This window comes from Dryocola sp. LX212, assembly GCA_041504365.1.
GTDB lineage: Bacteria > Pseudomonadota > Gammaproteobacteria > Enterobacterales > Enterobacteriaceae > Dryocola.
The window spans coordinates 2420823-2478046 of sequence record CP167917.1 but is presented as its reverse complement, the minus strand read 5'-3'; the positions used below and the strand labels follow the sequence as shown (position 1 = coordinate 2478046).

Annotated in this window: 51 protein-coding genes and 2 pseudogenes (2 of these 53 cut by a window edge); 27 read left to right on the top strand and 26 right to left on the bottom strand. The window is 55.2% G+C overall.

All coding sequences use genetic code 11. The features are described 5' to 3' along the window. A protein-coding gene (locus ACA108_11820; protein ID XEX94106.1) for an oxidoreductase crosses the window boundary here: on the top strand, positions 1-900 show its 3' portion. Its footprint begins 144 nt before the window's first position; the window shows 900 of its 1044 coding nt (coding positions 145-1044); the start codon falls outside the window, past its left edge; the stop codon is at positions 898-900. 179 nt (positions 901-1079) lie between these two features. On the opposite strand, the gene add is transcribed toward ACA108_11820, so the two are convergent. The 3 genes from add to malX form a co-directional block, all read right to left on the bottom strand. Next, complete coding sequence (gene add / locus ACA108_11815) at positions 1080-2081, bottom strand: adenosine deaminase (GenBank protein XEX94105.1); 1002 nt, start codon at positions 2079-2081, stop codon at positions 1080-1082. 229 nt (positions 2082-2310) lie between these two features. Then, positions 2311-3483: a MalY/PatB family protein gene (locus ACA108_11810; GenBank protein XEX94104.1), complete on the bottom strand. Its 1173-nt coding sequence runs from the start codon at positions 3481-3483 to the stop codon at positions 2311-2313. 47 nt (positions 3484-3530) lie between these two features. Next, positions 3531-5123 (bottom strand): maltose/glucose-specific PTS transporter subunit IIBC, encoded by a 1593-nt coding sequence (malX, locus tag ACA108_11805; GenBank protein XEX94103.1) that lies wholly within the window; start codon positions 5121-5123, stop codon positions 3531-3533. A 188-nt stretch (positions 5124-5311) separates the two neighbouring features. On the opposite strand from malX, the gene ACA108_11800 reads away from it, so the two are divergent. Further along, positions 5312-6346, top strand: a complete 1035-nt coding sequence (locus ACA108_11800) for a Mal regulon transcriptional regulator MalI (protein ID XEX94102.1) — start codon at positions 5312-5314, stop codon at positions 6344-6346. 97 nt (positions 6347-6443) lie between these two features. Next, a pseudogene (locus ACA108_11795) lies at positions 6444-7054 on the top strand (aldo/keto reductase). Positions 7055-7127: 73 nt separating this feature from the next. On the opposite strand, the gene ACA108_11790 reads toward ACA108_11795, so the two are convergent. Both ACA108_11790 and manA read right to left on the bottom strand, forming a co-directional pair. Continuing rightward, complete coding sequence (locus tag ACA108_11790) at positions 7128-8669, bottom strand: YdgA family protein (protein XEX94101.1); 1542 nt, start codon at positions 8667-8669, stop codon at positions 7128-7130. A gap of 130 nt (positions 8670-8799) precedes the next feature. After that, the gene (gene manA, locus ACA108_11785) at positions 8800-9972 is read right to left on the bottom strand and encodes a mannose-6-phosphate isomerase (GenBank protein ID XEX94100.1); all 1173 of its coding nucleotides are present in this window, start codon (positions 9970-9972) and stop codon (positions 8800-8802) included. Between the two features lie 206 nt (positions 9973-10178). Here manA and fumA point away from each other — a divergent pair, with 206 nt between their 5' ends. Together fumA and fumC are read left to right on the top strand one after the other, a co-directional pair. Further along, positions 10179-11825: a class I fumarate hydratase FumA gene (fumA, locus tag ACA108_11780; GenBank protein XEX94099.1), complete on the top strand. Its 1647-nt coding sequence runs from the start codon at positions 10179-10181 to the stop codon at positions 11823-11825. A gap of 52 nt (positions 11826-11877) precedes the next feature. After that, complete coding sequence (gene fumC, locus ACA108_11775; GenBank protein ID XEX94098.1) at positions 11878-13275, top strand: class II fumarate hydratase; 1398 nt, start codon at positions 11878-11880, stop codon at positions 13273-13275. 27 nt (positions 13276-13302) lie between these two features. Here the strand turns inward: fumC and tus are convergent, their stop codons facing one another. Further along, positions 13303-14232, bottom strand: a complete 930-nt coding sequence (tus, locus tag ACA108_11770; protein ID XEX94097.1) for a DNA replication terminus site-binding protein — start codon at positions 14230-14232, stop codon at positions 13303-13305. Between the two features lie 87 nt (positions 14233-14319). Then, a complete protein-coding gene (rstB, locus tag ACA108_11765; GenBank protein XEX94096.1) occupies positions 14320-15639 on the bottom strand; it encodes a two-component system sensor histidine kinase RstB in 1320 nt (439 codons plus the stop codon). A gap of 205 nt (positions 15640-15844) precedes the next feature. Between rstB and zinT the strand changes: the two genes are divergently transcribed. After that, positions 15845-16483 (top strand): metal-binding protein ZinT, encoded by a 639-nt coding sequence (zinT, locus tag ACA108_11760; GenBank protein XEX94095.1) that lies wholly within the window; start codon positions 15845-15847, stop codon positions 16481-16483. Positions 16484-16508: 25 nt separating this feature from the next. Here the strand turns inward: zinT and rstA are convergent, their stop codons facing one another. From rstA to ydgH, 4 genes are all read right to left on the bottom strand, one after another. Next, positions 16509-17237: a two-component system response regulator RstA gene (rstA, locus tag ACA108_11755; protein XEX94094.1), complete on the bottom strand. Its 729-nt coding sequence runs from the start codon at positions 17235-17237 to the stop codon at positions 16509-16511. Between the two features lie 87 nt (positions 17238-17324). Continuing rightward, positions 17325-18050, bottom strand: coding sequence for a dihydromonapterin reductase (gene folM / locus ACA108_11750; GenBank protein ID XEX94093.1), 726 nt, complete (start codon positions 18048-18050; stop codon positions 17325-17327). 33 nt (positions 18051-18083) lie between these two features. Then, positions 18084-19466: an amino acid permease gene (locus tag ACA108_11745; GenBank protein XEX94092.1), complete on the bottom strand. Its 1383-nt coding sequence runs from the start codon at positions 19464-19466 to the stop codon at positions 18084-18086. Positions 19467-19663: 197 nt separating this feature from the next. Then, positions 19664-20608, bottom strand: a complete 945-nt coding sequence (ydgH, locus tag ACA108_11740; GenBank protein ID XEX94091.1) for a DUF1471 family protein YdgH — start codon at positions 20606-20608, stop codon at positions 19664-19666. Positions 20609-21154: 546 nt separating this feature from the next. On the opposite strand from ydgH, the gene pntA reads away from it, so the two are divergent. Together pntA and pntB are read left to right on the top strand one after the other, a co-directional pair. Then, a complete protein-coding gene (gene pntA / locus ACA108_11735; GenBank protein XEX94090.1) occupies positions 21155-22684 on the top strand; it encodes a Re/Si-specific NAD(P)(+) transhydrogenase subunit alpha in 1530 nt (509 codons plus the stop codon). 10 nt (positions 22685-22694) lie between these two features. Continuing rightward, on the top strand, positions 22695-24083 hold the full coding sequence (gene pntB / locus ACA108_11730) for a Re/Si-specific NAD(P)(+) transhydrogenase subunit beta (GenBank protein XEX94089.1): 1389 nt from the start codon (positions 22695-22697) through the stop codon (positions 24081-24083). A gap of 99 nt (positions 24084-24182) precedes the next feature. On the opposite strand, the gene uspE is transcribed toward pntB, so the two are convergent. The 3 genes from uspE to ogt all read right to left on the bottom strand — a co-directional run bounded on the left by uspE (position 24183) and on the right by ogt (position 26743). After that, entirely contained in the window at positions 24183-25133 is a 951-nt protein-coding gene (gene uspE / locus ACA108_11725; GenBank protein XEX94088.1) for a universal stress protein UspE, read from the bottom strand. 134 nt (positions 25134-25267) lie between these two features. Beyond that, entirely contained in the window at positions 25268-26020 is a 753-nt protein-coding gene (fnr, locus tag ACA108_11720) for a fumarate/nitrate reduction transcriptional regulator Fnr (protein ID XEX94087.1), read from the bottom strand. Between the two features lie 207 nt (positions 26021-26227). Continuing rightward, positions 26228-26743, bottom strand: coding sequence for a methylated-DNA--[protein]-cysteine S-methyltransferase (ogt, locus tag ACA108_11715; GenBank protein XEX98087.1), 516 nt, complete (start codon positions 26741-26743; stop codon positions 26228-26230). 226 nt (positions 26744-26969) lie between these two features. Here ogt and smrA point away from each other — a divergent pair, with 226 nt between their 5' ends. Next, positions 26970-27533 (top strand): DNA endonuclease SmrA, encoded by a 564-nt coding sequence (gene smrA / locus ACA108_11710; GenBank protein XEX94086.1) that lies wholly within the window; start codon positions 26970-26972, stop codon positions 27531-27533. A 4-nt stretch (positions 27534-27537) separates the two neighbouring features. Here the strand turns inward: smrA and ACA108_11705 are convergent, their stop codons facing one another. Next, positions 27538-28344: an IclR family transcriptional regulator C-terminal domain-containing protein gene (locus ACA108_11705; GenBank protein ID XEX94085.1), complete on the bottom strand. Its 807-nt coding sequence runs from the start codon at positions 28342-28344 to the stop codon at positions 27538-27540. A 168-nt stretch (positions 28345-28512) separates the two neighbouring features. Between ACA108_11705 and ACA108_11700 the strand changes: the two genes are divergently transcribed. Genes ACA108_11700 through pcaC form a run of 6 tightly spaced genes read left to right on the top strand, consistent with a single transcriptional unit; the run spans position 28513 to position 33591 of the window. Next, positions 28513-29202 carry a 3-oxoacid CoA-transferase subunit A gene (locus ACA108_11700; GenBank protein XEX94084.1) on the top strand — a complete coding sequence of 230 codons (690 nt, stop codon included), beginning with the start codon at positions 28513-28515 and terminating at the stop codon, positions 29200-29202. Positions 29203-29213: 11 nt separating this feature from the next. Further along, entirely contained in the window at positions 29214-29870 is a 657-nt protein-coding gene (locus ACA108_11695) for a 3-oxoacid CoA-transferase subunit B (protein ID XEX94083.1), read from the top strand. 9 nt (positions 29871-29879) lie between these two features. Beyond that, a complete protein-coding gene (gene pcaF, locus ACA108_11690; protein XEX98086.1) occupies positions 29880-31082 on the top strand; it encodes a 3-oxoadipyl-CoA thiolase in 1203 nt (400 codons plus the stop codon). 9 nt (positions 31083-31091) lie between these two features. Further along, complete coding sequence (locus ACA108_11685; protein XEX94082.1) at positions 31092-32444, top strand: 3-carboxy-cis,cis-muconate cycloisomerase; 1353 nt, start codon at positions 31092-31094, stop codon at positions 32442-32444. Next, positions 32441-33205 (top strand): 3-oxoadipate enol-lactonase, encoded by a 765-nt coding sequence (pcaD, locus tag ACA108_11680; protein XEX94081.1) that lies wholly within the window; start codon positions 32441-32443, stop codon positions 33203-33205. Before ACA108_11685 ends, pcaD begins: the two co-directional genes overlap by 4 nt. Continuing rightward, positions 33205-33591, top strand: coding sequence for a 4-carboxymuconolactone decarboxylase (gene pcaC / locus ACA108_11675; GenBank protein ID XEX94080.1), 387 nt, complete (start codon positions 33205-33207; stop codon positions 33589-33591). The genes pcaD and pcaC overlap by 1 nt, the downstream gene beginning before the upstream one ends. Positions 33592-33670: 79 nt before the next feature. On the opposite strand, the gene ACA108_11670 is transcribed toward pcaC, so the two are convergent. The 3 genes from ACA108_11670 to pcaH form a co-directional block, all read right to left on the bottom strand. Then, complete coding sequence (locus ACA108_11670) at positions 33671-34594, bottom strand: LysR substrate-binding domain-containing protein (GenBank protein ID XEX94079.1); 924 nt, start codon at positions 34592-34594, stop codon at positions 33671-33673. A 151-nt stretch (positions 34595-34745) separates the two neighbouring features. Then, positions 34746-35366 (bottom strand): protocatechuate 3,4-dioxygenase subunit alpha, encoded by a 621-nt coding sequence (pcaG, locus tag ACA108_11665; GenBank protein XEX94078.1) that lies wholly within the window; start codon positions 35364-35366, stop codon positions 34746-34748. After that, on the bottom strand, positions 35363-36103 hold the full coding sequence (gene pcaH, locus ACA108_11660; protein XEX94077.1) for a protocatechuate 3,4-dioxygenase subunit beta: 741 nt from the start codon (positions 36101-36103) through the stop codon (positions 35363-35365). The genes pcaG and pcaH overlap by 4 nt, the downstream gene beginning before the upstream one ends. A gap of 249 nt (positions 36104-36352) precedes the next feature. Here pcaH and ACA108_11655 point away from each other — a divergent pair, with 249 nt between their 5' ends. Both ACA108_11655 and ACA108_11650 read left to right on the top strand, forming a co-directional pair. Then, positions 36353-37696 carry a VOC family protein gene (locus ACA108_11655; GenBank protein XEX94076.1) on the top strand — a complete coding sequence of 448 codons (1344 nt, stop codon included), beginning with the start codon at positions 36353-36355 and terminating at the stop codon, positions 37694-37696. 41 nt (positions 37697-37737) lie between these two features. Continuing rightward, positions 37738-39264 carry a carboxylesterase/lipase family protein gene (locus ACA108_11650; GenBank protein ID XEX94075.1) on the top strand — a complete coding sequence of 509 codons (1527 nt, stop codon included), beginning with the start codon at positions 37738-37740 and terminating at the stop codon, positions 39262-39264. On the opposite strand, the gene ACA108_11645 is transcribed toward ACA108_11650, so the two are convergent. Then, entirely contained in the window at positions 39251-40111 is an 861-nt protein-coding gene (locus ACA108_11645) for a LysR substrate-binding domain-containing protein (GenBank protein ID XEX94074.1), read from the bottom strand. The genes ACA108_11650 and ACA108_11645 overlap by 14 nt on opposite strands. A 120-nt stretch (positions 40112-40231) precedes the next feature. Here ACA108_11645 and ACA108_11640 point away from each other — a divergent pair, with 120 nt between their 5' ends. The 3 genes from ACA108_11640 (at position 40232) to ACA108_11630 (ending at position 44088) form a co-directional block, all read left to right on the top strand. Further along, the gene (locus ACA108_11640; protein ID XEX94073.1) at positions 40232-41395 is read left to right on the top strand and encodes a pyridoxal phosphate-dependent aminotransferase; all 1164 of its coding nucleotides are present in this window, start codon (positions 40232-40234) and stop codon (positions 41393-41395) included. A 12-nt stretch (positions 41396-41407) separates the two neighbouring features. Beyond that, positions 41408-42184 carry an ABC transporter substrate-binding protein gene (locus ACA108_11635; GenBank protein ID XEX94072.1) on the top strand — a complete coding sequence of 259 codons (777 nt, stop codon included), beginning with the start codon at positions 41408-41410 and terminating at the stop codon, positions 42182-42184. Positions 42185-42432: 248 nt separating this feature from the next. Beyond that, the gene (locus ACA108_11630; protein XEX94071.1) at positions 42433-44088 is read left to right on the top strand and encodes a glucan biosynthesis protein; all 1656 of its coding nucleotides are present in this window, start codon (positions 42433-42435) and stop codon (positions 44086-44088) included. Between the two features lie 92 nt (positions 44089-44180). On the opposite strand, the gene hpxO is transcribed toward ACA108_11630, so the two are convergent. Next, positions 44181-45338 (bottom strand): FAD-dependent urate hydroxylase HpxO, encoded by a 1158-nt coding sequence (hpxO, locus tag ACA108_11625; protein XEX94070.1) that lies wholly within the window; start codon positions 45336-45338, stop codon positions 44181-44183. A 234-nt stretch (positions 45339-45572) separates the two neighbouring features. Here hpxO and rimL point away from each other — a divergent pair, with 234 nt between their 5' ends. After that, positions 45573-46127, top strand: a complete 555-nt coding sequence (rimL, locus tag ACA108_11620; GenBank protein XEX94069.1) for a 50S ribosomal protein L7/L12-serine acetyltransferase — start codon at positions 45573-45575, stop codon at positions 46125-46127. Here rimL and ydcK read toward each other — a convergent pair whose 3' ends face one another. After that, positions 46128-47057, bottom strand: a complete 930-nt coding sequence (gene ydcK / locus ACA108_11615) for a YdcK family protein (GenBank protein ID XEX94068.1) — start codon at positions 47055-47057, stop codon at positions 46128-46130. A gap of 134 nt (positions 47058-47191) precedes the next feature. Here ydcK and tehB point away from each other — a divergent pair, with 134 nt between their 5' ends. Further along, positions 47192-47785 (top strand): tellurite resistance methyltransferase TehB, encoded by a 594-nt coding sequence (gene tehB / locus ACA108_11610; GenBank protein ID XEX94067.1) that lies wholly within the window; start codon positions 47192-47194, stop codon positions 47783-47785. Positions 47786-48040: 255 nt separating this feature from the next. Here tehB and ACA108_11605 read toward each other — a convergent pair whose 3' ends face one another. After that, a complete protein-coding gene (locus ACA108_11605) occupies positions 48041-48325 on the bottom strand; it encodes a hypothetical protein (GenBank protein XEX94066.1) in 285 nt (94 codons plus the stop codon). Positions 48326-48893: 568 nt separating this feature from the next. Here ACA108_11605 and ACA108_11600 point away from each other — a divergent pair. Then, a complete protein-coding gene (locus ACA108_11600) occupies positions 48894-49523 on the top strand; it encodes a hypothetical protein (GenBank protein ID XEX94065.1) in 630 nt (209 codons plus the stop codon). Positions 49524-49620: 97 nt separating this feature from the next. After that, the gene (locus ACA108_11595) at positions 49621-50283 is read left to right on the top strand and encodes a hypothetical protein (GenBank protein ID XEX98085.1); all 663 of its coding nucleotides are present in this window, start codon (positions 49621-49623) and stop codon (positions 50281-50283) included. A 58-nt stretch (positions 50284-50341) separates the two neighbouring features. On the opposite strand, the gene celB is transcribed toward ACA108_11595, so the two are convergent. The 3 genes from celB to ACA108_11580 all read right to left on the bottom strand — a co-directional run bounded on the left by celB (position 50342) and on the right by ACA108_11580 (position 53448). After that, entirely contained in the window at positions 50342-51700 is a 1359-nt protein-coding gene (gene celB / locus ACA108_11590) for a PTS cellobiose transporter subunit IIC (GenBank protein XEX98084.1), read from the bottom strand. Between the two features lie 75 nt (positions 51701-51775). Next, complete coding sequence (locus tag ACA108_11585; GenBank protein ID XEX94064.1) at positions 51776-53077, bottom strand: 6-phospho-beta-glucosidase; 1302 nt, start codon at positions 53075-53077, stop codon at positions 51776-51778. A gap of 47 nt (positions 53078-53124) precedes the next feature. After that, on the bottom strand, positions 53125-53448 hold the full coding sequence (locus ACA108_11580) for a PTS sugar transporter subunit IIB (GenBank protein ID XEX94063.1): 324 nt from the start codon (positions 53446-53448) through the stop codon (positions 53125-53127). A gap of 273 nt (positions 53449-53721) precedes the next feature. Between ACA108_11580 and ACA108_11575 the strand changes: the two genes are divergently transcribed. Both ACA108_11575 and ACA108_11570 read left to right on the top strand, forming a co-directional pair. Then, positions 53722-54825, top strand: a complete 1104-nt coding sequence (locus tag ACA108_11575; protein ID XEX94062.1) for a MurR/RpiR family transcriptional regulator — start codon at positions 53722-53724, stop codon at positions 54823-54825. Between the two features lie 431 nt (positions 54826-55256). After that, positions 55257-55527, top strand: a pseudogene (locus ACA108_11570) (helix-turn-helix transcriptional regulator). Here ACA108_11570 and ACA108_11565 read toward each other — a convergent pair. Beyond that, positions 55507-56670: a benzoate/H(+) symporter BenE family transporter gene (locus tag ACA108_11565; protein ID XEX94061.1), complete on the bottom strand. Its 1164-nt coding sequence runs from the start codon at positions 56668-56670 to the stop codon at positions 55507-55509. The pseudogene ACA108_11570 and the gene ACA108_11565 overlap by 21 nt on opposite strands. Positions 56671-56765: 95 nt before the next feature. Here ACA108_11565 and ACA108_11560 point away from each other — a divergent pair, with 95 nt between their 5' ends. Further along, positions 56766-57224 carry the 5' portion of a helix-turn-helix domain-containing protein gene (locus ACA108_11560; GenBank protein ID XEX94060.1) on the top strand. It continues 87 nt past the right edge of the window, so the window shows 459 of its 546 coding nt (coding positions 1-459); the start codon lies at positions 56766-56768; its stop codon lies beyond the right edge, outside the window.

Genomic DNA, 57224 nt, shown 5'->3' with positions numbered 1-57224 from the left:
AACATGCCCGTCGTCTCCGACCCGCACCACCTGTTTAACGACCCGGATATCGATCTCATTGTGGTTCCTACCCCAAACGATACTCACTTCCCGCTGGCGAAAGCCGCGCTGGAGGCGGGGAAGCACGTGGTCGTTGATAAACCTTTTACCGTGACGTTGTCACAGGCGCGCGAGCTGGATGCGCTGGCGAAAAGCCGCGGGCTGCTGCTATCCGTATTTCACAACCGACGCTGGGACAGCGACTTCCTGACCCTGAAAACCCTGCTGGCCGACGGGACGCTGGGGGAAGTGGCCTATTTTGAATCCCATTTTGACCGTTTCCGTCCTCAGGTTCGTAACCGCTGGCGCGAGCAGGCAGGCGTCGGGAGCGGCATCTGGTACGATCTGGGCCCGCATCTTCTCGACCAGGCGCTGAACCTGTTCGGCCTGCCGGTCAGCCTGACGGTCGACCTGGCGCAGCTTCGCCCCGGCGCGCAGGCCACGGATTACTTCCATGCCGTGCTTGCCTACCCGCAGCGCCGCGTTGTGCTCCACGGCTCCTTGCTGGCCGCTGCCGAGTCCGCACGTTATATCGTGCACGGTACCCGTGGCAGCTACATTAAATATGGCCTCGACCCGCAGGAAGATCGCCTTAAGGCAGGTGAGCGTCTGCCGCAGGAGGACTGGGGTTATGACATGCGTGACGGCGTGCTGACGCTGGCGCAGGGCGAAGTGATGGCGGAACAAACGTTACTGACCGTGCCGGGTAATTATCCTGCCTACTACGCTGCTATTCGCGATGCGCTGACCGGCCACGGTGAAAACCCCGTTCCGGCCGCTCAGGCCATTCAGGTTATGGAGCTGATCGAACTGGGCATGGAATCCTCAAAGCAGCGTGCAACGCTGAATCTGGCTAATTAAGCGCTTTCTGCTGCCCGGCTCGTTAACCGCGAGGCCGGGCTTTTTGCGCTCTGCTGTCATAGCATAAGAGTAAGCAATGAGCCGGTCAGCGTGGTGCTGGCGCAGCGCTGTGCAAAGAACAAGACGAAGGGAAGGGAGCAGCTCGGGCCAGTTTCCTGATCCCGGGCTGTTTGTCCACGCTAAGCGGCGCGAACCTTATTGATAAGCGCCTGCTTTTCCGCCTCGCTCAGGAAAGCGATTTTTAAGCCGTTCTCCTGTGCGGTACGGATCTGCGCCGCGCTCAGGCCTGCACGAGGCGCTGCAACGGTATACTCGTGAATAATGTCGATACCCTGAACCGCCGGGTCATCGGTATTGATGGTTGCCAGGACGCCATGGTCAAGGAATCTGATCAGCGGATGCTTGTCCAGCGACGGCACCGTGCTGGTCTGAATGTTTGAGGTCAGGCATGACTCAATGCCAATTCCTTGATCCGCCAGGAAATCCATCAGCGCCGGATCTTCAATGGCCTTCACGCCGTGACCAATACGCTGGGCACCAAGCTCGCGGATCGCCTGCCATATGCTTTCAGATCCAGCAGCTTCGCCAGCATGAACGGTGATATGCCAGCCTGCATCTCGCGCACGGTTGAAGTGGCTGAGGAACAGGCTGCCGGGGAAGCCAAGTTCGTCACCGGCCAGGTCAAGCGCCGTAATATGGTCACGATGCGCTAACAAGGCTTCCAGCTCAGCCTGGCACGCCGCCTCGCCGAATGTACGGCTCATGATACCGATTAAGCGCGCCTCCACGCCAAAATCACGGCAGCCTTCACGTACGCCTTCAATCACCGCTTCCACCACGCCGGCAACAGGCAGGTTGTGCGTCATTGCCATATAGCCCGGCGAGAAGCGCAGCTCGACGTAATGCAGTCCGTTTCTTGCGGCATCTTCAATGTTTTCCCATGCCACGCGGCGGCAGGCATCAAGCGTTGCGAGAACCTTAACGCCCCAGTCAAGCTTAGAGAGGAAGCTCACCAGGTCAGGCGCTGTATCGACAACCCGGACGTGAGGAATTAACGCATCGATGGAGTCTGCCGGGAGCGGCAAATTATACTGGCGGCCCAGATCGAGGATCGTTTGCGCACGAATGTTGCCATCAAGGTGGCGGTGCAAATCGGTTAACGGCAGGGAGGTATCAATCATGGTCGCACTCTTTTTTTGATTAAAGTGCGTTACATTATAAAAACATTCACAAGAGAATTGCTATCGGGCAACAATAATTAGTTGCGCAAATAAAAAGCAGATGAATTCGTTTTAAATAAATACCAGGGAAATCAATTCATTGATTTTCGGCTGCTGAACAGAAAGAAGGAAAAACCACGCTTTTTCCTTCTTTCTCAAGTCTCTTTGGGGAGTCGCCTCCCCGCGATGCTTATTGCAGGGACTTAATCGCCGCTATAAGACGCCTCATGCCTTCTTCCAGCTTCATCCTTGGGCAGCCGCAGTTCAGGCGGATAAAACCGTTACCTTCTTCACCATAGGTATAACCCGGCATGATGGCGACTTTTTGCTGCTCGATCATCACTTTTTGCAGCGCTCTGTCATTCAGGCCCAGCGGGCGAAGATCGATCCACGCCAGATAGGTGGACTGTGGCGGCTGCCAGTTGAGTTGCGTAAACTCCTGATTCAGGGTTTCCGCAACGTATCTGAGATTATCCTGCAAATAGGCCCGCAGGGCGTCGAGCCACGGCTCACCTTGCCGGTAGGCGGCGATATGCGCAACCAGCGCCAGTACCGCCGGGGATGAGAGACCATCCTGACCTTTAAGTACGCTCAGGTAGCCGAGACGATCTTTTTCATCGTTGATTAGCCCATATGCGCCGGTAAGTGCCGGAATATTGAAGCTTTTAGAGCCGGACGTCAGCAGCGCCCAGCCACCTTTGCCAACTTCGCACCACGGCGTGTGATTGTTGCCTTCCCAGACCATATCCATGTGGATTTCATCGCTTATCACACGCACGCTGTGGCGTTCACAAAGCGCCGCCATTGTTTTCAGTTCTGCCTGCGTCCACACTTTCCCGGTCGGATTCTGCGGGCTGCAGAGCAGCATGATTTTGCACTGTGGTTTTGCGAGCTGCTCCTCAAGGGCGTCCATATCGCACGTCCATCCCGCTGCACTCTTGCACAGTGGCGCGCTCAGCACTTCGCGTTTGTTCCCTTCAATCGCTTTATAAAAAGCATCGTATGCCGGAGTGTGAATCAGCACCGCGTCGTCCGGTTCAGACCACTGGCGTATCAGCTGAGAGACCATGTAAATCACGGAAGGGCCGTAGACCACGCTCCTGGGATCGATCTCGCTGTTAAAGCGCTGCTGATACCAGTGGGCAATGGCACCGATGAAATCACCATTCTTCCAGCGGCTGTAGCCGAGCACGCCGTGCGCCAGACGCTGCTGAACGGCGGAGAGTATGACCGGGGCGGTGGCGAAATCCATATCGGAGATGGTGAACGGAAGCAGGTCGGGGGCACCGAAACGGTCTGCCACATAATCCCACTGCGTGCACCAGGTTCCGTGACGGTCAACGGGAACGGAAAAATCGAACATAACACCTCACAGAAGAGCGGGCACTTTATTTGGTGCCCGCTTCTAATTTACGCCTGAGCCGTAATCATCAGGCTCGCCATTTCATCTTTTACCGACTGAACCTGTGGCCCGATGACCACCTGCAGGTTGTGCTGGTTCAGTTGCACAACGCCAATGGCTCGCAGGTTTTTCAGCGCTGCGCTATTGACCAGCGCCATATCTTTCACCGTCATACGCAGGCGGGTGATGCAGTTATCCAGCGTGACGACGTTTTCCGCGCCGCCCAGCGCCGCCAGCATAGCCGGTACGTTATAGCCGGATTTGCCGACCTGACCCGCAAGCGCTTTTTCAGCGCTGGTGGTGGTGTCGATATCGCGGCCCGGTGTTTTAATGTTAAAACGGGTAATCGCGAAGCGGAAGATGACGTAGTAGCCCGCGAACCAGATAGCCGCTACGACGGGCACCATGTACCACTTGGTGGACAGGCCGTGCAGGATCCCAAAGACCACGAAGTCGATGACATTGCCGTCGGTGTTGCCGATAGTCACGCCCAGCACCGCCATGATGGTGAAGCCGAGGCCGGTCAGCAGGGCATGGATGAGGTAAAGAACCGGAGCAACGAACAGGAACAGGAATTCCAGCGGTTCAGTGGTGCCGCCCACGACGCAGGCGATAACGCCAGAAATCAGCAGGCCTTTAATTTTGTGACGGTTTTCAGGACGGGCACAGTGGTACATCGCCAGCGCCGCGCCCGGTAGACCGCCCAGGAAGGCGGGCATTTTACCCTGCGACAGGAAGCGGGTTGCGCTTTCAGAGAAGCCGTGCACCGTCGGGCAGCTCAGCTGCGCCTGGAAGATGGTCAGTGCGCCGCTGACACTGTGGCCGCAGACGTCCATGGTACCGCCAGCTTCGGTAAAGCGAATCAGCGCCACCAGAATGTGCTGCAGACCAAACGGCAGCAGAAGACGCTCGCCGGTACCGAAGATCATCGGCCCGAAAATGCCAGCGCTATTGATCACATTGCCAATTCCGGTGATCCCGGCTGCAAATACGGGCCAGATTAACGGGATAACCAGGCCGACAAGACCCATCACTACGGTAGTAATGATCGGCACAAAACGAGTGCCGCCGAAGAAGGCCAGCGCGTCCGGTAGGCGGATGTTGTGGAAGCGTTTGTGCAGCATTGCCACAATCACGCCCGCAATGACCGCGCCCAGGATCCCCGTATCAATAGACTGAATACCGAGGATGTTCTGAATATTGTTCGCTTTGAGAACGGCGGCATCGGTAGTTGGCAGAATGCCCTTCGCGGTCAGCCAGAAGTTAACGCCCAGGTTCATTACCACGTAGCCGACAAAACCGGCAAAGGCGGCGACGCCTTTATTCTCGCTCGCCAGCCCCAGCGGGATTGCGATACAGAACATAATAGGCAGGAAGCTGAAGGCGAAGGAGCCGACTTTACTCATCCACACGAAGATGAGCTGCAGCACCGGGTTACCCAGCGCAGGGAGCAGCGTGACGACGTCATGGCTGCTTAAAGAGCTGCCGATCCCCAGCATGATCCCGCAGAACGACAGCAGCGCCACCGGCAGCATGAAGGTTTTGCCCAGGTTTTGAAAAAATTCCCAAAGCGTAATTTTTTGTGGTGTATTAGCCGCCATAACGACTCCTGTTCCCGGTTGATAAAAGGTAGTAACAGTACGAAACTGACAGGAGGATAAAACGTTTAACCTGATTTTATTGCGCGTCAGCTCACAGATTAAAAACGACGCAACGCGCCTAATGTGCTCAGACAGGTAAAACGTTTTATCCTATGGCATCCCTGATTTATGGAGAATCATCCGCGCCCATGACCACGACGGCCAAAAAAATCACAATCAATGACGTTGCCAGCGCCGCGGGCGTTTCGGTGGCAACCGTTTCGCTGGTATTAAGCGGTAAAGGGCGTATATCAGCAGCGACGGGTGCGCGGGTTAATGAAGCAATCGAAAAGCTGGGCTTCGTGCGTAATCGCCAGGCGGTATCGCTGCGCGGTGGGCAAAGTGGAGTCATAGGCCTGATCGTGCGCGATCTCTGTAATCCTTTTTATGCTGAACTGACGGCGGGATTAACGGACGAGCTGGAAAAACAGGGCAAACTGCTTTTCCTGACGCAGAGCGGCGCGCAGGGTCAGCATATGCAGCGCTGTTTCGACACGCTGGTTTCCCAGGGCGTAGACGGCATTATTATTGCCGGGGCGGCAGGGCAGGGCGCTGAACTCAGGGAGCTTGCGGATCAAAAAAGCCTGCCGCTGGTGTTTGCCTCGCGCGCGAGCTATCTCGAAGAGGCCGACATCATCCGCCCGGATAACATGCAGGCGGCTCAGCTGGTCACGGAACATTTGATTAAGCGCGGTCACCAGCGCATTGCCTGGCTGGGGGGACGGGGGTCGTCACTTACCCGTGCCGAGCGGCTGGGCGGCTACTGTTCGACGTTGCTGAAATATGGCTTGCCGTTTCACAGCGAATGGATACTGGAGTGCGAATCAAGCCAGAAGCAGGCTGCAGACGCTATCACCACGCTCCTGCAGCATAATCCCACGATTACCGCCGTGCTTTGCCACAATAGCACTATCGCCATGGGCGCATGGTTTGGGCTGCTGCGCGCGGGCCGTCAGAGCGGAGAAGGCAGCCTGGACAGCTATTACGATCGCCACATTGCGCTGGCTGCGTTTGCGGAAGTCATGGATGAGGAACTGGACGATTTGCCGCTGACCTGGGTTTCTACGCCAGCCCGCGAGATTGGCCGCAGCGCGGGCCTGCGTGTTTTACAGCGTGCGCAAAGCGGTGATGACGAAGCGCGAAATCAGATCATGCCCGCCCGGCTTGTAGTACGGAAGAGCTAAAATCCTCGTGAGCCGACCCGCTCGTCGCCGAACCTGCTATTCACTTGGCGACTCGCCTGAGGCGGGTCTGCAGCGCTGCGGCAATAGCCGCAAGGCGATGGTCAACTCCCTTGAGGCAAGCTTAAAACGCTTAAAAACCGATCGTATCGATTTGTTCTGGGTGCATATGCCTGATGGCGTCACGCCTGTTGATGAAATTGCAAAGGCCCTCGACGATCTTATCCGGTCCGGCAAAATCCTTTATGCGGGGCTGTCGGATTTTCCGGCGTGGCGGGTGGCTACGGCCACCACCCTGGCGGAGCTTCGGGGTTGGTCTCCCATCTCTGCCGTGCAGCTGGAGTACAGCCTCGTGGAGCGCTCCGCCGAACGCGAGCTGTTACCCATGGCGGCAGGATTCAACCTGGGAACGGTAAGCTGGTCACCTTTAGGAGGAGGTCTGCTTACCGGAAAATATCGCAAGGGCAAATCGCCATCGCGTGGGTGATTGCCAAAGGAACACTGCCGATTATCGGTCCACGTACGGAAGAACAGCTGGCAGATAATCTTGCGTCGGTAGATGTTCAGCTCACCGCTGAACAGATCGCACGTCTGGATGCCGCGAGCGCTATCTCCTTCGGTTTTCCGCACGACGTTGTTGCCGCATCCCTTCCATCTCTGGGCGGTGGGAAACATGAGTTAATTGATAAGGCTGCGCGAGCTATACGTTGATAAAGCTGAGTGTTATCGCTATTCAGGACGGGTCACACCCTACAAAAAAGCCTCCCGAGGGAGGCTTTCCATTTTACTGTGCCGGAGGGACGACCGGGGCTGGTGCCGGTGCTTCCAGCTCAGGTGCCGGTGCGACACCGTCCATGCCCGGCAGCGCAAACATGCCTACCAGATCGCCCAGCGACATCTGCTGGCCATTCAGGGAGACCTTGCCGCTGCCATACTGCAGGCTGGTGGTGATGTTGTTGTCTTCAACTTTGGTTACGCGGAACATCTGGCCCATTGCTGCCAGGCCTTTGATCTGCTGGTCCGCAAGCTTCGCCGCATCTTCCTGTTTGTAGCCTTCCAGCTGCGCGACCTGGGTCATCAGCTCGGTTGCCATATCCATTGGGATCACCAGCTTGCTGTCGAGTGACTTCACATAGCGATCAAGCTGCTCTTCCGGACTGTTTGCCGGACCGGTAGCGCCAGCAGGATCCTTCAGATAAAGGGAGAGGTTAAAGGTACTTTCCCCTTTCGCATTCTTCCAGCTCAGCGGCGCCACGGTGATAACCGGGTTCCCCTTCAGCAGTAGCGGCAGGTTAGCCGCCAGCACGTCTACCAGCTTCTGCTGATAGAGTTCCGGGTTCTGTGCAATAGCCGGATCCGCCAGTAGCTTCTGGGACTCGGCGTTATATTTCTGACTGAACTGATGCATCGCCGCACCGTCGATATTGCCTACTTTAACGGTGAGCTTGCCGCTGCCAACGTTCTGGTTCTGCACTTTCAGCGCGTCGACGGTGTAGTCGACCTGGCCGGTAAGATGCTTTTTATCATCCTGCACGTCAGATTTGGCGTTAATTTTAAAGCCTTCCAGCACCGCCATCTCTTTGCCTTCAATGGCGATAGACAGCTTGTCGATGGCGGCTTTTTGCTCGCCGACGCGCTCGTCAAATTCGGTGCGCTGGCTGCTGCCGTCGGTAGTCACGCCGTTGAAGGTCATCTGCACGTGCTGGCCATACTGGTTCACGGTATTGATCAGGCCGCTTTTCGCTTCACCGTTAACCGCGATTTTATTGCCGTCGCCGTCCACGTCCGCGGAGAGCTGACCGCCGCTGAAGGAAATTTTGTCCTCACCTTTGGCGTAGTTCAGCGGCAGCAGGTCAATATCAGAGGCGGTTGCGCCGCTGTAGCCAACACGGGTTTGTGCATCAATGAACGACTTGCCGGCGGTGATATCAAACAGCGGTTTGGTTGTTGGGTTGTTAACCAGCACGGTATGAATAGAGGCCATGCTTGGGATCAAATTGAATTTTTTAAGCTGGGCAAACGGGAACGGGCCGTGATCGATAGTTTCAGCAAAAACGATGCTTTGATCCGGCTTCAGGAACGCGCTTTCTTTGCCCGGCACAGGCTTTATCACCAGCTGCATGCTGCTGTGGAACAGACCGCGCTGATAATCCTGATAGCTCACGGCCAGACCCGATTCCGGTGAGGCATTGTTTAATTCGGCGTTGGCGTTGGCGATCATCTCCGCCATCCGACCTTCCAGCTGTTTGCCGGTGTACCAGGCGGTGCCCGTCCACACCACGCCCAGCGCTACTATCACACCTACCGCTACCAGAGATTTTTTCATCGTGTCGTCCATTTTAAGTCGCGCCAGGCAGTTGACCGGGCGCCGAATGAAAAACGCCCGCGGGCGTTTTAGAAAACCAGTGCCGTAAGCTTAGCAATCCAGACGTAAAAGATCAGTAAGTTACTTGCGATCAGAGCTTATTGAATACACGGGCGATTCGACCCACACCGCTTGCGGCTACAGGGGATTCGTTAGCTGCAATAAACGCTGATTCACCTGGCTTGAGCACAAGCTGCTGTTCACCCTTGCTCAATACCGCTTCGCCTTCCACACAGAAAATAATTGCTGCGCTGTCCTGCGCCAGCCCGGTGGGGGCAGGGTTTAGATCGAGCAGGGAGAAGGCGAAGTCATCTACCGGGATCGGGAAGTCCAGCTCGCTGCCGTTTTGCTGCGGCTGAGTCAGCAGCTCACCGGCTGGCTTTGGCTCAAACTTCACGTTGGCGACAAGTTCAGGGATATCGATGTACTTTGGCGTCAGGCCCGCGCGCAGCACGTTATCCGAGTTGGCCATGACTTCCAGCGCAACGCCCTTAAGGTAGGCATGCGGGGTTTCGGCGAACAGGAACATCGCTTCGCCTGGTTCGAGTTTAACGACGTTCAGTAGCAGCGGAGAGAACAGGCCGCTGTCGTCCGGATAGAATTCGGAGATGACGCGAATAGTTTCCCAAGGTTCACCCTGCTGATTATTCAGGGCGGCTTTCAGCACGCCCAGCGCACGGGATTTCTCTTCATTCTGCATATTCAAAAGGCTGGCGAACAGCTGTGCTAAACGCTCAGCGTCAGGCTTCTCAAGAAAATGCGCGATGGCGGTGTGCGCGCCGGAAACAGGCTGTAAAAGCGAGACGATGTCAGAGAATTCACGGAAGGCGTTCATCGCAAGGAATGGCGTAAGGGCGAAGACCAGCTCAGGCTTATGGTTTGGATCTTTGTAGTTACGTTCGGCGGCATCCAGCGGGATCCCGTCCGCGTTTTCTTTTGCAAAGCCCAGTTCGGAGGCTTTTTTGTTGGGATGCACCTGAATAGAGAGGGGCTGATCGGCACACAAGACTTTAAACAGGAACGGCAGTTCACGGAAACGTTCGGCAACGGCGGTGCCAAGGGCTGAATTCTGATCCGCCTCGATAACATCGCGCAGGGAGCGCGGTTGGCCATCTATCAGGACCTTAGAACTACTTTTTGGGTGCGCCCCCATCCACAGCTCCGCCATTGGCAGGTTGTCGGGATTTTGAACGCCATAAAGTTCAGTTAAGGCAGTTTTGCTTCCCCACGCATAATTTTGTACCGCGTTGATTAATTTTTGCATTATCAAGGCCTGTTGTCATGTAGATAAGATTCCGACTATTAAACCAATTATCCGTGGGGAAGTAACCAGGGCAGTAAAAAGTCGTATTAGTCTCAGTTTTTGTTAAAAAATTGTGTAGCATATTGTGATTCATTTTTTAACACGGTGCGCAAGACGCATCCGAAGCCTGATTAATTAACGTAGCTGATGTCGTAAGTGAGAGAACAATGTCGAATAAAGCCTTTCATTATCAAGAGCCGTTCCCGTTAAAAAAAGACGAAACCGAATACTACCTGCTGAGCAAAGATTACGTCTCCGTCTCGGAGTTCGAAGGGCAGGAAGTCCTGAAAGTTGACCCCAAAGCCCTGACCCTGCTCGCGCAACACGCCTTCCACGATGCCTCTTTTATGCTGCGCCCGGCGCACCAGCAGCAGGTTGCCGATATTCTGGCCGACCCTGAAGCGAGCGAAAACGACAAATACGTGGCGCTGCAGTTCCTGCGTAACTCGGAGATCGCCGCCAAAGGTATTCTGCCAACCTGTCAGGATACGGGGACCGCGATCATCACCGGTAAAAAGGGCCAGCGCGTCTGGACCGGCGGTGGCGATGAAGCCGCGCTCTCGCAGGGCATCTACAACACCTACATTGAAGATAACCTGCGCTATTCGCAAAACGCGGCGCTGGATATGTACAAAGAGGTGAACACCGGAACCAACCTGCCTGCGCAGATCGACCTGTACAGCGTTGACGGGGCTGAATACAAATTCCTCTGCATCGCTAAAGGGGGCGGGTCCGCGAACAAAACCTATCTCTATCAGGAAACCAAGGCGCTGCTCAGCCCGGGCAAGCTGAAAGACTATCTCGTTGAAAAAATGCGCAGCCTGGGCACCGCAGCCTGCCCGCCGTACCACGTCGCATTTGTGATTGGCGGCACTTCGGCAGAGTCCACGCTTAAAACGGTGAAGCTCGCTTCAACCAAATATTACGATGGCCTGCCGACCGAAGGTAACGAGCACGGCCAGGCGTTCCGCGATATCCAGCTGGAAGAAGAGCTGCTGAAAGAAGCGCAGAACCTCGGCCTTGGCGCGCAGTTTGGCGGTAAATACTTCGCGCATGATATCCGCGTCGTTCGTCTGCCTCGCCACGGTGCATCCTGCCCGGTGGGCATGGGCGTATCCTGCTCTGCGGACCGTAACATCAAAGGGAAGATCAACCGCGACGGCATCTGGTTAGAAAAGCTGGAGCACAATCCAGGCAAATATATCCCGCAGGAACTGCGCCAGGCGGGGGAAGGAGAAGCCGTTAAAGTCGATCTGAATCGCCCGATGAGCGAGATCCTGAAGCAGCTTTCTCAGTACCCTGTTTCTACGCGTCTTTCCCTGAGCGGGACTATTATTGTGGCACGCGACATCGCACACGCTAAGCTCAAAGAGCGTATCGATAACGGTGAAGGGCTGCCGCAGTACATAAAAGATCACCCTGTGTACTACGCGGGGCCGGCCAAAACGCCTGACGGGTACGCGTCGGGTTCGCTTGGGCCAACGACGGCAGGGCGCATGGACTCCTATGTGGATTTGCTGCAGGCCAACGGCGGCAGCATGGTGATGCTGGCGAAAGGCAACCGTAGCCAGCAGGTTACGGATGCCTGCCACAAGCACGGCGGCTTCTATCTGGGCAGCATTGGCGGTCCGGCAGCGGTGCTGGCACAGCAAAGCATCAAGAGCCTCACCTGCGTTGAGTACCCCGAGCTGGGCATGGAGGCTATCTGGAAAATCGAGGTCGAGGATTTTCCGGCCTTTATTCTGGTAGATGACAAGGGCAACGACTTCTTCCAGAAAATACACGCCTCCCAATGTAATCGATGCGTGAAATAACATTATGAAGCCGCCCTTCCGGGCGGTTTTTTTTATCTGAAAGGAGAGTGAAATGGCATCCAGTCGTATTGAAAAAGACTCTATGGGACCCATTGATGTTCCGGCTGATAAGCTCTGGGGCGCGCAGACGCAGCGCTCGCTTGAGCATTTCCGCATCTCCACGGAAAAAATGCCGACGGCACTCATCCAGGCGCTGGCGCTGACTAAGCGTGCAGCCGCTAAGGTGAATATGGATCTTGGCCTGCTGCCCGCAGAGCGGGGCAAAGCAATACTCGCCGCCGCCGATGAAGTGTTGGCAGGCAAGCATCCCGAGGAGTTCCCGCTGGCTATCTGGCAAACGGGTTCAGGCACGCAAAGCAACATGAACATGAACGAGGTGCTGGCGAACAGGGCCAGTGAAATCCTTGGTGGCGAGCGTGGCATGGAGCGCGTGGTTCACCCTAATGATGATGTGAACAAAAGCCAGAGTTCTAACGACGTATTCCCGACAGCGATGCACGTCGCCGCGGTTATTGCAGTGCGCGAAGGGTTAATCCCGCAGCTTAAGGCGCTGAAAGAGACGCTGCAGGCGAAAGCGGAAGCCTTCCGCGATATCGTCAAAATTGGCCGCACCCACCTGCAGGACGCCACGCCGTTAACGCTCGGCCAGGAGATCTCCGGCTGGGTGGCAATGCTGGAGCACAATCTCAGACATATAGAACACAGTCTGCCGCACGTAGCGGAACTGGCTCTTGGCGGCACCGCCGTGGGCACTGGCCTGAATACTCATCCGGAATATGCAGTACGTGTAGCAAAAGAGCTGGCCGAAATTACCCGTCAGCCGTTTGTCACCGCGCCGAATAAATTTGAGGCGCTGGCTACCTGTGATGCGCTGGTGCACGCGCATGGCGCGCTGAAAGGGCTGGCCGCGTCGCTGATGAAAATTGCTAACGACGTTCGCTGGCTCTCATCCGGCCCGCGCTGCGGCATCGGCGAAATCGCCATTCCTGAAAACGAGCCGGGCAGCTCAATCATGCCGGGCAAGGTGAATCCAACGCAGTGCGAAGCGATGACGATGCTGTGCTGCCAGGTGATGGGTAACGACGTGGCGGTGAACATGGGCGGGGCAGCAGGGAATTTTGAACTGAACGTCTATCGCCCGATGGTTATCCATAATGTTCTGCAATCGATTCGCCTGCTGGCGGACGGTATGGAAAGCTTTAACGAGCATTGTGCTGTCGGCATCGAGCCAAACCGGGACCGTATCAACCAGCTGTTGAACGAATCGCTGATGCTGGTGACGGCGCTCAATACCCATATCGGCTACGACAAGGCGGCGGAAATCGCCAAAAAGGCCCATAAAGAGGGGCTGACCTTAAAGGCCTCCGCCCTGAAGCTGGGCTACCTCACGGAAGACGAGTTCGATGCATGGGTGCGGCCAGAAGAGATGGTCGGCAGCATGCGGCAGTAAGCTTTTCTGCGTCTCGGTTGAGGCGCTTTATTGCTCGCAGTAAAGATGCAGCCTTGGGATCAACAGCCTTAACGCTTGGGCTTGTGGCTTATAGCGATGGCGGATATTCTCCGCATCGTAATTCAGCAGTTCGCCAATTTCCGGCGGCGCTTCGCCGTTGTCCTGCTGGCACAGTACGAGCAGCGGTGAAGGGCAGGCGAGCTGCACCTGCTTCTGCTTTTCCTGATACCAGACGCGGGCCACCGGCTGGACCTTCACCGGACGTTTAATCTTCAGCTTCGTGCTGGCGGGTAGCATCGCGACGTTGTTAAGTTCACGCTCGATCTGCTCCGCCCACTGCTCGCGGGTGTAGGGCGGCACGGCGCGGTTTGCCTTCAGGCTTTTTTCCAGCATCACCATCACCTCATGCCGCGTCAAATTCTTGATGATTTGCTTGTTAGCCCAGCCAAAGCGCAGGGTGGTTGGGTTATCAACTATCGAGATAGCGCGATAGGCGTTAAGCGTTATCAGCCCCGGAATATGGCGATGTACCCATTCGAAGCGCTGCACGCTGGCAAGGCCGGAATCAACGCTGATGATCTTTTCAAGTTCGATCTTACGCTGGTTAACCCGCGCGACCAGCTCATGAGTCTGCTGATATTCATCGCCGCTCACGCTGTAGCACAGGGCGCCGGGAAGGCGCACCGCAGCCTTGCTGCTGATTTTTTCCGACTGCTGCTGGATGAAGAGGCGGGTGAAGTGGGCAAGCGCTGCCTCATGGGCCTCTTTGCCGATTTTCTGCGTGACCTCAATCTCGTTAAGCGGTTCGTGTTCGCTACCTTTCTCGATGCCGGGCAGGGCAAAGACTCGGCCCACCAGCAGCCGATAGCCATCCAGCTGACCACGCAGCAGCAGCAGGTCACGTTCCAGCTCCCGGAACGTCGAGGTTAACCGTTCAATCAGATCGTAATTCGCCATCGTTCACCCACTTTAGTTACAACATACTTATAGAGTTATAGCACGTCGGTGACAGCCTGACCACCGGCGTCTTCTGTGTCAGGCAGGTCAGGCGGTTTTTGTTATCTGTGGGGGATTTTGCTCTGGTTCAAAGGAGATGACCGGCCAGCTAAAATGAAAACGTGCGCCGCCCAGAGGGCCGCTGTCTACGCGGACTGCTCCTCCCATAGCCATCGCGACGGAATGAACAATCGCCAGTCCTAAGCCACAGCCGCCGGTTGACCGGTCGCGGCTAGGATCCAGGCGGACGAACGGCTGGAAAATATGTTCACGCTCTTCCTCCGGAATGCCGGGGCCGTCGTCTTCGACTATCAGCGTGGCGATTTGCCGATCGAGGCGCAGGCTTACGCTCAGCTGCTGCTGGCTGTAACGCAGGGCGTTGTTGATAAGGTTATCCGTCACGCGCTCAAGAAGGCGCAGATCGATTTGGCCAAAGTCACCCACGGCAGGGCATTGCAGAGCGATTTCACGATGTGGGTGAATCACGCGCACATCTGCAATATGATTTCGCATCCATTCAGGCAGATTTACCGCTGTCAGATGCAGCTCAGTCTGCGGCCTGTCCAGACGGGCGAAGGTCAGCAGCTCATCTATCAGCCCCTCAAGCTGGCCGATATCACGATTCAGGGCCTGAGTTTCTTCTTCGGTCAGGTTTTCACTCATTTCAAGCCGATAGCGCAGGCGAACCAGCGGTGTGCGCAGCTCATGTGCGATTCCATCAATCAGTAACTTTTTGCTGGCGATCAGCGCGTTAATGTTATCCGCCATCTGGTTGAAGGCAACGCCAAGGCGCTCGAAGCTTGAGGCGCTGTCGAAATGAATCCGTTCGCTAAGGTGACCTTTCCCCAGGCGCTGTGCCGCCGTCTCCAGTTTAAGCATGTCCTGCCAGTGCGGACGCATCCAGATGAACACCGGGAAGGCGAGCGAGATGGCGATAAATATCATCAGCCCGACGTCCAGCAGGCGCATCTGGTGCAAAAAGAACAGATAGGGAATAGGACCAACCGCAAGAACATAATGGCTGCGGGGGATGCGCTGGATAAAAGTGTACTCGTCGTCGAGGGCGATAATTTCACCTTCCCGCAGGTGGTGGGCGGTCATCTCATCCAGCTTAAACTTGCTCATCGGCTCAATGTTCAGCTTAAAAGATAAGTTGAGATCGAGATCGTTGATGGTTTTATTCCAGTCGCGCGGTGGGATTTCACGAAGTTCGCTGCGCATCAGATACAACGAGCTTTTCATCAAATCATCGAGCGACTGGCGGCCAGCGCGCTCGGCGGTAAATTTGTAGACCAGACCGACCAGCATCGTCATTACCAGAAAGCAGACGAACAGCAGGAGATAAAACTGAATAAAAAGTTTCTTCATCGAAATTAACCAGCCTGATTACGTCGATTCACCGCCGTCTGACGGGACCTTACCGGAACAAGAGTATGCCCGTGTCTTTTCTGGCTGGCTATCAAAACAGGGCGGCACGCCAGGTGGATCCTTACAGACGGCGTGGTTGATCTTGTGTAATGTTATGATATAACATCTCATTTATATCGATAGTGACGCAGGAGAGCGTAATAAGATGAAGAACGTATTGTATATTCTGGGGTTAGGCGCTTTATTAAGTAGTTCGCATGCTATGGCACACGCCCACCATCACGGCAAGCCATTAACGGAAGTGGAACAAAAAGCGAGTGTGGGAGTATTTGAAGATTCGAACGTCAAGGATCGGGCGCTAAGCGACTGGGAGGGCATATGGCAATCGGTGAATCCGTATTTGCTGGCCGGCGACTTAACGCCGGTTCTTGAGCAGAAAGCCAAAAAAACGGGCAAGTCGCTTGCTGATCTGCAGGCCTATTACAAGGCAGGCTATGCTACTGACGTTGATATGATTGGCATCGAGAATAACATTATAGATTTTCACGTTGGTAAACAGGTTAACTCCTGTGAATATACATATGAAGGCTATAAGATCCTGAACTACGTTTCCGGGAAGAAAGGGGTTCGTTACCTTTTCGAATGTAAGGACGCCGCGTCAAAGGCGCCAAAATATGTGCAGTTCAGCGATCATATCATTGGCCCAAGGAAGTCCTCGCACTATCATATTTTTATGGGTAATGATTCTCAGGCCGCGCTGCTGAAAGAAATGGATAACTGGCCGACGTTTTACCCTTACAACATGACGAAGGCGCAGGTCGTGGACGAAATGTTGCACCACTAAACCTGACAGCGAGCCTGAGCTGAATTCAGGCTTCGCTTTCCCAGGCGTGCGGCGCGAAAAGATAGCCTTTATTACGCACTGTTTTTATACGGAACGGCTCGGTTGCGCTGTCGTACAGCTTCTTGCGCAGCCGCGATATAGCAACGTCCACGCTTCTGTCCATCCCGTCATAGCTCACGCCTCGCAGGTTTTTAAGCAGCGCGTCCCGGTCCATAATCTGCCCCGCATGCGTCGCCAGCTCCCACAGTAAGTCGAAATCTGCCGTCGACAGCGCAATATTTTCTTCGCCCAAAGTAACCTGCCGGTTCAGCGGGTCGATGCACAACGTGCCAAAACGCATCGCTTTATGCGGCTTCAGCGCCGCTGGCGTGGTTTCTGCGGTATGCTGAGCAGAAATTCTTTGCCGCAGATGCAGGCGTAGCCTTGCGAGCAGCACCGCAGGGGGGGTGGTCTTCAGAATATAATCGTTGGCGCCCATTTCCAGCGACAGAATATGGTTCATGTCGCTGTCCAGCGAGGTCAGCAGCACAATGGGGCCGTCCCACTGCGGGCGCAGGTCCCGACAGAGCGTCATGCCATCTTTGCCGGGGAGCATAACGTCCAGCAGCACCAGGTCAGGCTGCTGTTGTTTAATGACTTCTTCCGCGCGGTCACCGCGGCTTTCAACGATGACATCAATGTCGTGCTTCCCAATGTAGGCGGCAATCAGCGAACCCACTTCAGCATCATCTTCCACATATACAATTTTATTCATAGCCCGGTACATTTGCAGAAAAGAGGAAAATACACTGAGGAAATCAATTATGCCATCAATGGAGGGTAAACAACTTTAATCGAAGAATCAGCGTAGGGGACGACCGCCGTCGACGGCGAACGTTCTGCCGGTAACGTACCGGCTCTCAAGCAGATAATTAACCAGTGCCACAATTTCCGCCTCTCCTGGCGTAATTTTCATTAATGACTTATTGAGGGCAGCCTTACGGTATTCTGCATCATCCTGCTCGTTAAACATGATCATGGCCGGGGCGATAGCGTTGACCTTTATTTCAGGCGCAAGCTTACGGGCAAACGAACGGGTAAGGTTGTCCAGCGCTGCTTTACTGGCCGCATAGGCGATGTGCTTTTCACTGCCGCGCTCCACGACGTAATCAGTAAAATGAATAATATCGGCGCCGGCTTGTCCCTGGCCACGGAGCAGCGGCTCCAGCAGATGGTTAAGAAGGTAGGGGGTATTAATATGGATCTGAAGCATGGCGGCCAGCGTATTGCTTAACGACACGTCCGCCGACTCCGCCTGCCATGCGCTGGCATTATGAATAATTGCCCTGAGGCTACCGCAATGGCCCGTCACGTCATCAGCAAAGGTGCGAATACCCGCATCTGTTGAAAAATCAGCAAACAGGCAGAGCGCCCCGGCGGCTTCGAGTTCATCTATCGCCGGGTATCGAGTCCGGAAACTTGCAATCACTGGTAGACGCCGGGCGAGGAACGATTTTGCAAGGGCAAGCCCGATACGGCGACCGGCGCCGGTTACCAAAATTGGGGGAGGCGTTGGCTCTGCAAACATTAATGGTTCCTCGTGACTCGCGGCAGAAAGATGTTATCTGACCAGTATCCATGTTGCGGGGAAAGCAGCCACCAGCATCATGCCGATAATCGCTTTTTCCTTCATTTTTAGCGCGCCCTCATGGGTGTGTGTGCTGCGGGCATAGATAAAGACCAGTAATCCAGGCGCATACAATACCACCGAGAGCAGTAGGTGCATCGGGCCAGACGCGTAAAGTAACCATAACCCATAAATACACGCGCCAAGGCCAATAGCTTTATGTAGCGGACGAGTTGCAACCTTCAGTAAAAAAGCACCCACCAGGAAATAGGGGACGAGGATCATCTCGGAGGCAATCGTCAGCAGCGTGTTGTAATCAGAGCCGGTAAGCCAGATCAGCACCAGGCAGACCTGAACGCTGATGTTAGTCAGCCACAGGGAGGCAGAAGGGGCGTTGTTTTTGTTCTGACGAGCAAAGACCTTCGGAAATGCTTTATGGGTTGCGGCCAGCAAAGGAACTTCGGCGGCCATAATCGTCCAGCTTAAGTAAGCACCACAAACCGAAACAATCAGTCCGGCAGCAATAATAACTTCACCCCATGGGCCCATCATGTCGACCATGATGCCAGCCATGGAGGGATTGCGCATTGTCGCCAGTTCAGGTCGAGCCACCACGCCCAGAGAAAGTAAGGTCACAAGCAGATACACGCCGAGCGCTGCTATCACTGCCAGCAGCGTTGCGCGCCCAACGTCCTTTTTATTGCGGGCGCGGGCAGAAACGACCACCGCGCCCTCTACGCCGATGAATACCCATAATGTGATCAGCATGGTGTTCTTAACCTGCTCCCACACCGGTACGCCTAATTCTAGTCCGCTAAAGTCGAGGCTGAAGGTTCGCAGCTGAAATGCCATCGCGGCCAGAATAACAAACATACCCAGCGGGAGAAGCTTGGCGAGCGTCGCGACCAGATTAATACTCGCCGCGGTCTGCACGCCGCGCAGTACCAGCCAGTGGACCATCCACAGCAGAACCGAAGCGCCGACTATCGCTTGCCAAGTGTTACCGTCGCCAAAGATACGAAGCGCAGGGGTATCGGTAAAGAAACTCAAAGCGGAAAATACGATCACCAGGTAGGAGACATTGGCTATTACCGCGCAGAGCCAGTAGCCCCACGCAGAGAAAAAGCCGATAAGCTCACCGAAGCCTTCCCGGGCATAGGTAAAAATGCCGCCGTCCAGCTCGGGACGCAGACGGGTCAGAACCAGCATCGCCAGCGCCAGCAGGAGGATACCCGCTCCGGTAATCGCCCAGCCGATAAGCAGTGCCGCGGGGCTGGCAACGGCCGCCATATTTTGCGGCAGGCTAAACACCCCGGCGCCGAGCATCGAGCTAAGCACCAGGGCGGTTAAAGCGGCAAGGCCAAGTTTCTTTTCCATAGGTGTCCTGTAAGTGTAAGGAAGGACCCAGAATAATTATTATGCTTTTGCGCATAAAAATGGAGGATCACACTAAGGCGCGGGATTTTACGGAGAGTGAACTCTGCTTGCAATAACATGCGCCATAATTTGGACTAATCGGGTAAAAAGAGGACATAAAAAAGGGCAGCCGTAGCTGCCCTGAAGGAAAAATATTCTTATTTGAAGAGGTCTGCACTGACGGTCATATTGCCGCCACGCTCCTGCCACTGGCGCGTTACGTGATAATACTTCGCCCCTTTTTTGGCGGCACGTTTCGCCACCTGATAGGACATGTCGGTCATGCCGTTAAAGTGGCCGGTAAACTGAATGTTGTCGAAGGGCACCATCTGAGCGGCGGTGATTTTATTCACCTCTTCAACTTTAGTTCCGTCCGGAAGCGTTACGGTGTAACGTCCGCCTTTAGACGACTGGGTTTCGAAGAAACGACCAACGTCAGTTGAAGGAGATGAAGAGGTTGCTACGCCCGGAATTTCAACTTTAGCCGCTTCTACGCCGCCCGCGGCAAGTGCTGCCTTGCCTGCTTGCGAATCGGCAGGAATAGCATCCGCACTTTGCACAACACGTTTTTTAGCATCGGCTTTATAAATAAATGCGGTAATACGCTGGTTGCCGCCCTGGTTAGCATCGACCTGACGCACAATGAAGAAAGAGGCTGCACCTTTGGCCTTGGCCGCTTTGGTGATGACGTCGTTCACTTCCGGCTGGCTGCGGTAAAAGCCCTGAACCGTCACGGTATCGAATGGCTCCAGCAGGTAGGCCTGCTCCTTTGGCAGTTCCATCACGCCGTTAATCACGCGGTTGCCTTCGACGTCCGCTTTAGGGGCATCTGCGTGGAATACATCCGCCACGACGCGCCAGTTGCCGCTGTTGCCGGTGTCGTTGAGATCCTGAATGTAGAATGAAGCGGCGCCTGCATTGTCTGCACGGCGAGAAACGGCTTTGGCCGCATCGCTGATCGTATTAAAACGACCCGTTACGACGATGCGATCAAAAGGTTTAAGAGAGGCCGCTTTCTCTGGTGTCAGCTCCTGGGCCGCCTGCACGGACAGGGTTGTCAGGGAGATGAGTGCTGACGCCAGAAGGGTGTTCTTGAGCTTCATAAAATAATCCTTCGCCTTGCGCAAAAATGAATACTTAACCGCATTCTCTGAAAGTATCTGTAAGCTACAGATTATCGCACTGAAATAGCGCTACTGTCTGCGCCATTTTTAAAAGAAGTGTTTGTCCTGGCAGTTAATTTTCATAACCAAAATTTATAGATGAGCGTACTGCCTCGTTGACTATTAAAAGCGATAAATCTTAGCACCCATCTGGTTAATACAATGTTAAATCATGCTGTTAGACGCGTGTAGATGCCTGCTTTGCGGCTTTGCTTGAGCGTAATATCGGGCATTGTGAAAGAAATTTAGTTCAAAGGGGCTGTCTTGAGGCATTAATCCTGAGGTTTTGCGGTAAAGATACAAATCTTACAATCATGATGTGGATCACTGGCGTTATTTTCAGTAGGTTATAAAAAGTTTGTTACAGATGTATTTTTGTTGAAGCGGTAACGGAAATTGCGTTGGTCAGACTTCAGGAGCAACGAGATACGTGTGCTGCGGTAGCATCTGACAAACCATCATAAAAAACAGATGGAAGGGAATACTATGCGTATTGGTGTACCAAAAGAGCGGTGGGCCGGTGAATCCCGCGTGGCTGCCACACCGAAGACCGTGGAGCAGCTGCTGAAACTTGGGTTCACTGTCGCCATTGAAAGTGGCGCAGGGAAACTGGCGAGCTTCGACGACGAAGCATTTCAGCTGGCAGGTGCCACCGTTACTGACACGGCGGACGTCTGGCAATCAGATATTATTCTAAAAGTGAATGCTCCGCAGGACAGCGAAATTGCGCTGATGCGTGAGGGTTCAACGCTGGTCAGCTTTATCTGGCCTGCGCAAAATGCGGAGCTGCTGGAAAAACTGGCGGCGCGTAATGTAACCGTGATGGCAATGGACTCTGTGCCGCGTATTTCACGCGCCCAGTCTCTTGATGCCCTGAGTTCCATGGCAAACATTGCCGGCTATCGCGCTATTGTTGAGGCTGCCCATGAATTTGGCCGCTTCTTTACCGGGCAGATCACCGCCGCAGGTAAAGTACCACCGGCAAAAGTGATGGTTATCGGTGCTGGCGTTGCGGGCCTGGCGGCCATCGGCGCAGCTAACAGCCTCGGCGCTATCGTTCGTGCTTTTGACACCCGCCCTGAAGTAAAAGAGCAGGTTCAAAGTATGGGCGCAGAATTCCTCGAGCTCGACTTCAAAGAAGAAGCTGGTAGCGGCGATGGCTACGCTAAAGTCATGTCCGCCGCGTTCATTGAAGCGGAAATGGCGCTGTTTGCCGCCCAGGCAAAAGAGGTCGATATCATCGTCACCACGGCGCTGATCCCGGGCAAACCTGCACCAAAACTTATCACCCGCGAAATGGTTGACTCCATGCAGCCGGGAAGCGTGATTGTCGATCTGGCCGCCCAGAATGGCGGTAACTGCGAATACACCGTGGCAGACAAAATCACCGTTACGCCAAACGGCGTGCGCGTTATTGGCTACACGGATCTGCCAGGTCGTCTGCCGACGCAGTCCTCGCAACTCTATGGCACCAACCTCGTCAACCTCCTTAAGCTGCTGGCCAAAGAAAAAGACGGCAACATTAACGTCGATTTCGAAGACGTGGTGATCCGTGGCGTAACGGTAATTCGCGAAGGTGAAGTCACCTGGCCTGCTCCACCAATACAGGTTTCTGCCCAGCCTCAGGCCGCGCAGCCAAAAGTTGCCGCTCCCGTTGAAGAGAAAAAACCGGCCTCACCATGGCGTAAATATGCATTTATGGCGCTGGCTATTATTCTCTTCGGCTGGCTTGCCGACGTAGCGCCGAAAGAGTTCCTGGGGCACTTTACCGTCTTCGCTCTGGCGTGCGTGGTAGGTTACTACGTGGTCTGGAACGTCTCTCACGCGCTGCATACGCCGTTAATGTCGGTAACCAACGCCATTTCAGGAATTATCGTCGTTGGCGCTCTGTTACAGATAGGTCACGGTGGCTGGGTCAGTTTCCTGAGCTTTATCGCCGTGCTGATTGCCAGTATTAATATTTTCGGTGGTTTCACCGTCACTCAGCGCATGCTGAAAATGTTCCGGAAGAACTAAGGGGTAACAAATGTCTGGTGGATTAGTTACAGCTGCATACATTGTTGCCGCGATCCTGTTTATTTTCAGCCTTGCAGGGCTTTCAAAGCACGAGACCTCTAAGCAGGGCAACCTGTTTGGCATGGCCGGTATGGCCATCGCGCTGGTGGCAACCATCTTCGGACCGGAAACGGGCAACGTAGTGTGGATTATCGTTGCGATGGTTATCGGTGGCGCTATTGGCATCCATCTGGCGAAGAAAGTCGAAATGACTGAAATGCCAGAGCTGGTGGCGATCCTGCACAGCTTCGTTGGCCTGGCGGCCGTTCTGGTTGGCTTCAACAGCTACCTGGACCATGCGCCTGGTCTTGAGCCGGTGATGGAAAACATCCATTTAACCGAGGTGTTCCTCGGCATCTTCATTGGCGCGGTAACCTTTACGGGTTCTATCGTGGCGTTCGGCAAGCTGCGCGGTAAAATCTCCTCTAAACCGTTGATGCTGCCAAACCGCCACAAGCTAAATCTGGCGGCAATCGTCATTTCGTTTGCGCTATTGATCGTGTTTGTGCGCACCGAAAACGTGGGCTTGCAGGTTCTGGCGCTACTGCTGATGACTATCATTGCGCTGGTGATTGGCTGGCATCTGGTGGCCTCGATCGGCGGTGCGGATATGCCGGTTGTGGTTTCCATGCTGAATTCCTACTCTGGCTGGGCCGCAGCGGCTGCGGGCTTTATGCTCAGCAACGACCTGCTGATCGTAACGGGTGCGCTGGTAGGTTCTTCTGGTGCGATTCTGTCTTACATCATGTGTAAAGCGATGAACCGTTCTTTCATCAGCGTGATTGCGGGTGGCTTCGGTACGGACGGTTCTTCTACTGGTGACGATGAAGAAGCGGGTGAACACCGTGAAATCACGGCGGAAGAAACAGCAGAGATGCTGAAGAACTCCAGCTCGGTGATCATCACTCCGGGATACGGCATGGCGGTTGCACAGGCTCAGTATCCGGTGGCAGAAATCACCGAAAAGCTTCGTGCTCGCGGCATTAAAGTACGCTTTGGCATTCACCCTGTGGCGGGGCGTTTACCGGGCCACATGAACGTCCTGCTGGCTGAAGCGCGCGTGCCATATGACGTGGTGCTGGAAATGGATGAAATCAACGATGATTTCACTGATACCGACACCGTGCTGGTGATCGGTGCCAACGATACGGTTAACCCGGCGGCGCAGGAAGATCCGCGCAGCCCAATCGCCGGTATGCCAGTGTTGGAAGTATGGAAAGCGCAGAATGTCATTGTCTTCAAGCGTTCAATGAACACTGGCTACGCTGGCGTTCAGAACCCGCTGTTCTTTAAGGACAACACGCAGATGTTGTTTGGCGATGCCAAGGCGAGCGTTGAAGCGATTCTGAAATCGCTCTGAGTTGCGAGACGATTAATAAGACCGCCTTTCGGGGCGGTTTTTTTATGGACAAAAGGCCGCCCATGTTCTGCACGGGCGGCCTTTTATTAGCATCAGCAGTTAATCGTCTTCGTCGTCGTCCAGCTCAACCGGCGTCTGGAACGAGTCCGGTTTAATGACCAGCAAATCGCAGCGTAGATGATCGATAACCTGTTCAGCCGTGTTACCAAGGAACGCGGCAGAAAGCCCCGTACGACCTACGGTGCCCAGCACCACAATCCCTGCCTGCAGGTGTTCGGCAAGATCGGGGATGACCTCTTCCGGCAGGCCCTTCTCGACGTGGGTCATTTTTTCATCGATGCCAAACTGCTGGCGGATGGCCTTCATGGCAACAAGATGCTGACCGCGTATCGCATCGTTATAGACGCTCGGGTCAAAATCAGGCAGCTCGATGGCGATATTAATAGGGGTGACCGGATACGCGCCCACCAGGTGAACTTCCGTGTGGTTAACATCTTCCGCCAGCCGAATGGTCTCTTTAACCAGCTTTTCGTTCAGCGCGTTGTGGTACTGCTCTTCGCTCGCAAGGTTTACGGCTACCAGCGCCTTGCCGCCTTCAGGCCATGGCCTGTCGTTTACCATCCACACAGGGCACGGGCATTTACGCAGCAGGTGCCAGTCGGTGGGGGTGAAAATCACGGCTTCGAGCTTGTCGTGCTGGTGGGTCATTTTCAGCAGCAGGTCGTGGCCGCCGCTGATGATTTCCTGAATAATGGCTTCAAAAGGACGGTTGTGCCACACCACTTTGATTTCAATGGGGATGCCGGCCTCGATGTAATACTGCGCCTGTTCTTTGATCCAGGCCGCGCGTTGGCTGATAACGCCTTTGCGCATGGCCGTGCGCTCGTCGGGGGATAAGAGGGTGGTCATCTCGTAGGAAAAATCGTAGATCGGCAAGAATGCTTTGATTCTGCCGCCAATCCGTTGGTGCAGATAAACCGCACGCCGCAAGGCAGGCTGATCGTCCTGGTTAGGATCGATCGCGACTAGCATGTTTTGATACTTTGCCATACAGGGTCTCCTTACAACTGCTCAACCACAGTCTGTTAAGTAAGATTAACCCATAAGAGGGGAATGAAACAGGTGGGAAGCCGTTGCCGGATCAAAAACATAGAAAAAAGCGATCCGGCACGGGTAAGGAGAAATCAGGCAACGCTGCGTGACTGTCCTGCGAGTTGCGAGAGCAGTTCGGAATTTTCGATGGTGATGTATTTGCCTTTTACCGCCAGCATACCGCTCTTCTGGAAACGCCCCAGCAGACGGCTGATGGTTTCAACGGTCAGACCCAGATAGTTACCGATATCACCACGGGTCATCGTCAGGCGGAATTCGCGAGGAGAGAAGCCGCGCTGCGCGAAACGACGTGACAGATTGTAGATAAATGCCGCCAGACGCTCTTCCGCATTCTTTTTAGAAAGCAGCAGGATCATGTCCTGATCGCCTTTGATCTCGCCGCTCATCAGACGCATCATCTGCTGGCGCAGATTAGGCATCTTCCCGGATAAATCATCCAGCGTCTCGAAAGGAATTTCACAAACCATAGAGGTCTCAAGGGCCTGCGCAAAGCTAGGGTGGAGCGCCGTGCCGATAGCATCGAAGCCAACCAGGTCGCCCGCCAGATGGAAGCCAGTGATCTGCTCGTCACCCTGTTCGGTGATGGTATAACTTTTGATGGTCCCTGAACGGATAGCGTACAGCGATTTCAGTTCATCACCCGCTTTAAACAGGGTCTGACCCTTCTGGATAGGTTTTTTGCGCTCGATGATATTATCAAGCTGATCCAGCTCATGCTCATTGAGCGTAAAAGGGATGCACAATTGACTGATGCTGCAATCCTGGCAATGGATAGCACAACCGCCAGACTGAATGCGTCGGATAATTCGCTTTTCAGGGATCATAGATATGCTCGGGCAGTAATTGATATTGGTCAATTTTAACATCTTTTTGCCGGGCACGTAAGTATGGAGAATCTCCATTCAGAAATTAATGATATATTCTGCGAATTATTCAGCCCCATCTTATTGAAAATCAAGAAACTCCAAAAGATTGATGGGGGGAGGTCAGCGCATTTTTCGCCCGTTCAGTCTGTTTGAGCCGTCCGAGGGCTAAAGCAGAAGGTAGCCTTCGTGGCGCAGAAGCCATTCTTTGCGGGATACGCCGCCCGCGTAGCCTGTCATCGTGCCATTACGACCAATTACCCTGTGGCAGGGAACAACAATACTCACCGGGTTAGAACCATTAGCAGCGCCCACCGCGCGGGCCGCCCCTGCACGCCCAAGCTGTTCCGCAAGCTGGCCATAATGCATCACCTGACCACAGGGAATGGTACGCAGCGTCTTCCAGACCTCACGCTGAAACTCGGTGCCCGCCGTTGCCGTAGGCAGAGTTTCTATCACGCCCAGATCGCCATCAAAATAATCATGCAGTCTGTCGCTCAGGCCGCCCGGATTGGTGCTGCTGACGCGCTGATAACCTTCGACGCGATAGTGAACACCCAGCAGCTGCACCATGCGGTCGCTGTATTCCTCCCACTCAACGGCCCGCAGACGGAACTGTTCATCACACAGGATCCAAAGCGGCCCAAGCGGGGTAGTGATTTTGTCTTCCAGCAGTATCAGCATCATGCGCTCCCTGACATTTCAGGCTCGGGTGAATTCCCGGCCAGGCGGCTGGTCGATAAGATACCACGCCATAAGAAGCCGCAGCCAGCTACCCAAAAGATTGTCATAAATGATAATACCTTAGAGTAATGCTGGCGGGGCGTGGCCTGAGCGGCTCGTTGAAGCCGTTGAGGAAGGAAATTGCTGCGGTTATAGTACCCCGATTGCCGGTACCGGAGGATTGCTCATGAACCTTGACGACAAATCGCTGTTTCTGGACGCCATGGAGGATGTCAAACCGCTGAAGAACTGCGCCAGCAGCCAGTGGCTCAAACCGGTTAAAGAGAAAGCCCCTCAGAAAATCGACACCCTTCAGCTGGATAATTTTCTGACCACAGGCTTTCTGGAAGTGGTTCCCCTTGCGACGCCGCTTGAATTCAAACGCGAAGGGCTGCAAACCGGCGTGCTGGATAAGCTCCGCCTTGGGAAATACAGCCAGGAGGCCAGCCTTAACCTCCTGCGCCAGCCCGTTGAACAGTGCCGTCAGCTGCTGTTTGCTTATCTCCAGCAGGCAAAGCAGGACGGACTGCGTAACCTGCTGATTGTGCATGGCAAGGGTCGTGAAGACCGATCGCATGCCAACATCATTCGCAGCTACCTTGCCCGCTGGCTGACGGAGTTTGAAGAAGTGCAGGCGTTTTGCTGCGCGATGCCGCATCACGGCGGCAGCGGCGCGTGTTACGTGGCGCTGAAAAAATCCGCTCAGGCAAAGCTCGACAACTGGGAACGCCACGCCAAACGCAGCCGCTGACCTGCTATTTCAGCAGCAAAGACAACTCCTGCGCGGCCTCCTGCAGTTTGGGCAGCACCCGGCTGCGCAGCTCATCTGCCGACACCTGTCCCGCATGAACGCCCACGTTCAGGGCGGCGACGACAACTCCTTCCGGATTGACCAGCGGCACGGCAATCGAACGCAGCCCCATCTCCAGCTCCTGGTCGTTCAGGGCATAGCCCTGCTGATGCACCCGTTTCAGCTCCTCGCGCAGTTTCGCCACGGACTCTACCGTTTGCGGCGTGTAGCGAATCATCGTGATCCGCCCCAGGAAATCCGTCAGCTGCTCTTCGGGCAGATAGCTCAGCAGCACGCGGCCCATTGATGTGGACCAGGCCGGCAGGCGGCTGCCGATATCCAGATCGATTGTCATGATGCGCGAGCTGGAGGCGCGGGCGATATACAAAATGTCGTCCCCGTCCAGGGTGGCAATCGAGCAGGACTCGTTGAGCATTTCGCTCAGGTGTTTAAGCACCGGCTGGGTGGATTTCGCCAGCGGCGTGGAGGCCAGATAAGCATGGCCCAGCGAGAGGATCCGCGGGCGCAGCTGAAAGTTTTTGCCGTCTTCTGCGTAGACAAAGCCGAGCTTGCCCAGCGTATACAGGCAGCGGCGAACGGCGGCCCGGGGGATGCCCGTTTTCTGGCTAATCTGCGAAATTGAAAGCAGGCGGCGCTGGGGGGTAAACGACTGAATCACTTCCAGCCCTCGGGCAAGCGTTGCCATAAAATTAGGATCGCCCTTGAACGGGTCGCCATCGCCTGCCGGTAAGTCCTGCCGTTGGTTTTCCATTTTTTCTCCCGAAATATCGCCATCGATCACACTCTAAAAACAAACATACAGGATGTTCGATAATCGCACCATATTTCGATTATCGAACTTGACCAGCTTCGTTAAGCGCGTCACATTTTGTGCGAACAACGCAAATCTGTGCGAATAGCGCACCTTAAGGAGCATGTGATGATTAATAAAAGCGTGGCTTCGCCGAGCGATGCCGTAGCCGGGATCGAGGACGGGGCAACCATCATGATTGGCGGCTTCGGCAGCGCGGGCCAGCCAACGGCCCTGATTGATGCGCTGATAGCGCAGGGTGCCCGTGACCTCACCATCATCAACAACAACGCGGGCAACGGTGAAGTCGGGCTCGCGGCGCTGCTTAAAGCCGGGCGGGTTCGCAAAATGATCTGCTCCTTCCCACGCCAGGTCGATTCCCAGATTTTCGACGACCTCTACCGCCGTGGCAAAGTTGAGCTGGAGCTGGTGCCACAGGGCAATCTGGCGGCCCGAATCCAGGCGGCAGGCTCAGGCCTTGGGGCGGTTTTTACCCCGACCGGATTTGGAACGCCGCTCGCAGAAGGGAAAGAAACCCGCGAAATAGACGGCCGTCATTACGTTCTGGAATATCCACTGAAGGCAGATTTCGCGCTGATCAAAGCTCATGAAGGTGACCGCTGGGGCAATCTTGTGTATCGCAAAGCCGCACGCAATTTCGGGCCGATTATGGCGACGGCGGCAGCGGTCACCATTGCTGAGGTCAGCCGTCTGGTTGTCCTGGGCGAGCTCGACCCGGAAAACGTGGTGACGCCGGGGATTTTCGTCCAGCGCGTTGTCTCACTGGAAACCCTGTCGAACGCAGCCCGCAGCGCATAAGGAAAAAACCGATGAAAAAACTGACTCGTGACGAAATGGCCCAGCGCGTGGCGCGCGATATCCCAGAGGGAGCGTACGTCAACCTTGGCATTGGCCTGCCGACCCGCATCGCGAACTATCTGCCTGCGGACAAAGAAATCTTTCTGCATAGTGAAAACGGGCTGCTGGGCATGGGGCCGAAACCAGCACCAGGTGAAGAAGACCCAGAGCTTATTAACGCTGGCAAAGAATATGTCACGCTGCTGACGGGCGGCTGCTATTTCCATCACGGCGACTCGTTTGCCATGATGCGCGGTGGCCATCTTGATATTTGCGTACTCGGCGCTTACCAGGTCTCTGCGCAGGGCGATCTGGCTAACTGGAGCACCGGCGCACCGGACGCCATTCCTGCCGTAGGCGGCGCTATGGATCTGGCGATTGGCGCACGGCAGGTCTTCGTCATGATGGATCATCTGACCCGATACGGCGAGTGCAAGCTCGTTGAAACCTGCACCTATCCGCTTACGGGCGTAGGCTGCGTCAGCCGCATTTATACCGATCTTGCGGTGATTGATATCACCGACGGTGGCCCGGTCGTCCGGGAGATCTTTAACGGCCTCTCTTTCGAAGAGCTACAGCGTCTCACACCGGTCAGGCTGGGCTTCCAGCAGCTGGCAGAAAGCGCGTAAGGAACTATGATGAATCAGGCATTTATTTGTGACGCAGTACGCACGCCGTTTGGCCGCTACGGCGGCTCCCTCTCATCTTTGCGCGCTGACGATCTCGCCGCACTGCCGTTGAAAGCGCTGATGGCGCGCCATCCAACTCTCGACTGGTCGCTTGTCGACGACGTGATTTACGGCTGCGCGAACCAGGCGGGGGAAGACAACCGCAACGTGGCGCGTATGGCGCTGCTGCTGGCAGGCCTGCCGGAAAGCGTATCGGGCAGCACCCTCAACCGGCTTTGCGGCTCAAGCCTGGATACGATTGGCGTGGCGGCGCGAGCAATAAAAAGCGGTGAAACGCAGCTGATGATTGCTGGCGGCGTGGAAAGCATGTCCCGGGCGCCGTTCGTGATGGGCAAATCAGACAGCGCGTTCAGCCGCAGCATGAAAATGGAAGATACCACCATCGGCTGGCGCTTTATCAACCCGCTGATGAAAGCACAGTACGGCGTGGATTCAATGCCGGAAACGGCCGAAAACGTGGCGACCGATTTCAGAATCAATCGTGAAGATCAGGACGCCTTCGCGCTTCGCAGCCAGCTTCGCACCGCCCGCGCCCAGGAGACGGGCGTCTTTGCCGATGAGCTTATTCCGGTTTTCGTTCCGCAGCGCAAAGGCGACGCGCTGCTGTTCGACCGTGATGAACATCCGCGATCCACTTCGCGTGAAGCACTGGCTAAACTGAAAGGAGTTGTGAGCGCTGACGGTACCGTAACCGCGGGTAACGCTTCGGGCGTAAACGACGGAGCCTGCGCGCTGCTGCTGGCCAGCGAGCAGGCCCTGAACGCTAACGGCCTACAGCCGCTGGCGAGGGTTGTCGGCGTGGCAACCGCAGGCGTCGCGCCTCGTATTATGGGCTTCGGCCCGGCACCGGCCGTTCGCAAAGTGCTGGCGCAGACGGGGCTAACGCTCGGCCAGATGGATGTGATTGAATTGAATGAGGCTTTCGCCGCCCAGGCGCTGGCGGTTATGCGGGATTTGGGGCTGCCGGATGACGCGGAGCATGTTAATCCAAACGGCGGTGCCATCGCGCTAGGTCATCCGCTGGGCGCTTCCGGCGGCCGTCTGGCAATGGCGGCGGCGTACCAGTTAAAACGCACCGGCGGTCGCTACGGGTTGTGCACGATGTGTATCGGCGTTGGTCAGGGGATTGCACTGATTATTGAACGCGTTTAAGGAGCAGGCATGGGATTGTATAACCCGCTGTTACGGGGCTCGGCGCTAACGCACATTTTCTGCGATGCGCGCACGTTACAGGGGATGCTGGATTTTGAGGCCGCGCTGGCTGCGGCGCAGGCGACGTGCGGCGTGATACCGACGTCGGCGGTGGACATCATCGCTGGCGAATGCCGGGCCGCAAAGTTTGATGCCGAAGCGCTGGCGCAGTCTGCCGCCGGTGCGGGAAACCTGGCTATACCGCTGGTTAAGCAACTGACTGCCAATGTGAAAAAACAGCAGGAGCAGGCTGCCCGCTACGTTCACTGGGGAGCCACCAGCCAGGACGCTATCGATACCGGCATGGTGCTGCAAATCCGGGAGGCGATAGAGGTCTCCGAAACCCTGCTGACAAAACTCATCGATTCGCTTGTTGCGCAGATCCAACGCCACCAGCACAGCGTGATGCCAGGGCGCACCTGGATGCAGCATGCTTTGCCCATCACCTTTGGGCTGAAGCTGGCGGGAACGCTCGATGCGCTATTACGCTGGCAGGAGCGATTGCAGCAGCTGAAACCACGCGCGCTGGTGCTTCAGCTGGGCGGCGCGGCGGGAACGCTGGCATCTTTAAAAGATCAGGGTAAGGAAGTAACCGAAGCCCTGGCGCGGGAGCTTAACCTTGCCCAGGCGGATACTCCCTGGCACACCCAGCGCGATCGTTTTCTTGAAATTGCGGCCTGGTTCGCAGGGGTAAGCAGCACGCTGGGCAAATTTGCCAATGATTTCGCATTATTGATGCAAACCGAGGTTGCGGAAGTGGGCGAACCGGTAGCCGAAGGGCGCGGCGGATCGTCAACTATGCCGCACAAGCGCAACCCGGTTAGCTGTGCCGCCGTGCTTAACGCCGTTACCCGTATCCCTGGGCTGATGGCGACGCTGTATGCCAGTCAGATCCAGCAGCATGAGCGCGCGCTCGGCGGCTGGCAGGCAGAATGGGAGACGCTGCCCGAGCTGGTGATGCTCTCGGGCGGCATAATGCAAACGTCTCTGGATCTGCTGAACGGCATGCAGGTGAATCCTGCGAAAATGCGCGCAAATCTGGATATCACCCACGGCCTGATTATGGCGGAATCCGTCACGCTCGCGCTGGCAAAACACATTGGCAAGCAGCCCGCGCATCATCTTGTGGAACAGCTCTGCTACCGCGCGTTGGATGAACATCTTCCGCTGGCGACATTGCTGGCACAGCATCCAGAAGTCACCCCGCATCTCACCGGACAGCAAATTAACCATCTGCTCGAACCTGAACACGCCACCGGCTGCGCGGAACACTTCATCCGCCAGGTGCTGGCGCGTGCCGGGCAGCAACAGGAGCATTCATGACAAACCATTATCAGCTTGAAGGGCGCAGCGATGCGCCGGTTATCGTCCTGTCGAACTCGCTGGGGACGACGCTTGCAATGTGGCAGCCGCAGATGGCCGCGCTGCTGGAGCATTTCCGGGTGCTGCGCTACGACACGCACGGACACGGCCTGACCAGCAAAAATGACAAAACGAGCCTGCCACAGCTGGCCGAAGACGTCATAAGCGTGATGGATGACGCGGGGGTTAAACAGGCGCATTTCTGCGGTATTTCAATGGGCGGCCTGACCGGGCTCTGGCTGGCCCGCTTTGCCCCAGAGCGTTTTTTGTCGGTCACAGTGTCGAACAGCGCCGCTAAAATTGGCGATCAGCCCGGCTGGCTCAGCCGCGCGCGGTCGGTGAGAAGTGACGGAATGGATGACGTTGCCGAAAGCGCCGCCGCGCGCTGGTTTACCACCAAGTTCGTTAAGGAGAACAAAGCTCAGGTGGAAGAGCTGGTAGCAGGGCTTTCTGCCACGGATGCCGAAGGGTATGCCGCCTGCTGTGAAGCGCTGGCCGCTGCAGACTTGCGGGCGGAAATTGGCGCGATAACGCTCCCGGTTCTGCTGATAGCAGGGCAGGAGGATCCGGTTACCACGCTTGCGGACAGCGAATTTATGCAGGCCCAGATCCCTGGTTCACAGCTGGTGAGCGTGGCCGCATCGCACCTGGCCAGCATTGAAGCAGCGCAGCCCTTCACCGATGCGCTGGTGAAGTTCATCAAACAGCAGGAGGCCAGATAATGAAGGATGAAGATCGCTACCAGCAGGGAATGGAGGTCCGTCGCGCGGTGCTGGGTGACGCCCACGTTGACCGCACGCTGACGCAAATCACGCCGCTGAACGATGAATTTCAGAATTTCATCACCCGCTACGCCTGGGGCGATATCTGGACGCGTCCTGGACTTGAGCGCCACACGCGCAGCATGATCACCATCGCGATGCTGATTGCGCTAAACCGTGAAGCAGAGCTGAAAATGCATCTGCGGGCGGCGTTTAATAACGGCGTGACAAAAGACGAGATAAAAGAACTGATCATGCATTCTGCGCTCTACTGCGGGTTGCCCGCCGCTAACGCCACCCTGCATCTTGCTCAGCAGGTTTTTGACGAGCTGGACGCCTGTAAGTAAAGTCCAATCGAAAGAAGCGTCTTTTGACCAATGCCGGTGGATAAACGCACCGTTTATCCACCGGCATTTTTTGAAGGCCTTAGCCCGGCATCGACTTACGTATTGAAGCCAGCAGGATCATGGCGGCGGGCGATAGCGTAGTGTCCACCCGGGTCAGAATGCCGATAGGTTCACCGGCCCCCTGGGTAGCCACCGGCAGCGCCGTCAGCGTGCCCTGACGTAAATCCTCTTTCACCGCCCCTGACGGCACAAACCAGACGTAGTTGTAGTCTACGGTAAGCTGGCGAGAAAGCGACGCAGAGAGCGTTTCTATGCAGGTTGCCGGAAGCTTGCAGTTCTGGCTTGCCAGCAGCGTTTCGGCATTCTGGCGCGGTATTGTTCCCTTCGGGGAGACAACAACCGGCCATTCCATAACACGGCTTAAGGTAATGTTTTCCTGTAAAAGGGGATGTTCCGGTCGAACCACCAGCTTCAGCGACTCCAGGAACAGCAGCTCATAATTCAGCCCTGTCATCAGCTCCGGGTCAGACATCCGCCCAATCCCCAGATCCAGCTCGCCCGATTTAAGGCCCGCCAGCAGCATGGTGTTGTTCATGGTGCCGACCTGTAGCGTCACGTCGCTTTGCTGCTTGTGAAACTGGCCGATAACCATGGGCAGTATGCCCAGCGCGGCGGTAGGCAGAGCGCCAATTCTGACAGTGCTCGAGGTTTGCCCGTCTTTGCGATTAAGGGACTGGCCCGCATGGTTCAGCGCATCGAGTACTTTTACCGCATGGGTGAGGAACTGTTCGCCAACCAGCGTCAGCTGCGCGCCGAGGCGGCCACGGTCGAACAGGCGGGTGCCGGTGAGTTGCTCCAGCTCGTTGAGCGTTTTTGACAGGGCAGGCTGGCTCAGATTAAGCGTTTCGGCCGCGCGCCCCAGCGTTCCCTGTTGAGCGACGGCCACGAAGGTGTGGAGATGGCGCAAGCGAATGCGCTGACTAAAAAGACCATTTTTTTCCATAGGCGATGTTAAAAACAGACGGGCCGAGGTGACAAGGTATGTTGTTTGATTATGTTAACCTACCAGCAAAATAACATTAACATTTTAATCATTTGCATAACATTAACCGAATTTCCGGGCGGAGGTGAGCAGGTGACATCCGCCCCGGCCATCAGAGGTCAAAAAATACCGTCTCGTTTTCACCCTGAAGATAGATATCAAACGTGTAAACCACCTCGTTGCCGCGCTTTTCACGTTTGCCAGTCAATGTATTACGACGCACTTCCCATTCGATCAGGTTGAGCACCGGATCCTCGGCGTTTGCAGCCTGTTCATCGGAAAAATACATCCGGGTATTCAGGCCGATATTGATGCCGCGAGCGACAATCCACAGGTTCAGATGCGGGGCCATCATCCAGCCGTCTCGTCCTGTTACCGGGCCGGGTTTGATGGTCTCGAAGCGCCAGACGCCGCTGTCAAAGTCAGAGCAGGTACGCCCCCAGCCGCGAAAATCCTCATCGATGTTTTTCTCCTGCTGCTGGTCAGCAGGGTGGTTATAGCGCCCGGCGGCGTTTGCCTGCCACAGCTCAAGCAGCACGTCACGCACCGGTGTGCCCGAGCCGTCAAACACCCGGCCTTCAACTACGATCCGCTCACCTTCGGTGTGGGCGTTCGTCAGGATATGGCTAAAGTTTGTCTCGAAGATATTGAACCCGGCAGCGTTCGGGGCGAGGCCAATATGGACGTATGGACCAGCCGTCTGCGAGGCGGTTTCTCTTAAATAATCTTTCATCGTGCGGCTCCCTGGGTACGGTTTTCAAACAGCGTGGCGCGATGGCCGCGCAGAACCAGATCGAAACGGTACGCCAGGCTGTCCAGCGGCACGGCGGCATGGGTATCCAGCTCGGCAATCAGCGTGCGGATCGCATCGTCGTTATTGATGGTTTTGACAATCGGGCACTGCTTGATCAGCGGATCGCCTTCGAAATACATCTGGGTGATCAGCCGCTGGCCAAAGGACTCGCCGGAAAGCGAGAAGTGGATATGCGAGGGCCGCCAGTCGCTGGCCTGGTTACGCCACGGATACGGACCGGGCTTAATCGTTCTGAAAAAATAATAGCCATTCTCATCGGTCAGTACGCGCCCGCAACCGCCAAAATTTGGATCGACGGGCGCGAGATACTTGTCTTTTTTGTGGCGATAGCGACCGCCAGCGTTGGCCTGCCAGACCTCCACCAGGGTGTTTTTCATCGGGCGGCCAAAGCCGTCGCGCACGTAGCCATGTACGATAATACGCTCGCCAATCGGGAGTCCGTCTTTGGCGTAATTCATAATAAGGTCGTTATCCAGCGGCCCTAGATCTTTCTCGCCGAACACCGGACCGGTAATTTCTGATAGCGAGTTTTGCAGGGAGATGAGCGCGTTGCGGGGTGAACGCAGCACGCTGGTTTTATAGCCCGGCGCGAAGGCCGGGGGATGTGAATCATAGTCGCGATGCACAAGCTCGCGGGGTTGCCACAGTCGGGACATAGCTGGCTCCAGGTGTAGGGTAAGTAAGGTCGTTATGGTTATCGTCTTTGCCTGCGCCAGTCTCAGTTAATGAAATGTTAAATTAAAGTGAATTTATGGCCTCATTTACATCACCCCAGGTTATGAAATATTCCGTTACCATTACCAAATACTCAGCGCTGTAAAGCAGATCACAAAACGCAAATTCTTCGCCCTGACTTGCCGCCCAGACTCTACTCTTTCAGCAATATCCACTGGAGACACGACATCATGGCGAACAACATCACGGCTGATGAGATTCGGGAAAAATTTTCGCACGCAATGTCGGCGATGTACCAGCAAGAGGTGCCGCAGTACGGCACGCTGTTAGACCTTGTCGCCGATGTGAATCTGGCGGTACTGGAAAATGACCCGCAGCTTCACCAGCAGCTGGAGAATGCGGATGAGCTGGCGAGGCTGAACGTGGAGCGCCACGGCGCTATTCGCGTGGGAAAAGCGGAGGAGCTGGCGACCTTACGGCGCTTATTTGCCGTCATGGGGATGCAGCCGGTTGGCTATTACGATCTGTCGCAGGCTGGCGTACCGGTGCATTCCACCGCGTTTCGCCCGGTTGACGACACGGCGCTTGCCTGCAACCCGTTCCGTGTATTTACCTCGCTGCTGCGCCTGGAGCTGATCGAGAACGAAGCGCTGCGGAAGAAGGCTGCGGCCATTCTCGCAAAACGCGATATCTTTACCCCGCGCTGCCGGGCGCTGCTCGATATCTTTGATAAGCAGGGCGGGCTGAGCGAAGCTCAGGCCGACGAGTTTGTGCGCGAGGCGCTGGAAACCTTCCGCTGGCACAGCCACGCGACGGTGGACGCACAGACGTATCAGGCGCTCCACGATCAGCACCGGCTGATTGCGGACGTCGTCTGTTTCCGGGGCTGCCATATCAACCATCTCACCCCAAGAACGCTGGATATCGACCGGGTTCAGGCTTTGATGCCGGAATATGGTATTTCGCCGAAAGCGATCATCGAAGGGCCACCGCGCCGTGAATTCCCCATCCTGCTGCGCCAGACCAGCTTTAAAGCGCTTGAAGAGCCGATCCTGTTTGCCGGGGAACATCACGGTACCCATACCGCCCGCTTCGGGGAGATAGAACAGCGCGGCGTGGCGCTGACGCCAAAGGGACGCGCGCTTTATGACGAGCTGCTGCTTGCCGCAGGCAACGGCAAAGATAACCTCAGCCACCAGCACCATTTACAGGAGGTGTTCAGCCGCCTCCCGGACAGCGATGCGCTCCTGCGCCGCCAGGCGCTGGCCTATTTCCGCTATCGGTTAACGCCCGCGGGAGAGATGCATCGCCAGAGCATCAGGCCCGGCGACGATCCGCAGCTGCTGATTGAACGCGGCTGGCTGGTGGCCCAGCCTATTACCTACGAAGACTTTTTGCCGGTCAGCGCCGCGGGCATCTTCCAGTCGAATCTCGGCGGTGAAAACGGTGCCCGCAGCCACGGTCAGGCAAGCCGCGAGGCGTTCGAACAGGCGCTTGGCGCATCGGTGGCCAATGAGTTTGAACTCTATCAGCAGGCGGAGGATCGCAGTAAACGGCGTTGCGGTCTGCTCTAAACGCGTTACTCTGCTCGGGTGTCGTTAACAAGGAACAGCAGATGGAAAAGCCTGAAGCCCGCAGCGGAGAAGCTCTGGCAGAGACAGCGCAGGGCAAGCTTGCCGGAACCCTGGAAGGGGATATTGCCGTTTTTCGCGGCATCCCCTTCGCCGCACCGCCCGTCGGTGAGCGCCGCTGGCGCGCGCCATATCCTCCAGAGGCATGGGACGGCGTAAGAGACGCAGGTCAGTTTTCACCTGCCTGCTGGCAAAGCCTCGAATACTGCAAGGCCGTCGGCGGGGGCGATCCGGGTCAGTTCTCTGAAGATTGCCTGTACCTGAACATCTGGAAGCCTGCTGATTGTGCGGGAAATAAATTACCCGTCATGGTCTGGCTGCACGGCGGAGGTTATACCATCGGCGCAGGCGGCTTGACTCCCTACGACGGCGACGGGTTTGCATCGCGCGGCGTCATCCTCGTCTCCATAAATTACCGTCTCGGCCATCTCGGTTTTTTAGCCCATCCTTCGCTGGAAGGGGAAGATCCCGACGGGCCACTCTATAACTTCGCGTTGATGGATCAGATAGCCGCGCTGCGCTGGGTGCAGGAAAACATCTCCGCCTTCGGAGGGGATGCCGATAACGTGACGCTGTTTGGCGAATCGGCCGGGGGCCGCAGCGTACTGTCGTTACTGGCTTCGCCGCTTGCCGCCGGACTGTTTCACAAGGCTATCGTGCAAAGCGCCTATACCCTGCCAGACGTGGACCGCAACAAGGCGCTAAAAAAGGGGATCGCGCTGGGGCGCCATTTCGGGCTTGAAAACGCTACCGCCGAGCAGCTGCGGGCGCTGCCCGCAGAGGCATTCTGGCCGCTGGAAGCGCCGCTGAATATTGGCCCGGCCCCCATTTGCGGCGACCGCGTGTTGCCAGAGCCAATGCTGGACACGTTCTTCGCCGGCAGGCAGCATCCGTTGCCGGTGATGATTGGCAGCAACAGCGACGAGGCCAGCGTGCTGAGCTATTTCGGCATCGACCTTGCCGGGCAAATCGATCTGCTGCGCCGCGAGAAACGTTTTGGCCTGGGGCTGATTAAACTGCTTTATCCGGGGGTAAAAGGCGACGTAGAGCTTGGTCGGCAGGTGTGCAGGGACATGGCATTTACTACCATGGGCTTTGTAGTGATGCAGGCCCAACAGCGTATCGGCCAGCCCTGCTGGCGCTATTACTTTGACTACGTCGCTGAGGCGGAACGGGAGACATACGCTAACGGTACCTGGCACGGTAACGAAGTGCCGTACGTGTTCGATACCCTGCATCTCACGCCGCCCGCATGCAATTATGTGACGGAAAATGATTTATCCTTCTCGGCAAGGATCTGCGATTACTGGGCTGAATTTGCCCGCAGCGTCACGCCGCAAAGTGACTCCCTGGACGGTATTCTGCGCTGGCCAGCCTGTCTTCGCGGCCGGGACAGAACAATGATGCTGGGCGTGGATAAGCTCGCAGGGTTTAAAATTAGCAACCGGTTTATGCGCACCCGCCTGCAGTTATTTAAACGAGTCATGAAACACCACGTCAGCTTAGATTAAGCAGGCTCTCGCAAAACGCCGCCAGCCCGGGGGTGTTTTCGTTTTCCGGACGCACGCAAAGACGGTAGCTGGCTCCAGTCTTAACGCTATGGCTGAACGGCCGCACCAGGCGACCCATGCGTAAATCTTCCGCCACCAGCGTTTCGTCGGCAATGGCGATACCAAACCCCTGAATGGCGGCGCTGATGGCAAGATCCATGGTATCGAAATGCTGATTTTTACTCATGGGAGTCCTGCCTGCGGGGGAGTCCGCAAACCACAGCGTCCAGTCGGTGCGGTCGCGGGTAGGGTGCAAAAACGTAAAGCGTTGCAGGGCGTCCTGCGTAAACTCCACTTTGTTTAACAAGCTCTGGCTGATAACCGGGGTGAGTGTCTCTTCGAATAACAGCCTGCCCGCTCTGGCATGCGGGCCAAAAACTATCGCCGCATCGTAGGGTTCGTTTTTGAAATTGACCCCGTGCTCAACCGTGGTGGTCAGGGCAATCTGAAATTCAGGCGCGCTTTGTTCCAGCTCGATTATTTTCGGCACCAGCCAGCGCATGGCGCAGGTCGGCGCTTTCAGACGGATAACGCCTGGCTTGTGGCTGACGCGATCGGCAACCTCCAGCAGATTCTCAAAGGCGGCCTGAAGGTCGGGAAGCAGAGCGCTGCCCTGAGGCGTAAGGTGCAGGCCGCGCGCATGGCGTTCAAACACGGTAAAACCCAGCCACTCTTCAAGCGTGGCAATTTTACGGCTGACTGCGCCCTGGGTAAGGCAGAGCTCTTTCGCCGCGCGGGTAAGATTCAGGTGCCGCGCCGTGACCAGAAAAGCATCAATCGTATTCAGAGGAACGTTGTGCCGGGCCATGCCAGTCTCCGTTGAGCCATGCAATTTTTGCATGGCTATTATGACAACAATTCGGTTGTCGTGACAAGCTCGCCATTGAATAGTTATGCAAATCGAGTCATGACAGGAGCGGCCCTTACCATGCAGACCCCCGTACAACATCGTTCAAAATTGCCTGACGTGGGCACCACCATATTTACCGTTATCGGCCAGCTTTCCGCGCAGCACAACGCTATTAACCTTTCCCAGGGTGCGCCAAACTTTGCCCCGGACCGCAAGCTGGTCGACGGCGTTACCAAAGCCATGCTGGATAATCACAACCAGTACGCGTCGATGACGGGCCTGTTGCCGCTGAAAACGCTTATCGCCCAGAAGGTAGAAACGCTCTACGGCGCGCGTTATGACGTGAACGATGAAATTCTGATCGCCGCCAGCGCCAGTGAAGGGTTGTATTCCGCCATCAGCGGGCTGGTGCACCCGGGCGACGAAGTCATCTATTTTGAACCGTCGTTCGACAGCTATGCACCCATCGTTCGCTTACAGGGCGCGAAACCCGTGGCGCTGAAGCTGGCGCTGCCTGATTTCACCGTCAACTGGGACGAAGTGCAGGCCGCAATCACGTCTCGTACCCGCATGATTATCATCAACACGCCTCACAACCCGAGCGGGCAGGTGTTCAGCGCGCACGATCTGGAAATGCTTGCAGCGGTAACCCTCAACACGGATATTGTTGTGCTGTCTGACGAAGTGTATGAACACATTGTGTTTGATGGTAAGCGGCATCACGGTATGGCAACGCATCCGCAGCTTGCGGAACGCAGCGTCATCGTCTCGTCTTTCGGTAAGACTTTCCACGTCACCGGCTGGCGCGTGGGGTACTGCCTGGCGCCTGCGGCGCTGATGGACGAAATCTGCAAAGTGCATCAGTTTTTGATGTTCTCCGCCGATACCCCGATGCAATACGCCTTTGCCGACTACATGGCGGACCCGCAAACCTATCTTTCGCTGGCGGCGTTTTACCAGCGCAAGCGCGACTTAATGCAGACGTTGCTAGCCGGATCGTCGTTTAAGCTGCTGCCGAGCGCGGGATCGTTCTTCCTGCTGGCGAGCTACGAACATTTCAGCGACGAGTCAGACAGCGACATGGTGAAGCGTTTAATTACCGAACACGGCGTGGCGACGATACCGCTCTCCGCGTTTTACGCCGACGGCACGGACAATAAACTCATACGGCTGTCATTCGCCAAAGATGAAGCCACTTTACGGGCAGGCGCGCAGGCGCTGTGCCAGCTAAAGCCACGTTAAACAGGGGTCACAATGAAAAAATTACATGCGCTTGGTTTAGCCGTTGGGATGTTAACTACTTTTTCTACGCTGGCCGCTGCCGAAATGCGCTACGGGGTAGAAGCTGAATATCCCCCTTTTGAGAGCCGTAACTCTTCGGGCGAGCTGGAAGGGTTTGATATCGATCTGGGTAACGCCGTCTGTAAAGCAGCGAACCTGAAGTGTTCGTGGGTAGAAACGTCGTTCGATGCGCTGATCCCGGGACTGATGTCGAAGAAGTTCGACGCCATCAACTCGGCGATGAACATCACCGAACAGCGCCGCAAAAGCATCGACTTCACCCAGCCAATCTACCGCATTCCTTCCCAGCTGGTGGGTAAAACCGGCAGCGCAATTGAAGCAACGCCAGCGGGCCTGAAGGGAAAAACAATCGGCGTGCTGCAGGGTTCTATTCAGGAAACCTATGCGAAAGAGCACTGGGAGAAGCAGGGCGTGACCGTTGTTTCCTATAAAGACCAGAATATGGCGTGGGGCGACTTGCTCAACGGGCGAATTGATGCGTCGCTGGTCATGTCCGCCGCGGGCCAGGCCGGTTTTCTCAGCAAGCCGCAGGGCAAAGGCTTTGGCTTTATCGGCAAGCCGGTGAGCGACGACACTATTCTGGGCAGCGGCATCGGTTTCGGCCTGCGTAAGGGCGATGCTGAAACTAAGAAGCAGCTGGATGCCGCAATCGAAAAAGTAAAAGCCAACGGCACGGTAACCACGCTTGCGAAGAAATACTTCCCGGGTATCGACGTCAGCGTGAAGTAATTCCTTTCTTTCACAGGGTGAATGCCAGCAGGCTTCACCCTTCGAAGCCTCTTTTCTGCTGCTTCTTTTTCATCCCTTTCTGCTTCTATTATAAAAACTGTGTCCCTAAGGGGAATCCTGGACGACAACGATTGGATTAACAGTGAATTTTGTCTAGAGTGTGCGGTCGTAATGGTTGCAACATTTGCCGTAGTTCTGCCTCACGGGCAGAGCGAAATACATCGACATAAAAGGACGATTTCTCAGGCATGAACCGCAGACGTTTTATCAAAGCCTCTATGGCTCTCGCCGCAGCCTGCGGCGCCCCGACCCTTGCCTCACTTTTCCCCCGCGCTGTTTTCGCCGCGGAATCTGACATCGCAGATGGACGCACCACCGCGTTTGACTTCTCGGTGCTGCAGGCAATGGCCCATGACCTGTCGAAAAAGCCCTGGGGCGGTGCTCCGCGCCCGTTACCGGACACGCTGGCGAATCTGACGCCGCAGGCTTACAACGCCATTCAGTATGATGCAGGCCATTCGCTATGGAACCGCACGGATAACCGCCAGCTGGACGTACAGTTCTTCCACGTCGGCATGGGCTTTAAGCGTCGCGTGCGCATGTTTTCTGTAGATTCTTCTACGCAGCAGGCTCGTGAAATTCACTTCCGTCCGCAGCTGTTTAATTACAACGACGCGGGTGTTGACACTAAGCAGCTGGAAGGGCAGATGGATCTCGGCTTCGCCGGGTTCAAAGCTTTTAAAGCGCCAGAAATTGCCCGCCGTGACGTGGTCTCTTTCCTGGGGGCGAGCTACTTCCGCGCCGTTGACAACACCTTCCAGTACGGCCTGTCCGCGCGCGGCCTGGCGGTAAATACCTTCACCGACCAGCTGGAAGAGTTCCCGGACTTCACCTCGTTCTGGTTTGAAACGCCGAAGGCCAGCGACACCACTTTCGTGGTTTACGCGCTGATGGACAGCAAAAGCGTTACCGGAGCCTATAAATTCATCATTAATTGCGAAGAGAAACGCGTGGTGATGGAAGTGGATAATCACCTTTACGCCCGTGAAGATATCAAACAGCTGGGCATCGCGCCGATGACCAGCATGTTTGCCTGCGGCACCAACGAACGCCGCACGTGTGACACTATCCACCCGCAGATCCATGACTCCGATCGCCTTGCGATGTGGCTTGGCAACGGCGAATGGATTGCCCGCCCGCTGAATAATCCGCAGAAGCTGCAGTTTAATGCCTACCAGGATAAAAACCCGAAGGGCTTCGGGCTGCTGCAGCTGGACCATGACTTCGCCAGCTATCAGGACATTATGGGCTGGTATAACAAGCGTCCAAGCCTGTGGGTGGAACCGCGAAATAAATGGGGCAAGGGCAGCGTCTGCCTGATGGAGATCCCAACGACCGGCGAAACGCTGGATAACATCGTCTGCTTCTGGCAGCCGGAAAAACCCGTGAAGGCCGGAGATGAGCTAGAATTTAAATACCGTCTTTACTGGAGCGGCCTGCCGCCGGTCACCACCGAGCTGGCGCGCGTTTACGCGACCCGTACCGGTATGGGCAGCTTCCCGGAAGGCTGGGCGCCAGGGGAACACTTCCCGGATAAATGGTCCCGCCGTTTCGCTATCGACTTTGTAGGGGGCGATCTGAAAGCCGCTGCGCCGAAGGGCATCGAGCCGGTGATCACGCTGTCTAACGGTGAAGCGAAGCAGGTAGAAATCCTCTACGTGGAGCCGTTCGACGGCTACCGCATCCTGTTCGACTGGTACCCAACGGATGACTCTACCGCGCCGGTAGATATGCGCATGTTCCTGCGCTGTCAGGGGGATGCTATCAGTGAAACATGGCTGTACCAGTACTTCCCGCCAGCGCCAGACAAGCGTAACTACGTGGATGACCGCGTGATGAGATAAACAACAAACCCCGCTGATGATGCGGGGTTTTTTATGCAGGGTGGATAACGCTTACGCTTATCCACCTTACAGTTTATTTGTGACCGGCATAACTACTCCAGAGGACCACCAAGAATCGTTTCGCGCATGCCGGACAGTACGCGCTCGCCCGTTTCGCTTTTCAGCTCTTCGTACCAGCTGCGGGTGACGGCCATGTCTTTACCATGGGTGACATCGCAGCGTTTGCGGGCTTTGAGCACCAGATCTTTTACCCGATACGCACGTTTATCCTGGTAACGGAGCAGGGCATCTTCTACGCCAAGGGAGTTGGTTTGCAGGGCTATTGCCAGCACCACGGCGTCTTCCATCGCGGCGCAACCGCCCTGACCGATATCCGGAGTGGTGCTGTGGCCTGAGTCCCCAAGCAGAGCCACTCTGCCGCGTACCAGATGCATAAATGGTTCGATATCATGAATTTCTATGCGATTGGTTGTCTGTGGATCGATCGCTGAAATCAGTTTTTGCACCGGATCCGCCCAGCCGCTGAAGTAACGGGTAAGATCTTCTTTTACCGTTGCGCGATCTTCCGCCAGGCCTTTTGGCAGCGGAACATCAAAAAAGAAATAAAAGCGATTGCCGGAGACGGGCATCAGCGAGACGCGTTTGCCTTCGCCCACAAACGTCGTCCACTGGTTGGCGGGGGCGATTGACTCGTCAATCTCCACCAGCCCGTTCCAGTTGACATAGCCCGCGTAACGACGTTCCGTCTCAAATCCCAGAACATAGGGGCGGATGGTGGAATGCGTGCCGTCTGCGGCAATCAGCAGGTCGCCCTCGGCCACGTGCCCGTCTTCGAAAATGGCCCGCACGCCGCCGTCAAACTCTTCGACCTTTGCCACTCGCTTGCCAAAATGCACGTCTGTGCGGCCATAGGTATCGAGCAGCATATCCTGCAACTCCGCCCGCGCGACGGGATAGGGGCGTTCGCCAACGCTGTTGATCAGCGGGTCGAGGCTGAAGCGGGTCAGGGTCTGGCCCTGCAGATATTCCTGATAGGCCATAAATTCCATGGGCCCGCCAAGCTGCTGCAGCCGTTCTTTCATACCGAGCCAGTTGAGGCACTTCACGCCGTTAGGCCAGATGGAAATCGCCGCGCCAACGGGTTTAATCTCCTTCACGGCCTCGTACACTTCTGTTGCGATACCACACCGTTTCAGCGCGATAGCTGCTGATAATCCGCCAATGCCGCCGCCTATTACGATCGCTTTCATCTCGGTCTCCTTATGGTTACCCTGATGAAGTAGCAACTTTTGTACCAGATTTGACGGGCGGTGAAACTTACGTTTCTGGCGTTTTTTGCAGGATAATGCGCAACGGTGGGGAACTAACCTGGTGCAGGGCTCCCTTTTTGCACCATGTTTGCCGCAATGACGCGAGACATAACCTTTCCCCTTTTTAATGCCTGTGCTAACTATAGTAAACAGACACGAAGAAGGAGGCTCGCGGTGCAAGAGGCTGAAAACTGGCAGGATGAAGAGATTATTTTCGGCGATAAGCTGGTATTAAAATCTATACATGAAAAGTATGCGGAGGCGCTGTTCGACCTTGTGATGCACAACCAGGCCTGGCTTCAAAAAGCGATGGACTGGCCGCAGTACGTCACGTCGGTTGAGGACATCCGTAAAACAGCGCAGGGCAATTACATGCTGCACCATCACGGTGGCGCGAAAATGTTCCTGATTTATCGGCGCGACGAGATGATCGGCGTGTTTTCGTTTAACGCCATCGAACAGACAAACAAAACGGCCTATATCGGTTACTGGCTGGATGAAGATATGCAGGGGCAGGGGATTATATCCAGGGCCATCGAAGCCGTAGTGGCAAAATATTCAAAAGAAGGCACCATCCGCCGCTTCGTTATTAAATGCCGTGTGGCAAACGAGGCCAGCAATCGGGTTGCTCGCCGCAGCGGCTTTACGCTGGAAGGCTGCCTGCGGCAGGCTGAATACCTCAACGGGCAGTTTCACGATCAGAATATTTATGCCCGCATTATCGCGTAGTCAGAAAACGCCATAGAACGGCGTACGCGTCACCCGCTGGGCGCCGCCGATGTCCTTGATGCCGCGAATATGGATAAGCTCGCCATCAAGGCCATCCACCTCGGCCCGGTCGTAAATCTGCACGTTATTTTCAATCAGCACGTTACCCGTCACTCTCGCGCTGCCGTAGACCTGAACCTTGTTATCCAGCTGCAGAGGGCCGCCTGTTAGCGTCGCATCACCGTAAATATGCACCTGATGCTTCAGCACGCAGTCACCTACAATAAGCGCATTGCCATAGACCTGGGACGAGTAGCGGATAGTGGGGATCTGGTCTTCACCGCTGCCCGCAATAATACGGGCGTTGTCAAAAATTCGGGCGCAGTCGCAGATCCAGACGTTATTTTCCTCATTGCCCTCCAGTAGCGCGTGGCCGAACACCTCGGCGCGGTGCTCGACAAACGCATAGCGAACAACCGCATCGCCATAGATTTGCGCCTGATGGACAACCCGTGAGGCCGTCACCTGCGCGTTGTCATAGATTTGCAGCAGCTGGTCGCGGTCCGCCGTTAGCCCACGCACGGCGATAATCTGGCTGCCATCGCTTATCCGGGCGTTACCGAAGACGTTACATTCGCCGCTGATCAGTGAATCCTGAATAACGGCGTTGCCGTAGACATGGGCCTGATGGCAAAGGGTGGACACCCCGCGCACCTGTGCTTTATCGCGAACATCGGAACTGCCAAAGATCAGGCAATCATTGTCATATACCCAGCAATCACCCTGCTGGGCCAGATTCATTTCGCTTTCAACCCAGCCGCCGGTTTGCCCTTGTTTCACATCGGCAAAATCCCGCAGCGCGACAATCTGCCGTAGTTTGACCTGCTGTTTCTCACCGTCCTGCAGATAAGTATGCAGCTGGTAATCGTCGGTTAACCGGTATTTGTTCATCCGTATCCTCCACAGAGCGCTGCTTAAAACGTAGCAGGAAATTTGTCGGCGTGGCGTTCGGCAGGGGGATCGAATAAAATGCATTCCAGATGCATTTTAATAATCAGAGAAATTGGCATGTCCAGGGAGCCGTCATGGATAAGAAACCAGAAAATTACTACACCGAAAAATACAGTTTAACCGCCACCCATTCTGAAGTGCTCAACGCGGCCACGATTGTGCCGCCGGGTAAAACCCTCGATCTCGGCTGCGGCAGCGGGCGTAACAGCCTGTACCTGAATCTGAAAGGTTTTGATGTCACCGCCTGGGACAAAAATCCCATGAGCATCAATAACCTCGCGCAAATCATTGAGACGGAAGGGCTGCAAAACATCGTCACCGATATTGTGAATCTCAATGAGCTGAAGTTTGACGGCGAGTACGATTTTATTCTCTCTACCGTGGTGATGATGTTCCTTGAGCGAGACACCATCCCGGGCCTGATTGCCAACATGCAGCGCTGCACCAGGGCGGGCGGCTACAATCTGATCGTGGCCGCGATGGACACTGAAGATTATCCCTGCAACGTTGGCTTCCCGTTTGCGTTTAAGGCGGGTGAACTGAGCAACTATTACGAAGGGTGGGAGCTGATTAAATACAACGAGGACGTGGGCGAGCTGCACAGAACCGACGCCGAAGGTAACCGCATCAAACTGCGTTTTGCGACTATGCTCGCACGTAAAAACTGATCGATGGATAAATGACGGCTAAGCCGGCTTAAGTCACGCCGACTTAGCTGTCAGCAAACAAAGTTTCAAAGCCACGTTACAAAATGCCTCGAAACTCGTCACCTACGAGTGTGGTGAATACCTCAAGTGAGTGAAAGACGGAGAGCATCATCCGCAATACATAAGCCCTGACGCGTGAGCGCCAGAGTTTTTTTTCGCTACGTCGAATAAAACACTGTGCTGGTATGGCTAAAAAAAGAAAATTAGAGAACTGACTCAGGACTCGACCTTAACTTCTTTGCCAGAGTTAAAATAAGTTTTTAAGGCACTCGCAGATAATGGTCCCGTATAAGTCCATGTGAATTCATTAGTGACGGAAGTTGGTTTAACGCTCAGTTTTACTTCAGAACCTAAGGCAACTATTGCCGTGATGCTAAAAGAGGGAAGTGCGGCTAATTTGATGATGCCAAGCAGCGAGGGCGGTATTCCGACACGGTTGTTTTCTGCATCAGTTGTTGGACTTACCTGAAATAACGTTACAGTTTCAATTGCATCAGACATTTTTATCACCTAAAAGTTGGAGGTGGTATTAACCTCATAGAGGCAGGTTGGTATACGTCAATGAGTGCAGTCAGAATATGAACAGGAGAATATAAAAATAAAACTGACCACAGGTTTAAAAGTAATTAATTGGTGAGGAAAAAGCAATTCAAAAAACGATATTTTTATTCTTCATAATAATCATGTGGATGGCTGCCAATGGTAAGCTGGATGTCGTTTGGTATAATGGATATATCATACTTTAATCTGATTAGTGGATCTTTTTCAGGAAGTGTCGCTTCGTTTATAAAAAAACACCTTAAGTTAAATTACTCACTATTTATATGTACATAGTGTGATTTCATAAAACGGACACTGAAAATAGGCGATAATATATTCGCATGACTTTTTCAATACCAATCAATGTAGTGCTTTATTTAACATGAATATATTCAAAAACTACCATTGAAATCATTTGCACAATCAGAAATTAGGGTAATAATTAAATTGTTCCGGAACATTTTGTCATATCCATTTGGTTTTTGTTTTTAACTACCATAGCTCACCAATACTGCGAGGAAATACAATCATGTCTTCCTATTCCATTTCTGTTTTAAATAGCAGTGGCGCACCTGCGAATGTTGCAATTTATCAAACTTTCCCTAATCTTGTCGGCGGGTTGCCGCTAGTGTGGCTACTGCAAACCGTTAATAATGGCAATACTAACACCTATAACTGGTCCATAGACTGGGCATTAAACTGGGGGACAACGGAGCAGCCCCTTGCACCGGGCGTACAGTGGAGTTCTGGCGGGCCAATTCAAAGCATGAATCCAACAACGTCGAGCGGAAACAATAAGATGGGGGTGACTTATGTCAACGGTCAGTTCCAGACGTCACCGACGGCTTACCACGACCCGGAAGTGCCCAGCGGCAGTATGCTGGTCAGCACCGACTCAACGTTTACCGTTCCACAGTCGCTGGCAATGAGCGTTGCGGTTTATATGAACTCTCTGCCGGCATTTGCCATGCAGGGCAAGCCAAATGGGAATTTCTTGTTTAATACGCATCCCACTTACTGGATTTGTACCACTGACTCTAAGCAGGGGGTTGCCGTTTCAGGAACCTTTGTCAGCAGCCCGACGCAATTCGCCTTTGCTGATGGCATAACCTCATTGAAATTTAAACTCGACGAAACATTAAGCTTCGTGCCTCTCTAATATTCACAATGAAGATTGAATAACTGTTATTTATAGTAAAACCAATCTGTCATTCGTGGCAGATTGGTTCATCGAAACAGAAGGAGGCCACGATGTGATGTATTCTGTGAATATCACTAACAGCAGCGGTGCGCCGCAGAACGTGGCGATCTTTGTGGCTGATGCATCTGGCGGTGGAGATTTTTCCCTGGTCTGGAAAGTCAAAACAATAGGGGCGGGGGTGACGGCGCTGTTCTGTTGGGATGCAACGGCATTTGGACTGGGATGGGGGAGAACATCGCGGCCGGTTGATATTGGCGTCCGCTATGTTTCAGGCCAGCTAACGGCACCTTTTTATCCATCCACGTCTGGGGGAAATAACATCCTCCCAGTGCAGTATCAGAATAACGATTTTGTCTCAGGGGCGGCTTATTATGATAGTGGTATAAATGCTAAGTTAGTAATAGTGACCGACACTAGTTTTACCGTCATTGACTCACTCACTATGTGCGTGGCGCTGTATATTGATGCTGTGCCGGCAATAGTGATGCAGGGCGCGCCTAATAATAACTATTATTTTGTTGCTCCCCAGCTTTCTTATTATTTAACAGTGACGGATGTGTCCTCCGGGGTTGTGCTTCCCGTTATAAATTCTCAAGATTTGAAAGATTCAGTGCAGAGGAAAATCAGTGTGACATCGCCGACCAGAATGGCGTTCTCAGCGGGCGTGACGGATCTAAGTTATTCTCTGAACGGTAATTTAATGTTCATTCGAAGTTGATAGTTATGAGACAAGATAATAAACCCTGCCGCAGTTACGCGGCAGGGTTTATTTGTCATCAGGTCGGGCTGCGTTCAGCAACGCCCTGCAGCTCAGCCAGCTGAGACTTCTGGCTGGCCTGCTCTTCACGAAATTTCAGGTTATCCCAGATGCGGAAAAACGGGTAATACATCACCAGCGAAATTCCCAGGTTCACAATCTGCAGCACCGAGCCGGAAATATGCCCGCCGGTTGCCAGATAGCCGCTGACCACAATCGGCGTGGTAAACGGTAGGGCAATACCGGCCGGTTTTGCCACCAGGCCCGTCGTCATCGCAACGTAAGAGACGACAACCAAAACAACCGGCGTGAGAATAAACGGCACGACCAGGTACGGGTTCATGACAATCGGAATGCCGAACACCATTGGTTCGCTAATATTGAACAGGCTGCCGGGCGCGGCGATTTTACCCAGCTGCTTCATCTGCGCGCTGCGGCTGCGGATGAGCATAAAGATCACCAACCCTAACAGCGCGCCCGTGCCGCCGGGGGCGATCCACAGGTCATAGAACTGCTGGGTAATGATGTGCGGGATCGGCAGACCGTTCTGAAACGCTTCCAGGTTTTCCGCCATGTTGCTCAGCCAGACCGGGCGGATAAATACCAGCACGATAGTGTCGCCGTGCAGGCCCAGCATCCACAGAATGCCGATCAGCAGCACCGAGACAATCATTCCCGGCAGCGAGCCGCCGACGTGGCTCATTGGAATACCGACCAGGTCGGTGATCATGGTGTTGATATCACCAAACGGCGTGGCTTCCACCAGCAGACGCAGCGCCAGTACTACGGCCAGTACGCAGAAGCCGGGGATCAGGGCAAGGAACGATTTTGCCACCGCTGGCGGCACGCCCTCGGGCATGCGAATCACCAGATTGCGGTCGTTAATAAAGCGGTAAATCTCCGTCGACATCAGCGCGATGATGATAGCGACAAACAGCCCCTGGCTGCCTATCTGGCCCATCGGCATCACGCCTTTCACCAGCACGGCGGCGTCACCTGCCGCAGGGGTGAACATGATGTGCTGGGGAATGGTCATGATGAACGCCACCAGCGAAACGGCCCCCGCGGTCAGCGGGTCGAGGGTGCGGTACTTTTCAGCCAGCCGGTAGGCGATACCAAAGGCGGAGATTATCGCCATGATGTCGTAAGTCGCCTTTACCGGGTAGAGCACCTTTTCCTGCCAGGTTGGGCCAAAGAGGCCGGTCATCATCTGGGCATAACCCGGCACCGGCAGGTAGGCAAAAATCAGGAAGAAAGAGCCGATAAGCATAAACGGCATGTTCAGAATGATACCGTCACGCACGGACAGCACGTGCTTTTGCCCGGCTATTTTTAACGCGGTCGGCAGCACGTATTTTTCGATAATGGATTTACTCACTGACACAGACACCCCCTGCCCGGGGCAGAGCCTGCCGACCGGGTATTATTGTTATTTGGTTTTGGTGAACAACACTTATCTGGCGAACTGCGGCAGCCACGCTTTGTTAATACTCAGGACTTCTTCAACCAGCGCGGAGGCAAGGTTTACATCGCTGACCAGCGGGTTGGCGACCAGCGCCAGCAGCGCCTTTTGCTTATCGCCATGGACGGCGGCCTCGATGGTCAGCCGTTCAAAATCTTTTACCTGCTGGGTCAGCCCGTTCATCAGCGGCGGCAGTTTGCCAAACGCCAGGGGATGGGCGCCCAGTGCGTCAATCAGGCAGTTGGTTTCAATAACGGCATCATCCGGCAAACACTGGATCGCCCCGTTGTTGGCAGTATTGACTACCATCTCAACGCCGAGGTTATTGTGCAGGGCGTTAATCAGCTGAACGGCAACTTCGGAATAGAAAGAGCCGCCGCGCTGGCTCAGCTCTTCCGGCTTGTGGTCAAGATTTTGATCTGCATAGAGGGCGAAGAGAGCGTCTTCGACCTTCATCACCTGTTCGGCCCGTGTGCCTTTGGTGTCCGCATCCTTAAGTTCATCTTCAACCATGGTGCGGGTCTGCCAGAAATAGCGGTGATAAGGGCAGGGAATGGCACGTAGCGCACGCAGCATGTCCGCGGGCCATGGAGTCGCCTTAATGTTATTCATTGAGAGCTGTTCGCCGTCGCACAGCATCTCTATAACTTCATCGGTTGCGTCATGCCCGGCGGCAAGCACCTTATGTACCCAGACCATATGGTTCAGGCCAGCAAAGCGCAGGGAAACCTCGTTATGGGGGAGTTTTAACATATCGGCTATCGTATGGTGCATGGTCACCGGCACGTTGCACAGGCCGATGATTTTCGCCCTGCTGTAGCGGGAAACGACTTCCGTGACGATGCCTGCCGGATTGGTAAAGTTGATGATCCAGGCGTCCGGAGCCAGGCGTTCTACACGGCGGGCAATGTCCAGCATCACCGGAATGGTACGCAGGGCTTTTGCAAAGCCGCCGACGCCCGTGGTTTCCTGGCCGAGCAGCTTATGGCTTAAGCCAAGGCGTTCGTCGGCAGCGCGGGCCGGTAGCTGTCCAACACGAAGCTGGGTTAAGACGAAGCTTGAGCCTGCAATGGCGCGGTCTGCATCGAAATGTACCGAGACTTTTACGGCCTCAAGTCCGTTGCGATCCAGCATGCGGCGGGCAAGGGCGGAAATAATCTCCACTTTCCGGCGGCCAGCTTCCACATCCACCAGCGCCAGTTCCGTAATCGGCAGGGAAGCGTGGCGCGCAATCAGACCTTCAATCAGTTCCGGGGTATAGCTACTGCCCCCGCCAACAACGGTAATTTTCATCGTTGCCTCCGTTAGTTTTGAATCGTGATACTCGTGTTTCCTCTAATTCACTGGCCTGAGGGAAGAGCCTCCATCATGGCGAGGGCTTTATCCAGAACGCGGTCACCGCGCATGGTGCCGTAATCCATCATATCGATAACCGCGACGGGCTTGCCGAGCGGGCCTGCAAGCTCCGTCAGCCTTTGCAGTTCAAACTGTACCTGCGGGCCAAGCAGCACGACATCCGCATGTTTTAGCTCGCTCTCAATTTCCGCGACCGGGTAAGCATCGATAGCAACGTCCAGCGCACGCTTTGCCGCTTCGTTTTTCATTTTCTGAACCAGCATGCTGGTGGACATGCCTGCGGCACAGCACAATACGATCTTTTTCATTACAACTCCTGCGGCTTTTGAAAACATATTTCATACATTAGCGGTTTTGCGCAGCATGCATGAAAATTATTTTCATGAGTGTGATCGCCGTTGGATTATCGCGCGGAGCCTGGATGTCAGGCACAGTTATGTGATCTGAATAACTAAATCAGCAAACCTTTGCGTAATAGCTGAAAAGTTCTGCGGCCCTGCTCGGTAAAAATTGAAAAATAATTTCAATGATCTATGATGATTTCATCGTCCCGCCGTCGCCAACGTAAGGAACTGACCCTCATGGATATTGTTTACCAGCTGGTAAGTGGGTTATCAGGTCTGCCTGCCCAGGAGTCCCGCCTCGCGCGGTTCTTCCTCGAGAATTTTTCTCAGGTGCCTGAATCAACAATGGAAGAGTTAGCCGCCCGGGCAGGCGTCAGCTCGGCGACGCTGCACAACTTTGCCCGCAGCATCGGCTGTCGTGACATCAATGATTTTCTCGGTCGGGTGCGCCATCAGCAGCAGGACATCAGCGGCAGTCCGCTGCCGTCGCCGTCGGGGATTCTGGGGGATGCGGCATGGGTAGAACCCGGCGCGCTGCAGCAGCTCGCGGCGAAAGCGGGCGTCAGCAGCGATATTCTGGCGCGGTTTACACACTCGACGGGGAAAGAAGGCGCAGGCGACATTCTGGCCCGCATCCGCAGCCGGCTGGGAGACTTTAGCCAGCAGGAAGCGCGGGTAGCGCAAACTATTCTGGACGACGTGGCTTTTGCCTGCTCGGCGACGATTGACCAGCTTGCCAGCGCGGCGGGCGTCAGCCCGGCAACCATCACGCGCTTTGCCCGGGCCTCGGGCTGCGACGATATCCGCGATCTGCGCATGAAGCTGGCCCAGTCCAGCCAGCCTGCACCGGCCGGGGGGCTGCCGCAGCTCTGGCGGAACAAGCTCCAGGGCGTTACCGGTTCACTTGGCACCCAGCTGGGCGAGCTGTCCCCAGCTACGCTGCAGCAGGCCGTGACAGCATTACAACGCGCCAGCGGCGTACATATTTTTAGTGCAGGTGCTGCGGATACTCCCTTTGCCAGCCTTCTGCAATACCGCCTGTTAACGCAAAGCCTTCCCGCCAGCCTCTGCCTTGACCCAGCGCTGATGAGCATTACCGCATCGATGCTGCGCGCGGGGCAGGCGCTGGTTATCGTTGCAGGAAACATTCCCGAACCAGCATTAATGGCTGCTGCTTATCAGGCCCGCCTTAATGGCGCGGCGGTTATTGTGATTGCCAGCTTGCAAAGTCCGATTATTGCGAAGAGCGACATCGTCCTTCCGTTAACGGATAGTTATTACGGCACGCTGCTTATTATTGATTTGATCTGTGAAAGAATACACTTTGATAAGGAAGATTAAGAATTCACTTAGGACGAAATTCTTAAAAAACAATGCCCATGATGTTAGTTTTTGTTTGCGGATATTAATGGGCTGCGATTTTTTGAATCACCGTAAGCCAATGTAAAAGTGTGGTTTATCATGGTTTTCCGCATTGTGGCTGCTTCCCTTCGCTATGAATCATCCACAAAGTTACCTCTGCTAATAATCTTAAGCATGCTGATATACGAAATCAGCCGTAGCATTAGGCGAATAAAGAAGAATTAATCCGCATTAACCGATTAAATTTCACTCTCCCACTTAGCTTGTGGTGCTTAATGATCGCTTAAAAATCTCCATTTGTGACAAAACAAGACGGCTACATAGTTTGTGTGCTTTTCATTTGCTATAACAGCGCCGGTTACATGCTATTACAGGGAATATTCATGCGTACATCTTTGCTTATTAAGGCAGCCTGCCTGACGGGGCCGCTGACCCTTGCCGAACTGGCGCTGGAGGCGGGGCTGAGCGAGTTTCACTTCGCGAGAATGTTCAAACAATCCACCCGGCAGGCTCCGCATCAGTACGTCATGCAGCGCCGCATGGTTCGGGCCGAAACGCTGGTGCGCCACAGCTCGCTATCCCTGACTGAAATCGCGATGGCCTGCGGGTAGCCACTTCAGCAACCGCTTTAAATCAATGCTGGGCGTCACGCCTTCGCAGCTACGCTCTGCGGGCAAGTAGCACGCAGTAACAAATTCCACCCGCCAGCAACCCCCAGAAGGCTGAACCCACTCCTGCAAGCGTGAGTCCGGACGCGGTCACCAGAAAAGTGATAACGGCGGCGTCACGCTCCCGCTCGTTGTTAAGCGCCTGATGCAGGCTTCCTGCAATGGTGCTCAGCAGGGCCAGCCCGGCAAGCGTATGGATCCAGGCCACCGGCAGGGCGGTCAGCAGCGATGATATCGAACCGCCAAAAATACCCGCCAGCAGATAGAATACCCCCGCAGCGGCGGCGGCCAGCCATCTTTTGTCAGGATCGGGATGGGCTTCTTTGCTCTGGCAAATTGCGGCGGTAATCGCCGCGATACAAATCGAGAATACGCCAAACGGGGCCAGCACAAGTGCTATCAGCGCGGTAACGACCATCAGCGGAGAGACGGGCACATCGTAGCCCGAAGCTTTTAACGTCGCCACGCCCGGTGCGTTTTGCGAAGCCATAGTGACAAGGAAAAAGGGCACGCCAATTCCCAATAGGCTGGAGAGCGAAAAGTGGGGAGCGGTGAACTCCGGTAAAACCACACCCATCGGCACGCTGTCCGTGCTGAATTCTCCTGTGACCAGGCAAATAACTAAGCCCGCGATCATCGCAACCACTACCGCATAGCGCGGGGCAAGCAGCTTTGCTACCAGCCAGCTGAGCAGCATCGTGCCGCACAGCAAAAAGTGACCCTGTAACGACGTAAAGGTATCCAGCCCGAAGCGCAGCAGTATTCCGGCCAGCATGGCGGCGGAAAGCGTTGGGGGGATGAGGCGCATCAGGCGGGCGAACAGACCGGTGGCACCGCATATCAGGATGAGCGCGGAAGAAAATATAAAGACGCCAACGGCTTCGTTAAGGGTGCTTCCGTGCAGGCTGGTAGCCAGCAAAGCGGCGCCAGGCGTAGACCACGCGGTAAGGATCGGTGCGCGATACCACAGCGTAAGAATCAGCGTGCTTATGCCCATCCCCAGGCCCAGCATGGTCAGCCAGCCGGCAATCTGCGCGCTGTCTGCGCCCGCCGCATCAGCCGCCTGCCAGATGATGGCCGCTGAACTTGCATAGCCCACCAGCACCGCCACAAAGCCGGCAAGTAAAGCAGGAAGGGGAATTGAGGGTAACCGCATGATGCTCTCCCGTGCGTTATAGCGTCCGTCGAGTATAGCGCCGTGCGTTATAGCGTACAAGCGGCTATACTCCCTCCGTGAATAAGGAGAACATAATGGATATCACCGCCCATTTGAGCGCCACCCTGAAAACGCTTCGCCAGACGCGGGGCTGGAGCCTGGCGCTCGCAGCGGAAAAGACGGGCGTGTCAAAAGCGATGCTCGGACAGATTGAGCGAAACGAATCCAGCCCAACGGTGGCGACGCTGTGGAAGATAGCCACCGGCTTTAACGTGCCGTTTTCGGTCTTTTTACAGACCAGCGAACCGCCTGAACGCGCGGTTTTCGATCCCCAGAACAGCGACATGGTGGTGGTACCGCTGTTTCCCTACGACGAACAGCTACGCTTCGACTGGTTCGCTATCTCCCTTGCACCCGGCGCGCTAAGCGAATCCTCCCCGCATGACGTTGGCGTGGTAGAGCACGTCACGGTTATCAACGGCGCACTGGATATGCAGATTCAGGGGCAGTGGCGAACGCTCGCGGCCGGTGAAGGGATCCGCTTCGCCGGGGAT

What these genes read in the sequence shown, in the direction of transcription:
- add (XEX94105.1), bottom strand. Translation starts at nt 2,081, where the DNA reads ATGATTGATACCTCCCTGCCGTTAACCGATTTGCACCGCCACCTTGAT.
- ACA108_11810 (XEX94104.1), bottom strand. Translation starts at nt 3,483, where the DNA reads ATGTTCGATTTTTCCGTTCCCGTTGACCGTCACGGAACCTGGTGCACG.
- malX (XEX94103.1), bottom strand. Translation starts at nt 5,123, where the DNA reads ATGGCGGCTAATACACCACAAAAAATTACGCTTTGGGAATTTTTTCAA.
- ACA108_11800 (XEX94102.1), top strand. Translation starts at nt 5,312, where the DNA reads ATGACCACGACGGCCAAAAAAATCACAATCAATGACGTTGCCAGCGCC.
- ACA108_11790 (XEX94101.1), bottom strand. Translation starts at nt 8,669, where the DNA reads ATGAAAAAATCTCTGGTAGCGGTAGGTGTGATAGTAGCGCTGGGCGTG.
- manA (XEX94100.1), bottom strand. Translation starts at nt 9,972, where the DNA reads ATGCAAAAATTAATCAACGCGGTACAAAATTATGCGTGGGGAAGCAAA.
- fumA (XEX94099.1), top strand. Translation starts at nt 10,179, where the DNA reads ATGTCGAATAAAGCCTTTCATTATCAAGAGCCGTTCCCGTTAAAAAAA.
- fumC (XEX94098.1), top strand. Translation starts at nt 11,878, where the DNA reads ATGGCATCCAGTCGTATTGAAAAAGACTCTATGGGACCCATTGATGTT.
- tus (XEX94097.1), bottom strand. Translation starts at nt 14,232, where the DNA reads ATGGCGAATTACGATCTGATTGAACGGTTAACCTCGACGTTCCGGGAG.
- rstB (XEX94096.1), bottom strand. Translation starts at nt 15,639, where the DNA reads ATGAAGAAACTTTTTATTCAGTTTTATCTCCTGCTGTTCGTCTGCTTT.
- zinT (XEX94095.1), top strand. Translation starts at nt 15,845, where the DNA reads ATGAAGAACGTATTGTATATTCTGGGGTTAGGCGCTTTATTAAGTAGT.
- rstA (XEX94094.1), bottom strand. Translation starts at nt 17,237, where the DNA reads ATGAATAAAATTGTATATGTGGAAGATGATGCTGAAGTGGGTTCGCTG.
- folM (XEX94093.1), bottom strand. Translation starts at nt 18,050, where the DNA reads ATGTTTGCAGAGCCAACGCCTCCCCCAATTTTGGTAACCGGCGCCGGT.
- ACA108_11745 (XEX94092.1), bottom strand. Translation starts at nt 19,466, where the DNA reads ATGGAAAAGAAACTTGGCCTTGCCGCTTTAACCGCCCTGGTGCTTAGC.
- ydgH (XEX94091.1), bottom strand. Translation starts at nt 20,608, where the DNA reads ATGAAGCTCAAGAACACCCTTCTGGCGTCAGCACTCATCTCCCTGACA.
- pntA (XEX94090.1), top strand. Translation starts at nt 21,155, where the DNA reads ATGCGTATTGGTGTACCAAAAGAGCGGTGGGCCGGTGAATCCCGCGTG.
- pntB (XEX94089.1), top strand. Translation starts at nt 22,695, where the DNA reads ATGTCTGGTGGATTAGTTACAGCTGCATACATTGTTGCCGCGATCCTG.
- uspE (XEX94088.1), bottom strand. Translation starts at nt 25,133, where the DNA reads ATGGCAAAGTATCAAAACATGCTAGTCGCGATCGATCCTAACCAGGAC.
- fnr (XEX94087.1), bottom strand. Translation starts at nt 26,020, where the DNA reads ATGATCCCTGAAAAGCGAATTATCCGACGCATTCAGTCTGGCGGTTGT.
- ogt (XEX98087.1), bottom strand. Translation starts at nt 26,743, where the DNA reads ATGCTGATACTGCTGGAAGACAAAATCACTACCCCGCTTGGGCCGCTT.
- smrA (XEX94086.1), top strand. Translation starts at nt 26,970, where the DNA reads ATGAACCTTGACGACAAATCGCTGTTTCTGGACGCCATGGAGGATGTC.
- ACA108_11705 (XEX94085.1), bottom strand. Translation starts at nt 28,344, where the DNA reads ATGGAAAACCAACGGCAGGACTTACCGGCAGGCGATGGCGACCCGTTC.
- ACA108_11700 (XEX94084.1), top strand. Translation starts at nt 28,513, where the DNA reads ATGATTAATAAAAGCGTGGCTTCGCCGAGCGATGCCGTAGCCGGGATC.
- ACA108_11695 (XEX94083.1), top strand. Translation starts at nt 29,214, where the DNA reads ATGAAAAAACTGACTCGTGACGAAATGGCCCAGCGCGTGGCGCGCGAT.
- pcaF (XEX98086.1), top strand. Translation starts at nt 29,880, where the DNA reads ATGAATCAGGCATTTATTTGTGACGCAGTACGCACGCCGTTTGGCCGC.
- ACA108_11685 (XEX94082.1), top strand. Translation starts at nt 31,092, where the DNA reads ATGGGATTGTATAACCCGCTGTTACGGGGCTCGGCGCTAACGCACATT.
- pcaD (XEX94081.1), top strand. Translation starts at nt 32,441, where the DNA reads ATGACAAACCATTATCAGCTTGAAGGGCGCAGCGATGCGCCGGTTATC.
- pcaC (XEX94080.1), top strand. Translation starts at nt 33,205, where the DNA reads ATGAAGGATGAAGATCGCTACCAGCAGGGAATGGAGGTCCGTCGCGCG.
- ACA108_11670 (XEX94079.1), bottom strand. Translation starts at nt 34,594, where the DNA reads ATGGAAAAAAATGGTCTTTTTAGTCAGCGCATTCGCTTGCGCCATCTC.
- pcaG (XEX94078.1), bottom strand. Translation starts at nt 35,366, where the DNA reads ATGAAAGATTATTTAAGAGAAACCGCCTCGCAGACGGCTGGTCCATAC.
- pcaH (XEX94077.1), bottom strand. Translation starts at nt 36,103, where the DNA reads ATGTCCCGACTGTGGCAACCCCGCGAGCTTGTGCATCGCGACTATGAT.
- ACA108_11655 (XEX94076.1), top strand. Translation starts at nt 36,353, where the DNA reads ATGGCGAACAACATCACGGCTGATGAGATTCGGGAAAAATTTTCGCAC.
- ACA108_11650 (XEX94075.1), top strand. Translation starts at nt 37,738, where the DNA reads ATGGAAAAGCCTGAAGCCCGCAGCGGAGAAGCTCTGGCAGAGACAGCG.
- ACA108_11645 (XEX94074.1), bottom strand. Translation starts at nt 40,111, where the DNA reads ATGGCCCGGCACAACGTTCCTCTGAATACGATTGATGCTTTTCTGGTC.
- ACA108_11640 (XEX94073.1), top strand. Translation starts at nt 40,232, where the DNA reads ATGCAGACCCCCGTACAACATCGTTCAAAATTGCCTGACGTGGGCACC.
- ACA108_11635 (XEX94072.1), top strand. Translation starts at nt 41,408, where the DNA reads ATGAAAAAATTACATGCGCTTGGTTTAGCCGTTGGGATGTTAACTACT.
- ACA108_11630 (XEX94071.1), top strand. Translation starts at nt 42,433, where the DNA reads ATGAACCGCAGACGTTTTATCAAAGCCTCTATGGCTCTCGCCGCAGCC.
- hpxO (XEX94070.1), bottom strand. Translation starts at nt 45,338, where the DNA reads ATGAAAGCGATCGTAATAGGCGGCGGCATTGGCGGATTATCAGCAGCT.
- ydcK (XEX94068.1), bottom strand. Translation starts at nt 47,057, where the DNA reads ATGAACAAATACCGGTTAACCGACGATTACCAGCTGCATACTTATCTG.
- tehB (XEX94067.1), top strand. Translation starts at nt 47,192, where the DNA reads ATGGATAAGAAACCAGAAAATTACTACACCGAAAAATACAGTTTAACC.
- ACA108_11605 (XEX94066.1), bottom strand. Translation starts at nt 48,325, where the DNA reads ATGTCTGATGCAATTGAAACTGTAACGTTATTTCAGGTAAGTCCAACA.
- ACA108_11600 (XEX94065.1), top strand. Translation starts at nt 48,894, where the DNA reads ATGTCTTCCTATTCCATTTCTGTTTTAAATAGCAGTGGCGCACCTGCG.
- ACA108_11595 (XEX98085.1), top strand. Translation starts at nt 49,621, where the DNA reads ATGTATTCTGTGAATATCACTAACAGCAGCGGTGCGCCGCAGAACGTG.
- ACA108_11585 (XEX94064.1), bottom strand. Translation starts at nt 53,077, where the DNA reads ATGAAAATTACCGTTGTTGGCGGGGGCAGTAGCTATACCCCGGAACTG.
- ACA108_11580 (XEX94063.1), bottom strand. Translation starts at nt 53,448, where the DNA reads ATGAAAAAGATCGTATTGTGCTGTGCCGCAGGCATGTCCACCAGCATG.
- ACA108_11575 (XEX94062.1), top strand. Translation starts at nt 53,722, where the DNA reads ATGGATATTGTTTACCAGCTGGTAAGTGGGTTATCAGGTCTGCCTGCC.
- ACA108_11565 (XEX94061.1), bottom strand. Translation starts at nt 56,670, where the DNA reads ATGCGGTTACCCTCAATTCCCCTTCCTGCTTTACTTGCCGGCTTTGTG.